The following is a 57155-nucleotide window of genomic DNA, read 5'->3' on the forward strand; positions in this document are numbered from 1 at the left end:
ACGAGGTGCAGCGCGGCATCATCGCCTCGACGATCCTCGGACTGTGAGGCAGCACCATGGATTTCGATCTCACCCCCGAACAGGACATGCTGCGCGACACCGTGCGTGAGGTACTGTCCCGCGGCTACACCCCCGAGCGCCGCAACGACATCGTCGGCACCGAACTCGGCTGGGATCCCAAGATCTGGGCCACCTTCGCCGAAATCGGCCTGCTCGGACTGACATTCGCCGAGGAGGACGGCGGCATGGGTGCCGGGCCCATCGAGGCCATGCTGGTCATGACCGAGATCGGCCGCGCACTGGCCCCCGAACCCGTGCTGGATTGCGCGCTGCTGCCGGGCGGGCTCGTCTCCGCCGTGGGCGCCGACGCGCAGCGCAAGGACCTGCTGCCGCGCATTGCCGAGGGGGAGCTCAAGCTCGCCTTCGCGCACGGCGAGCCGGGGCTGCGCTGGCCCGCCACCGACACCGTCACCCACGCGGTTCGGCAGCCGGACGGCTGGCGCATCACCGGCCGCAAACACCCGGTCTCCCACGGTGATTGCGCCGATCTGCTCATCGTGAGCGCGGCACTCGACGACGGCATCGGGCTGTTCCTCGTCGATCCCGCCGATCCGGGCGTGCGGCGCACCGCCTACGCCACCCACGACGGGCTGCGCGGCGCGGACATCGCATTCGACGGCGCCGTGGCCGAACCGCTCGGCGAGCCGGTCGATGCCGCCGCCGCCATCCAGGCCGCGCTGGCCGAGGCGCAGGCCGCGCTGTGCGCCGAGGCCATCGGCGCGATGGAGGAGTCCCTGCGGCTCACCGCGGAATACCTGAAGACGCGCAAGCAGTTCGGGGTGCCGCTGCGCACCTTCCAGACGCTGACCCAGCGCGCCGCCGACATGTACGTGTCGCTGGAGCTGGCCCGCGGCATGAGCATGTACGCGTCCATGTCGCTGGCCGACGGCATCGTCGATCCGGTCGTCGCCTCCCGCGCCAAACTGCGGATCGGGCGCTCTGCCCGGCACATCGGGCAGGAGGCCATCCAGATGCACGGCGGCATCGGCATGACCGACGAATACCCCGTCGGCCACTACACCGCGCGGCTCACCGCCATCGAGCACACCCTCGGTGACTCCACCGACCACCTGCGCTACCTCGGCGGGTACGTGGCCGACTACCAGATGGTCGAAATCTGATGCACATTCGCGGCGCGGTTCTGGAGGAGATCGGACGCGGGCGGCCCTACGCACAGTCGCGGCCGATCAGCGTGTGCCGGCTCGAACTCGGCGATCCCGGGCCCACCGAGGTGCTGGTCGCCATCGAGGCGGCCGGGCTGTGCCACTCGGATCTGAGTGTGGTGGACGGCAATCGGCCACGCCCGCTGCCCATGCTGCTCGGCCACGAGGCCGCGGGCACCGTGGTGGCGGTCGGCGAGCGGGTCGCCGATCTGCTCATCGGACAGCGAGTGGTCATGTCCTTCCTGCCGCGCTGCGAAGAGTGCGACGCGTGCGCGCGGGACGGGCAGCTGCCCTGCACCGCGGGCACCCGCGCCAATACCGCCGGTGAACTGCTGCACCATGCCGGGCACCTGTCGCGCGGCGGCGACCGGGTGCGGCATCACCTGGGCGTCTCCGGCTTCGCCACGCACGCCGTGGTGGACCGGGCCTCCCTGGTGCCGGTCGGCAACTCGGTGCCGCCGGAGATCGCGGCACTGTTCGGGTGCGCGGTGCTGACCGGCGGCGGAGCCGTGCTGAACGTCGCCGATCCCGGGCCGCGGGACAGCCTCATGGTGGTCGGGCTCGGCGGAGTCGGGATGGCGGCACTGCTGACAGCGAAAGCCATTGGCGTGGAACGGGTTATCGCCGTGGATCGGATGGTGGACAAGCTCGCCATGGCCGAGGAGCTCGGGGCGACCGAGACGTACACGCCGGAGCAGATCACCGACGAGGGGATCCGGGCGCGGTACGTGGTGGAGTGCGCCGGGCATCCATCGGCGTTCGAAACCGCCTATGCGGCAACCGAACCCGGCGGTATGACCATCACGGTCGGCCTGCCCGGGCCGAATTCGACGGTGACCCTGCCACCGCTGAGCATCACCGCCGAGGCCCGCACCATCGTCGGCAGCTACCTGGGTTCCGCCGTGCCGGCCCGGGATATTCCCCGCTACGAACAGATGTGGCGCGACGGGCGGCTGCCGGTGGAGAAATTGATCTCCTCGCGCATCCGGCTCGAGGAGATCAATGCCGCGATGGATCTGCTGGCCGAGGGAAGAGCGGTCCGTCAGATCATCATGTTCGACCATTCCTGACCCTGCTCCGGAATGCCCGGCGAGCCGACATCTCGCCGGGCAGTCCGGCGCGGCGGCGTCGGACCGGTGACGGTTGCCGCGAAACCCGATGATCGCTGGTCGGGCGGCGGTAGCCTGATCATGAAATATGTCCTGGGACGCGGTCAGCCCGCAGCATTCGTGCATATCGTGGGGCCGCCGTCGACGTCGGTATCCGCCCGCCGCCCTCCGGGGCCGTCCGAATTCGTCCTCGCGGTAGTCGTTCCTCCGTGATTTCCGGTGGCCCGTGTCGAAGGAGCCATCGGATATGTGTACCTCGTGTGGGAGCCCGCACGGTGAACCCGGATCTCCGGCAGTGGACCGGCGCTCGGTCTTGGTCGGAATCGGTGGTGCGGCAGCAGTTCTCGGAATCTCCGCGTGCAGCTCGTCGAAGAAGGGGTCCACGCCCGCATCCGCCACCACGACCGCGGCCGCCCCGCCGGCATCGGTCAAGCTGGGACTCGTCCTGCTCGGCACCCGGGCCGGACCCTATGTGCAGGGCGACCGGACCGGCATCTCCACCGCGCTGGTGGTCGACGGGCATGTCTACCTCGTGGACTGCGGCCAATCCTCGGTGTGGCAGTACCACCGGGCCGGGTTGAAATTCGCCGCCCTGAAGAACATCTTCATCACCCACCTGCACGCCGATCACGTCGCGGACTACAACAACTTCTTCATGCTCGGCGGCTCCACCGATACGAGCACGGCCGACGGCGTCTCCCCACCGGTCCACGTGTACGGGCCGGGACCCGCGGGCGGACTCCAGCCCGCGTTCGGCGGAGCGAATCCACCACCCGCCCAACCGGGCGACCCCACCCCGGGACTGGCGACACTGACCCAGCGGTGCAACGAGGCCTTCGCCTACAGCGACAACGTGCTGATGCGGGACACCGGACTCCAGGACACCGGCGCCATCGCGGTCGTCCACGAAATCTCGTTGCCGGACAACGGCGCGAGCTACACCAACACGGCTCCGGCGACCACGCCGTTCCCGGTGATGAGCGACGACCGGGTACGGGTCACGGCCACCCTCGTGCCACACGGACCGGTGTTCCCCTCCTTCGCCTTCCGCTTCGACACCGACCACGGCGCCGTCACCTTCTCCGGTGACACCACCAATTCCGACAACCTCATACAACTCGCCCACGGATCGCAGGTTCTGGTCCACGAGGCGATCAACACCGAGGGCGGCAGCCTGTCCGCGGCGGCGCAATCGCACATGACGCAATCGCATACCGCGGTACAGCAGGTCGGTGCCATCGCACACCAGGCCGACGTCCCCACCCTCGTGCTCTCCCACATCGCCGACTTCGGCCCCACCGGAACCGTCGACCCCGTCCAATGGACCCACTGGGCCCAGCAGGGCTACAGCGGCAAGGTGATCGTCGGCAGCGACCTCCAGACGATCATCATGGAATAGATTGCACCACAACGGAATAGCACATTGAATAGCAAGCACGGGAACTGCGCCCGCCCCCTGTCCCGTACCTACTCTTCCGGGCCGACGCCGGTCCGCTTGGCGTGGTCGGTTACCTGCTTGACGCGATCGGTCCTGGGCCTGGCGTGGGGTTCTCGACAGAATGGCAGAGGTTCGAAACCGGAGAGAGAAAAGGGATTTCGACTGATGTCGCAAGTTGTGCGGGACCTAGAGGGCAAGGTCGCTCTGATCATCGGCGGCACTCGCAATCAGGGTGCGGAATTCGCCAAGAACATCGCCGGGCGCGGTGCCACCACGATCGTCACCTATCAGGGGGACGAGCAGGCCGCCAAGGCAACGCTCGCGACGCTCGAGACGCTCGGCGCGACGGTGGAGGCGGTCCGCTCCGACGCCACCTCGGCCGCGGAGGTCGACGCACTGTTCACGGATGTCGTCGCGCGCCACGGCAAGCTGGATATCGTCGTGCACGTGCCGGGGCGGGTCATCAAGAAGCCGATCGCGGATACCACCGACGACGACTTCGATCAGCTGATCGTGCGCAATACCCGGACCGCGTTCAATACGCTGCGCGCCACGGCCCGGCACATTGCCGACAATGGCCGCTATGTCGTGTTGTCCACCACGCTCACCTCGATCATGACCGGCACCTACGGGCTGTATTCGGGATCGAAGGCGGCCGTCGAGCGAATGGTGGTCGCCGCGGCCAAGGAGTTGGGTGAGCGCGGTATCACGGTCAATGCCGTCGCGCCCGGTCCGGTCGACGACGACTTCTTCCGGGGCGCGGAGACGCCCGAATCCATTGCGGCCGCGGCACTGCACAATCCGCACGGGCGTCTCGGGCTCCCCGCCGACACCGCACCGTTGGTCGGGTGGCTGGTCAGCGCCGAGGCGGGTTGGGTCTCCGGACAGACGATCCGCGCCAACGGCGCGATGTTCTGAGCACGCCCGCGCCAACCGTGGACACCGGCCGGGTGCGGTCGAATCGCACCCGGCTGCCATGGGCCACCGCGACCTGCTGACGTTTGCCGGGGCGCGGATGTGGAGCGGTCGTCGATTCCGGGCCGGGTGCGCGCTGGTGGCTGTCGCCCGTCCCGGGACCTCCGAACACAGTGCCGCGCGGAAGGATTCGATCCGTCTCCGAGTTCCGCTCGACCCCCCGAGCGGCCCGGTGCGACGGTCGCTGGATAGCGGACGGTCAGTGCGCCGTGGACAACAGGCGGGCTCGCTGACGGGCTTCGTCCTCGGCGCAGGTGGTGGTCAGGGCGCGGCGGCGGTTGGTGCGGACCGCCGCGCTGAAAAGCTGGTATTCGGCCGAGGGGACGCAGACCTCGCGATAGGGATGTCGGTGACCGACCCGGCGCTGCGGGCCCGGAATGACCACGCCGCGACGGGGATCGGGGCCGCCCTCCTGTAAGCGCACCCACTTCTGCATGGTGCGGGAATCGATACTGGGCAGGTATTCCACCGCACGATCCCATTCCAGGCCCTCCACCTGCATCGGATCGGCGACCGCGGTGACGACAACGGCGTATGCCGTACCGACGGAGTTGTCCGCCATTGGATCTACCCCCTGTCCATGCTCGAGATCTCTGGCGTTGCGCGGGGAATGTTCAGGATACGTCGAAAGATCTTGCACTACTGAGTCTTTCGCTGTACCCACAGGTAGTTTGCGGGTACTCCGCAGTCCTCGATAGACCGAATCGGCCAGGTGTCGGCGGAATTCCGGCATTGTGGCTCGGGTTGCTCCGCGGGTGCGGTAGTGGCACGAATCACCCCGCGCTCACGCCCCGGAATAGCCCCGCCACACCCTATGTTCAAGTGGTTGCCATATCCACCAAAAATGGCAGCGACCCGAGGAGGACCCGTGCAGTTCGGAATTTTCAGCGTCGGTGACGTGACGATGGACCCCACCACCGGCCGCACCCCGACCGAGGCCGAGCGCATCCAGGCGATGGTCCGCATCGCCCTCAAGGCTGAAGAGGTCGGCCTCGACGTGTTCGCCACCGGCGAGCACCACAACCCGCCGTTCGTGCCGTCCTCGCCGACCACCATGCTCGGCTACATCGCGGCGCGGACCGAGAAGCTCGTGCTGTCCACCTCCACCACCCTCATCACCACCAACGACCCGGTGAAGATCGCCGAGGACTTCGCCATGCTGCAGCACCTGGCCGGCGGCCGGGTGGACCTCATGATGGGCCGCGGCAACACCGGACCCGTCTACCCGTGGTTCGGCAAGGACATTCGCGACGGCATCCCGCTGGCGGTGGAGAACTACCACCTGCTGCGCCGGCTGTGGCGCGAACAGCGCGTGGACTGGGAGGGCAAGTTCCGCACCCCGCTGCAGGGCTTCACCGCCACCCCCGCCCCGCTCGACGGCACCCCGCCGTTCGTGTGGCACGGCTCCATCCGCTCGCCCGAAATCGCCGAGCAGGCCGCCTATTACGGTGACGGCTTCTTCCACAACAACATCTTCTGGGACCAGCAGCACACCCGGCAGATGGTGAACCTGTACCGCCGCCGCTTCGAGCACTACGGGCACGGCGCCGCCGAACAGGCCATCGTCGGACTCGGCGGCCAGGTCTTCATGGCCGAGACCGAGGCCGAGGCCAAGCGGATCTTCCGCCCCTACTTCGACAACGCGCCCGTGTACGGGCACGGCCCGTCGATGGAGGACTTCACCGAACTGACCCCGCTCACCGTCGGCACCCCCGAACAGGTCATCGAACGCACCCTGGGCTTTGCCGACAATGTCGGCGACTACCAGCGGCAGCTGTTCCTCATGGACCACGCCGGCCTCCCGCTGGACATGGTCCTCGACCAGCTCGAGATCCTCGGCAAGGAGGTCGTCCCGGTGCTGCGCAAGGAATTCGAGGCGCGCCGCGCCGCCGGAGTGCCCAGCGATCCGCCCACCCACGCGTCCCTGGTCGCCGCTGGCCCCGATGCCCCGCACCACCTGGTCGAGCCCGCCCGCGCGCGCGTGCTCGCCGAAAAGAACTGAGGACGAGCATGAGTCGCAAACTCGTAGTGCTGACCGCCGGGCTCTCCCAGCCCTCCTCCACCCGGCTGCTCGCCGACCAGCTCGCCGCCGCGGTCGCCGCGGCGGTGGGCGGGCGCGGAGAGAACCTCGAGGTCGAGGTCATCGAACTGCGGGAACTGGCAGGCGATCTCGCCACCACCATGACCACCGGCGGGCTGCCCACGCCCGCGGTGGTCGCGGCCCGGCAGCAGGTCTCCGACGCCGACGGCATCATCGCGGTGACACCGGTGTTCACGGCGAGCTACAGCGGCCTGTTCAAGATGTTCATCGACGTCCTCGACACCGATGCGCTCAATGGCATGCCGGTCCTGATCGCCGCCACCGCTGGCACCGCCCGGCATTCGCTGGTGCTCGATCACGCCATGCGTCCGCTATTCACCTACCTGCGGTCCGTGGTGGTACCGACCGGCGTCTTCGCCGCCACCGAGGACTTCGGCTCCACCGGACTGACCGAGCGCATCCACCGCGCGGCCGCCGAATTGGCCCGGCTCGTCGTCGCCGAACCCGCCGGCGTACAAGGCTTTCTGCAGAACGAGCCGGTCCGTGGCCGCAGCTCCGGCAATGGCGTCGGCGCGGTGCGCCCGTTCAGTGAGCTGCTGGCCGGGCACACCGGAGACGGGCGGTAGTCAATCGGTCGCTGGGTAGCATGAGCGCATGGCCGAGGAAATACTGCCCGCCATCCCGCTCGAATCGTGGCGGCCCACCAAGGAAACCCTGCACCGCTACGCCCAGATCATCGGCAAGGTGGCGCTGGCCAAGGGCATCAGACGCAACCACTGGTGGCACCTGACCTACCGGCTGACCGCCCGCGGCTGGACCACCGTCGCGCTCGGCACCGTCACCGAGGGCCCGGTCTTCACCTGCTCCTTCGACTTCTTCGACCACGTGCTGCGGATCTGCAACGACCGCGGCACGGAGGAGGAGGTCCCGCTCGCGGGCCAGTCGGTGGCGAGCTTCTACCGTGAGGCCACGAACGCGCTGCGCAACCTCGGCGTCGAGGTGGTCCTGGCCCACCCCACCCCCTTCGACCTGCCCGACCACGGCCGGCCCTTCGACGAGGACGAAGAACACCGCACCTACGATCCGGCCGCCGCTCAGCGTGCGTTCCATGTACACAGCCAGGTCGGGCGCATCCTGGAAGAATTCAGCGCCACCTACTCCGGCAAGATCAGTCCGGTCCAGCTGTTCTGGCACACCTTCGACCTGTCCGTGCAGCGCTTCTCCGACCGCAAGGTCCCGATGCCCGACAGCGTGGATCCGGTCACCCGCGAGGCGTATTCCAGGGAGGTGATCAGCGCCGGATTCTGGTTCGGCGACGCCAAGACCCCCGCCCCGACCTTCTACTCCTACACCGCTCCCGAGCCCGCCGGACTCAGCGATCGGCCGCTCCGACCGGCCGAGGCCCGCTGGGTGGTCTCCGGGTCCGGCCACAACGCCTACCTGCCCTATGACGACGTCCGCGCCAGCGCCGACCCCGTCGGCACCGCCCTGGATTTCTTCCAATCCCAATACGAGGCCGGATCGAGTCTCGCGGGCTGGGATGCGGTCGGTCTGGCCTGCAACAATGGCATCACCGACCCTGTGCTCACCTCGCCACGGCTAGGTTGGCCGGAATAACTCGGTGCCTCGAATCGTCTCTCCGACATAGTGTGTTGAAGAGGGAGATGCGGAGGGCTCACCATGGGGAGAGGGCCCGTGAGACTTTCGCATGTGGAGAAAAGGGGTCCAGATGCGTGAGCAACGCATACCGAATCCGACGTTGACCGCGTATCGGGAAACCACCTTCACCGCCGGGCCGAGTACCCGTGTCGGCCTGATGGGCGCGCTGGTCCTGGGCAGCGTCATCCTGGTCTGGGCAGCCGAGCGGGCCTCCCGTGAGGGCAATGACCACGGCTGGTTCGTGGCGGTGTCCTTCGCCGGGCTGTTCGTGGCCCGCGGGCTGTACCTGCGCCGGCCCATCACCCTGCCGCACCTCACCTACGCGGCGCTGACCCTGGTGGTCTCGAACTTCAGCTATCGCACCGACCACGCGGTGGTCGGCTTCGTCTTCCTGGCGGCCAGCGGCGCCATCCTGGTGCTGCCGCAGGGCAGCAAGCCGCAGCCCGAGCAGCTGCCCCGGGTGGCCGAACTGGTGCGGCGCAGCCAGGGGGATCCGCTGGCGCCCTTCGCGCTGCACTCGTCCAAGACCTACTTCTTCAACGAGAGCGGCTCCGCCGCCATCGCCTACCGGGCCCGGCTCGGCATGGCGGTGGTCTCCGGCGACCCCATCGGTGACCCCGGCCGGTTCCCCGAATTGCTCACCGAATTCTCGCTTTTCGTGGGCAGCCACGGCTGGCGCATCGCGGTGCTGGGCGCCAGCCCGGAGGTCACCGAGATATGGCAGCGGCGGGCGGTGGACCACCGTGGGCTGCACGCCATCGCCGTCGGCCGGGACGTGGTCGTCGACGTCGACCGCTTCGACATGGTCGGCCGCAAGTACCGCAACCTGCGGCAGGCGGTGAGCCGCACCAGGAACTTCGGCGTCACCACCGAGATCCTGCCCGAGGTCGCACTCACCGAACCCCAGCGCGAGACGCTGCTGTCCATCGTCGACGAGTGGGGAAGCGGGCGGCAGACCCGCGGCTTCTCCATGATCCTCGACCACCTGCTCGACGGCCGGCACCCCGGCATGCTGGTGGTGATCGCCCGCGGCGCGGACGGCCAGGTGGTGGGATTCCAGCGCTACGGCGCCTCCGGCAACGGTCAGGACCTCAGCCTGGACGTGCCGTGGCGGCGGCGCGACGCACCCAACGGCCTCGACGAGCGCATGATCGTGGACCTGGTGGAGTACGCGCGCGAACACGGGATCAAGCGAATCTCGCTGGCCTTCGCGGCGTTTCCGGAGATCTTCGCCGACAAGCACCGGTCGCGGACCATGCAGACGGTGTATTTCGCGGTGCGGCTGGGCGATCCGCTCATCCGGCTGGAATCGCTGTACCGGTTCCTGCGCAAGTTCAACGCCTTCGGCGATCAGCGCTACGTCCTGATCCGCTGGCGCGAGGTCCTGATCGCGGCGCTGGCGCTGCTCACCTTGGAGTTCGTCCCGCACCGCAAGCAGTATTAGCCGACGCTCGGACGGTTCTCACCGCAGGAAGTCGACCAGGGCCGCGGCAAAGGCGGGGTTGGCGACGGCGGCGAGGTGATCGCCGGGGACCACCACACAGGTGGCGTTGGGCAGGGCGGCGGCGAGACGTTCGGGTTCGGCCGCGAACGGATCGTTGTCGCCCGCCAGCACCAGGGTGGGAATGGTGATGCCGGACAGGGATTCGATCGGGGCCTCGCCCAATCCGGCGGCGAGCACCGCGATGGCCTCGAGGTCTGCGCCCAGCGCGTCGGCCAGGATGCGGAACATGCGAGCCCGGGGAACCGCACCGGAGCCGTCACCGGACATGGCGGTCGTGATGTCCGCGGCATTGATGACGCGCCAATCGATTCCGCCGCAGTCCACCACGCCGCTGCCGATACCGCCGATGGCCAGCCGCTCCACCCGCTTGTCGGCGCCCGCCACCAGCAGCGAGACGATCGCACCCATCGAATAGCCCGCCACCGCGACGCGATCCAGCCCGAGTTCGTCGAACAATGCGCGCATGTCGTCGGCCATGGCCTGCCACGAGTAGCGGGCCGGGTCGTGCGGCTTCTCGGAGCGGCCGTGGCCGCGCGCGTCCAGCGAGATGACGTGATGGCCCGCCCGCTGCAGCGCCGAGACCACACCCACACTCATCCAATTGGCATTGGTGTCGGCCACGATTCCGTGCTGCAACACCACCGGAACGCCCTCGCCCTCCCACACGCGGTAGTTGAGTTCCAAGCCGTCCCAGGTGGTGAATTTCGCCATGGCCGCGATGCTATCGGTGCGATTCGGTCATGCGACAGCCTTCGCGCCGATTGCTCACCGTCCTAGCCCATCCGCGCCATGATCGCGCGCGGCAGCAGCGGCATCACCAATCCCAGTACCCGCCAGGGCCATTCGGGCACGGACGCGCGCACCGCCTCCCGCTCGATGGCGGCCACCATGGAATTCACGCCCTTGTCCAGCGGCACAACCAGTTTCGCGTCCCCGGCCTTGGCGGCCATGTCGGTGGCGATGAATCCCGGCTGCACCGTGGTCACCCGGATCGGGGTCCCGCGCAGCTCGATGGCCAGACCCTCGCCCAGCGCCGTCACGCCCGCCTTGCTGGCCGCGTACGCCGCCTTCTTGCCCGGCAGCCCGCGCACCGCGCTCATGGACGAGATGAGCACCAGGTGCCCGGCCCGCTGCTCGCGGAAGATGCCCATGGCTGCCTCGGCCTGGGCCAGCGCGCTCACGAAGTTCGTGGTGGCGGTGGCGAGATTGGCGTCGGCGCGGCCGGTGCCGATGCGCGCGCCCTTGCCGATCCCGGCGTTGACGATGATCCGGTCCAGCCCGCCGAGCTCGGCGCGCAGCTCGTCGAAGACCTTCGGGACGGCCGCGTGATCGTCGACGTCCAGCGCGCGCATCGCGACAGTGATCCCCGGGTGCGCGGCCAGCAGCTCGTCGCGCAGCTGCTCGAGGTTCGAGACCCGTCGCGCGCACAGCGCCAGATCCCGTCCCCGACGCGCGAATTCGCGGGCCATGCCCGCGCCCAATCCGGAGCTGGCGCCGGTGATGAGAATCTTCCGCCTGGTCATGCGGCCACCCTAGCCGTGGGATGCGTTCGGAAGGGGTCTCGGGCAAGCCCCCGAGACCCCTTCCGAACCGTGGTCACCCGAACGAGCCCGTATCGGGCCGCGCGGGCTGTAGATGCCAGGCCCCGCAGTTCTCGGTCGAGAACCCCACATCGGTCGCCTTGATCTCCACCGTGATCGGCTTCGTCCGGGTGGAGTCGCTGGCGATGATGTAGTAGTTCGGGTCCGGGTAATCGCCCGGCTGCTGGACCTTCCACAGCCGCCGCCAGAAGCACGCGCCGGCGCCCGGATCCGGCGTCCCGTCGCCGATATACGTGCCCGGCTTGATATCCACATTGACCAAATACGTCCCGTCCACCGTGATATCGGTGGCCGGTTCGGCGGCCGCAATTCCGGTTGCGGCCATTGTCAGCGCGGAAGCGAATGCTCCCGCGGCCGCGAGCGCGCTTGCACGCACGGTGTTCCTCCCTGAGCAGCTCACTGCACCGCACGGTTCCCGGCGTGCGGTGTCGGGAGAGATCCCCGCATCTCCAGGGGAGGGTCTATCAGAAATCGCGGTCTGGTTGCGGGAAAACGGGAGGTTTCGGTGAATTCACAAACTCGAGCGATGCTCTTTCGGCTCCCGCGACGATATTCAAGCATGGGAAGTCTTCGCCCGGTCAGCACCGGATGCGCCGTCCACTGCGCTCGGCTGTGCACCGATGCGGGCCTGGCGGCCGTCCTGGCCGCCGACCGCGGCCTGCTGCACTGGCGGGCCATCAGCCGCCTCGGCGACCAGGGCCTCGCCGAACACGCCGTGCAGGAGACCCTGCTGCGGGCTTGGCGCGCCTGCGCCAGCTATGACCCTGATCGGGGCAGTGTGCGCACCTGGCTGCTCACCATCGAACGCAATGTGCTCATCGATACCGCCCGCTTCCGGGCCGCCCGCCCCGGCGACACCAGCTGGGACGAGATCGGGGCGCAGGCCGAGAACCGCTTCGCTCGCCCCGACTTCACCGAGGCGCTGGCCGACGGGCTGCTGGTCGCCGACCTGCTGGCCCAGCTGCCGCCGCCGCAGCGCGACGCGGTCGTGCAGGTGATCCTGCGTGATCGCGCCTACCAGGATGTGGCCGCCGACCTGGGCATACCGGTCGGCACCGTCAAGACCCGGGTGCACTACGCCCTGCGCTCGCTGCGCCGATTGCCGATCAGCGCGTGACCCGACGCCGGAGGAGGTAGTTTCCCTGCGGCCGTAGGTATGTCGCGGACATGTGAACCCACCGACCCCCTCCGCACGTCGAACAAGCAGCGGCCGATCCACATCGGCTCGGCCCCGAGCGAGGAGTTACCGATGACCGACACCACCCCTGCTCCCGACGGATTCCGCATGGACCGCCGGACCGCCCTGGCCACCACCGCCGTCGCCGCGACCGCGCTCACCGTGGCCGGTTGCAGCGGCACCTCCGACAAATCGGCCTCGGCCGCACCCAATCCGGCCCCCGCCAAGAAACAGGGCAACGTCCTGGCCAATACCAGCGACGTTCCGGTCGGCGGCGGCATCATCAGCGGTGACACCGTGATCACCCAGCCCGTCGCCGGCACCTTCGACGGGTTCTCGTCCACCTGTACCCACCTGGGCTGCAAGGTGAATGCCGTCGAGGGCGGCCTGATCAAGTGCCCGTGCCACGGCAGCACATTCAACCTGGACGGCACGGTCGCCGGCGGTCCCGCACCGCGCGCGCTGGACTCCAGGGCCATCCGCGTCGACGGGGATCAGATCGTCTCGGCCTGACCGCACCCGTCATCCAGCTCGACGCCGGGGAGAGTGTCGAGCCGCCCCGAGTTCGGCTCGGGGCGTATAGCGCCGCCCGCTCTCAGAACCGACCTGACCGCCCCCGCACGCCACGATGTGCGGGGGCGGGTTCCGTGTGGGCGCGTCGCCCGGGCAGGGCTGCCGAGTGCGGGATAGTGGGCGCAGTGATCTTTGCCCATTGCGGCCGGTGGTGCCCGGATGATGATTTTCGGACGTCTGACCACTGGTAACGGTTCCATCACGAAGCTTGCCATAGAGTAACTGATGTTGCCAGAGTGAACAGCTGGGTCTGGTGTTACTAGTGGGAAGGGAGGGGCGCTCCGCCCCGAGCGCCGTCCGCTTATGAAGCCAAGCATCACTAAGGCCGGAATCTGCACCGTCGTCGCCGCGGCGGCCATCACCACCGTGGCCGGGATCGTCCCGGTCGCCGCCCTGGCCGCACCCGCGCTGCCGGAGCTGCCCCAGAAGCTCGCCGGGAAGACCATCTTCCTGGACCCCGGCCATCAGGGCCCCAATCACGCTCAGGATGAGAACAAGCAGGTCAGCAATGGTCGCGGTGGCACCAAGGCGTGCGAAACCACCGGCATGACCAGCCTGCACGGCATTGCCGAGCACACCATCAACTGGAATGTCGCGCAGCTGGTGCGCACCTCGCTCGAGGGCCTGGGCGCGCACGTGGTCATGAGTCGCCCCGACGACATCGGCTGGGGTGGCTGCATCGACGATCGGGCCAAGGCCGCCAATGCCTCCGGCGCCGATATCGCGCTCAGCATCCACGCCGACAGCGGTCCCGCCGACGGGCGCGGCTTCCACCTCATCGTGCCGGCGCTGCCCGTCGCCGACGCCAAGGTCAACGAGGTGCAGTCCGGCGAGGGGCTGACCGCCAGCAAGGCCATGCGAGATGCCTATCTGCAGAGCGGGTATCAGGCCGCCACCTACAACGGGGCGGTCGACGGACTTCAGACCCGCTCCGACATCGCCGGGCCCGCGCTGACCACGGTGCCGGAAGTGTTCCTCGAAATGGGCAATGGCGCCAATGCCGAGGACGCGCAGCAGCTGGAAACCCCCGAGGGGCAGCTCAAGCACGCCGTCACCATCACCACCGGGATCGCGTCCTACCTGCTCGGCGTGCCGGTGCCCGCCGACACCGGGCAGGCGTCCGAGCCGGGAACGCAACCGGGACAGCAGGTTCCGGCGCAGCCCGCCCATACGCCCCAGGCTGCCCCGGCGCAGCCTTCGCAGGCCCCCGCCTCCGCGCAGACGCCGCAAGCCGCAGTCCCGCAGGTCCCGCGGACGGTGGTTCCGGCGCAGGCGCCCCGGACCACCGTTCCGGCTGCTCCGGCGCAACCGGGGCAGGCTCAGCCGGGACAGACACAACCGGGACAGGCTCAACCGGGACAGGCTCAGCCAGGACAGACACAACCGGGACAGGCTCAGCCGGGGCAGACCCAGCCGCCCGCGCCGACGGCTCCCGCTCCGGCGCAACGCAATCCGGCTCCGGCGCAGCAGCCGGGCAACGCGGTGCCCGGCTTCGAGGTCGGCCCGCAGTTCTTCCAGCAGCTCGCCGAACAGCTCCTGAACTCCTGGGGACAGTCGCAGACGCCGGGGCAGCCGGGTACCCAGCCACAGACCGCACCCCAGGCGGGAACGCAGCCGCAGGCGGTACAGCCCGCGCAGACCAACCCCGCCGCCCAGCCGATCGCGGATCAGCGTGCGCCGCAATGGCAATCGCCGGGCACCCCGGGCGGTCAGGGGACTCCGGCCACGCCGGATCGCCTGGGCACGCAGTCGATTCTGGGCCCGCAGGCCCCTGCGACCGACCAGAACTCCAAGTCCAACGGTCTGAACGTGAACTCCGTGAGCACGCTGATGCAGATGGCCGTGAAGTTCCTCGGCCCGCTGGCCAATATGCTCACGGGCGACTCCGGTCTCGCTTCCGGCCTGGTCAACCTGGCCTACACCGTGGTGTCGGTGCTGGGCAGCACGCTGCTGAGCGCGGCCACCAAGTAGCGCGGCCACCATGTAGTTCGAACCGCCCCACCGCGGGTCGCCCCGCTCCGAATCCTCCGGAGCGGGGCGACCTTCGTCTACCTCGGCCCCATCCGAACCGTTCGGCATCTGCTGTCCCGTTTCGGGCGAAATGCCGACATGAGGCAAACATTCCGCGATCCGAACGCGCGCGGGCTGATTCGCCGTCACCCGCCTGGAACGGGAATCGCGGTGACCCATCCGGCCGGATACCCCGCCGCCCTGGTGGCCGATTTGCGCACCGCCCTCGACGGTGTCGCCTGACCCGGGCCACCCTGGTGGCCGAGCCGATCGCCGCCGCGTCCTGGCCCCCCGCTGAACGCGGGCCGCTCACACCGGGTTGGCTCTGGTCTACGACCTCGGCGGGTCCGGGCCGGATGTCACGCTGCTGCGGGTGGGCATGGGTGCGCCGAGCCGGTGGTGGCCTCCGATCCGGAGCGCACCATCGCCGATGGCGCTGCGATCGCGGCCCGGCAGGCGCTGATCGCCCAGGGTTCGGGGAGCCGCCGGCATCATTCGCTGACCGGTCTGTTCCGGCGTGTCACCAGGGTGGTAGCGCTCTGAAGTGATCATTTGTCCTGCTACTCGCCGGTTCGCCGCGGCACCGCGTGCTAATCGCCGCTAACTCGTGCAAGCATCTTGCGAACGGGCTGTTGACGCCTCTCCTGTTTGGTGTAACTATGGGGTACACATAACGCGACTGACTGGAGAGGTGACGACGATGTCTCCGACCACGACCCCCGTTGACGACCCCGTGGTTGCCGAAGCTCAGGAGTACGCCAACAAGCTGCTGCTGCTCTCGGAAGGGTCGGTGAACAAGCACTTCGACCCCTACGAGGACATCGACTGGGACAACCCCGACTTCGACGCCAACGCCCGCCCCGAGCGCTGGATCCTGCCGGAGTCCGCGGACCCCCTCGGCCGCCACGACTGGTACCAGTCGCTCCCGGTGGAGCAGCAGATCGAGGTCGGCAAGTACCGGCAGGCCAATATCGCCAAGGTCGGCCTGCAGTTCGAGTCCATCCTGATCAGCGGCATGGTGAACCACACCTTCTCGCTGCCCAACGGTGATGCGGAGTTCCGCTACTGCACCCACGAGATGGCCGAGGAACTCAACCACACCCTGATGTTCCAGGAGATGGTGAACCGCATCGGCACGGACGTCCCGGGCATGGGCCCGCTCGTCCGGCAGCTGCGCCTGTTCGGCGTGCCGGTCGCGATCGCGTTCCCCAACCTCTTCTTCATGGCCGTGCTCGCCGGCGAGGAGCCGATCGACCACATCCAGAAGCAGATCCTGCGCTCGGGCGAGGAGGTGCACCCGATCATGCGCGGCGTCATGAGCATTCACGTCGCCGAGGAGGCGCGTCACATCTCCTTCGCGCACGAGTTCCTCAAGCACCATGTGCCGGAGCAGAACGCGGTCAACCGTTTCATCCTCTCGATCGCCATGCCGATCGTCATGTTCATCCTGGGCCGCTCCATCGCGACCCCGCCGAAGAAGTTCTTCCAGGAGTTCGACATTCCGGAGCAGGTGCGCAAGGAACTGTTCTACGGTTCCGAGGAGGCCAAGCAGGTCTTCAGCGACTACTTCATCGACGTGCGCGCGCTGGCTCACGAGATCGGCCTGATGAACCCGATCTCCAAGCGGGTCTGGAAGCTGCTCGGCGTCGACGGCCCCGCCTCCCGCTACCGCTCGGAGCCGATCCGCTCCGGCAAGGCCGCGTAGGGCAGGGGACGTACAGTGCCGTACGTTGTCACCCAATCCTGTTGCAGCGACGCGTCCTGCGTCTACGCCTGCCCGGTCAACTGCATCCATCCGACCCCGGATGAGCCGGACTTCCTGACCGCGGAAATGCTCTACGTCGACCCGCAGGCCTGCGTGGACTGCGGGGCGTGCGCCACCGCGTGTCCGGTGGACGCCATCACGTCGTCGAAGAAGCTGACTTCCGAGCAGCTGCCGTTCATCGAGATCAATGCCGACTTCTACCGGCAGGAGCGGCCGCGGCCGCTGCTGGCGCAGCCGATTCCGGCCGCGGAGGTCAAGCCCGGGCGGGAGCCACTGCGGGTGGCGGTCATCGGCTCCGGGCCCTCGGCCATGTACGCGGCCGACGAACTGCTCACGCAGCCCGGCGTTTCCGTGACAGTGTTCGACAAGGTGACCACGCCCTACGGCCTGGCCCGCTTCGGTGTTGCGCCCGATCACACCAAGACCCGCAAGGTCGGGGACCTCTTCGACGTGATCTCGGCGCAGCCGGGCTTCGGGTCCTATCTGAATGTGAATGTGGGACAGCATGTCTCGCACGAGGAACTGCTGGCGCACCACCACGCGGTGATCTACGCGGTCGGCGCGTCCTCGGACCGTAAGCTCGGGATTCCGGGGGAGGGGCTGCCGGGCAGCACCTCCGCCACCGACTTCGTGGCCTGGTACAACGGGCACCCGGATCAGGCGGGCCGGTTTTTCGACCTGTCGCACCGGCGCGCGGTGATCGTGGGCAACGGTAATGTGGCGCTGGACGTCGCGCGGATTCTCACCGCTGATCCGGAGCTGCTGGTCGGCACCGATGTCTCGCAGCGGGCGTTGAATGCCCTGCGGCGCAGCAATATCGAGGAGGTCGTGATCCTCGGGCGGCGCGGTCCGGCCGAATCCGCCTTCACTGTGCCGGAATTCGTTGGCCTGCTGGGCGCGGACGTCGACATCGTGGTCGAGGGCGAGATTCCCGAGATCGTCGAGGGCATGTCGCAGAAGGTCGAGCACAAGCTGAAGCTGTTGCGCGGCTTGGCCGATCGGCCGGTCGGCGGGCGCAAGCGCATCGTGTTCCGGTACCTGTCGGCGCCCACCGCCATCGCGGGCATGGACCGGGTGACCGGGGTCGAGGTGGTGCGCAACGAGCTCGTCGCCGGTGATGACGGTGCGGTGCACGCGGTGGCGACCGGCGATGTCGGGGCCCTCGAGGCCGGGCTGGTGCTCACCTCGGTGGGCTACCGGGGCGTGGCGCTGCCGGGCGTGCCGTTCGACGAGCGGGCCGGGGTCATCCCGAATCTGGACGGCCGGGTGCTCGAGGAGTCCGGCGGCTCCGTGGTGCCCGGCGCGTATGTCACCGGCTGGATCAAGCGCGGTCCGACCGGATTCATCGGCACCAACAAGTCGTGTGCGCAGCAGACGGTGCGTCAGCTGGTGGACGACTTCAATGCCGGCCGCCTGGCCCGACCCGCTTGTAGCGCAGGCGATTTCGATCGACTGGTCGGTGAGCGTCAGCCGCACGCCGTCCGTGGCGGCGCGGTCAACCGCCCCCGCCGCAAGCTTTCCCTGATGGTGCGCCGCTGACCCACCCCTGTCAGCGCCGCCCATGAAGGCCGCCGCCCGCCAACCCCCGACGCGTCCGGCGGCCTTCGCCGCTTCGCCCCCTTCTGCAGCCGATCTTCCTCTATCTCGGACGGCTTCTCGTGTCGTAGATGATGACTTTTTGTGCTGGGCAACGTATCCGGTCGTGCTTCGGTTGCGAATCTTCGGGGGCCGTCCGGATGCACTGTACCGATGGTGTTGTGCGAGTTGTAATGCCGTGTTTGCTCGCGGCGACATCTGCGGGAGTAGAGAAGATTTCATCGCGAATCACGGAAGATGAAGCGGCTCATATGGGGTAATCCGGGGCAGCTACCGACCAGTGATCGGTAATTCACACCCCTGTTATGACGTCGCGGTTTTATTTTTCGGACACTCCTCGCCTACCGGTTGGTATGAATCATCTGTTCGCTGAATTGTAGCCATTGGGAAAGACTGTTCGGTTGCTTTTATTGTGCGGTCGGATTCGATCTTGCTTGTAATATTGCCTGACCAGTAGATTCGCCATCTTCGCTACTGGACGCGAAATCTTTTCTCCCGATTCGAGATTCGAGTACCGCAAACGCCAGCTAACCTGAACGCGCTGTTTGGAAAACGACCGCGACCACATGGTTGGTATGCCCGTGGGCCGTGGTCTCGGTGCGTTGACGGGATGGCAATGACAGTTGGCTTTGGCATGAGCATCGGCACAGTGAACTCCGTCTGGGCGGCCACGGCCGGTGATCGGCACCGGCCCGCGGTGCGCGTTCGCCGGACCGCCGTCACCTTCGACAGCGCCGGCGGACCGCAGATCGGGGGCATTCCCCGGTTCGCCCCGGTGGTCACCGACTTCGCCGATCTCACGACCGAGCCGGACCCGATGGTCATCGGCGGTCGTATCTGGTCCCCGGCAGACCTGGTGGCGGCCGTGGTGAACGGGCTCATCGAGACCAACGCCCCCGAGGCCCCCGCCGTAACCACCTATCCCGCTTGCTATTCGGACAAACACGTCACGCGATTGCGGCGGGCGCTGGACTGGTCCGGCGCCGCCGACGTCACGCTCATGCCCGAGCCGGTGGCGGCCGTGGAATGGCTCGACGAGGAATACGGCATCTCCGAATCCGGGCTCACCCTGGTCTACGACCTCGGCGGGAACGCCCTGGACATAGCGGTCGTACGCACCGAGTCCGATCGCGATGAACGCGGCATCCTCGGGCGGGCCGAACGCTCGAAGGACTACGGCGGACGCCCGCTGGGCGCCCTGCTGGCCCGCTACGCACGCAGCATCGCGCCCGGCTCGACGCAGCCCGTCTCGGCCGTGGTGCCTGCCGCCGACACGAATCGCCTGCGCAGCTGGCACATTCGCAATTCGCTGCGGTTGGTGCGCTCGGTCGTGCACGGAGCCGGGCTGCACATGGAGGAGATCGACCGGGTCCTGCTGATCGGCGGCGCGGCCCGCCCCGCCGAGGTGTCCCGCGTGCTGTCGGATCTGGGCCGCCCGGTCGTCATGTCGCCCGATCCGGCCAACACTGCGGCGGTGGGTGCGTCCATCGCGGCCTTTCACAGCGTGGACACCGGCTCCGCCATCGCCCGATACGCCCCCCGTGCCGCCGTAATCTCCGGGGCCGCAGTGGCTTCCGCGCTCGCGATGTCCGCCGCCACCGTGCTCGGCGGGCCCGTCGCCGGACCGCCCGGACTTCAGGCTGCGCCCGAACCCACCGAACCGTCCTCCGGTACCGCGGCCCTCGGCACCCACGATGTCGTCGTCCTCGACGATGTCGCCGCGCTGCCCGGCACCGGCTCCCACGCCATCGCCACCGTGGCAGCCGTCCGCGGATACTCCCCGCTGGCCCCGACCGTCACCCCCACCTGGGTCAACGGCCACCCCGTCGACTCCACCGGCGGCGGCACCCACTGCGAAACCCGCACTATCACAGGCACGGTCGGCACCTACGGCAACCCGGCGCAGTTCACCAACCCCCTCCCGTTCCCGAACCCCGCCCCCGTCGGCTGGACCGTCGGCGCCTTCTCCGGCCAGGTCCCCAAGGTCGGTGCCCCCGGCACCCTCGAAGGCGGAACGCTCTCCGGCGCAACGCAACCCGGCACGGGGCAGCCCGGCAGCGTTCAGCCTGGTACCGGTCAATTCGGCGCGGGCCAGCCTGGCAGTGGCCAGCCCGGCTCGGGTCAACCGGGCACCGGTCAACCTGGCAGCGACCAGCCCGGCGCAGGCCATCCCGGCAGCACAACTCCCGGAAGTACTTCGGGCGGAACCCAACCCGGCACCCCGGGGGGAACACCGGGCGACGGAACCGCGGGCGGTTCGAACCCCGGCGGTTCCACGCCGGGCACTTCGACCGGCGGAACCAACACCGGCGGCAATCCCGGTACCTCGACCCCCGACAGTGGCACCCCCGCAGGCGGTGGCGGCAGCACTCCCGGCGGCGCAACCGGCGACCCGGCAGGAGCGAACACGGGCGGCTCTCCGGGTGGGTTCAATCCCGGTGGCTCGAACCACGGTGGCTCGGCACCTGGCGGAACCGGTGCGGGCGCAACCCTTCCCGGCGGCTCGGCCCCCGGTGGCGGTTCCCCGGGCGGCTCGACTGGCGGCGGCACCCGTACCGGCGGCAACGCGTACGGCGGCGGCTCCACCAAGGGCGGCGGCGCGGGCAGGCCCGGCGGCTCCTCACCCGACGGCAGCCATGGCGGCATGGGCGGTGGAATGGGTGGCGGCGGCAAGGGCGGAGGTGGCGGCGGTGGCCACCACTGATCCCCTGCGGCACTGTGCATCCCGTCGGCCGGGGTCATCATCCGGCTGCAGCATCGATCCGGCGGGGTCCTGGCGGCGCTGAACTTCGGTGGGCGCCTGCATCATTCGGATGCCGGACCCATGGTGCGTTCGATTCGATGTGGGCGAGGGCTTTTCGGTAAATCCCCGTCGGGTGTGTTGTCCCGCACGCCGGTGGGGGTTGCGGGGGAGATCGGGCGGTTGCGTCCCGCCGTCGGCCTGCTCCCCGCGGTGACGTAGGTGGCCGGCGGGACTGACCAACCCGCCCCACCTCGTCCCCGGGGGCTCTGGCGAGCGGCAGCTCGCCCTCGTGGACCGGCGATGAGGAAGCAGCGGACCTGCAATGTCCCCGTCCCCATCGTCGAAAGTGACCGGCCCACCCAGCGCTTCGGTGCCCGCGCGGTGGTGGGCCAGTCGCGGGTCAGCGGGCGGTGAAGCCGCCGTCGATGGCGAGGGCCGCGCCCGTGATGAAGCTGGCCTCGTCACTGAGCAGGTAGGCGCAGAAGGCGGCGATTTCCCCGGGGCGGGCGATGCGGCCGAGGGGGTGCAGGGCGGCGATGGCGGCCTCGCCCTCCGGGGTGGCGCCCATGGAGGCGCGGAAGGCGGGGGTGTCGACCGCGCCGGAGACCAGTGCGTTGACGCGGATGGACCGCTCGGCCGCTTCCATGGCGACGGCTCGGGTCAGGCCCACCACACCGTGTTTGGCGGCGACATAGGGCGCGACCTGGGCCATGCCGACGACGCCGAGGTTGGAGGCATTGTTGAGGATCGCGCCGCCACCGCCGGCCGCCAGCGCCGGAACCTGGTGGCGCAGGCCGTAATAGACGGCCGTCAGGTTGAGTTCCAGATCCGCCCGCCACCCGGTCTCGTCGATGTCCTGCACCGGACCGAAGGCATTGACCGCGCCCGCATTGTTGAAAGCCGCGTCCAGGCGGCCGAATTCGGTGATCGCGGCCCCCGTCAGCCGTTCCACGTCGGCTTCGACGGTGACGTCGGTGGGCACGAACAGCGCGCGTCCGCCCGCAGCGCGGATCTCCTCCGTCATCCGGTCACCGGCGTCCTTGCCGCGTGCCCCGAGCACCACGGCCCCGCCTTCGGCGGCGATTCGCCGCGCGACGGCCGCACCGACCCCCGAGGTGGCGCCGGTGATCAGAACGACCTTGGATTCGAATCGTGCATCCGTCATGACTGCATTCCCCTTGCGGTAGAGCGGGTTTCGTTGACACGTCATAGTCAACGCTGCAAGGAAAGTGGCCGCTGGCGGAAAACGGCCGTCACACTTGATGTGTCATCCAGCCGGAATCAGGCGGGCGCGAGCAGATTCGGTAGCTCGTCGAGTCCGTCGACGACCGTCGCCCGCGCGGCGTCGGGCTGCTCGGCGGTCAGGTAACCCCAGGGCCCGCGCCGGATGAGCACCGGCATCATGCCCGCCGCCAGGACCGGCAGCACGTCATTGTCGACCCGATCTCCGACGTAGCAGATCTCGCCGGGCATGACCCCCGCCACCTCCGCGACCCGCGCGAAGAACTCGGGATCCGGCTTCTCCAGCGCCCATTCGGCCGAGGTGTACACCGCGTCCACCGGCAGCTCCATCCGCTCCAGTGCCGATTTCGCCTGCGGCGGTTGGTTTCCCGCGATGATCACGGTGATTCCGCGCGCCCGCAGCTCGCCGAGCGCCCGCCGCACATCGGGGTACAGGTCGTCGGCGTCGAAGTTGTTCCGCAGGCTCTCCGGTTCCTCGGCGGCCCACTCGATCTGCTCGGCCTCGATATCGATGCCCGGCCGCACCAGCTCGAAGGCGTCGGTGAGCGGTCGCCCGGTGGCCGCCATGCCGCCGATGACGCCCAGGAACGCGAAGCGCGGCACGCCGAGCCGATCGGCCCAGCGGCACCAGATGCGCGTCTCGTCGATCAGCGTCTCGCCCACATCGAATACCGCAGCCTTGATCATTCGCCCAGCGTATCGGGCGGTCGCTCAGCGCTGTGCATTGAGGAAGCCGATGACGGTCGCGCCCCACCAGCACAGCTGTGACACCAGTCCGGTGGCCGTGCCCCAGGCCAGCAGCCGTGGCGTGAGCGGGCTCTCGCCGCGGGCCTGCAGGCGGCGGTTGAGCGCGCACGCCTGAATCCCGTTGAGCGTCAGCACGAGTACCAGCGCCATTTTGGTGCGGGTCATGGTGGAGGCGAGATTCGGTTCGAGGACGCAGCCGCTGGCCACCAGTCCGGCCAGGCCCAGCCAGATCGGCACGTGCAGGCGGCCGACCGCCCGCAGGGTCTCGGCCAGGCCGAGACGTCCTGCGGCCCACCGCAAGACGAAGGAATCGGCCATGAGCACGCCGCCGAAGCCCACCACCAATGAGGCCAGGTGGATGAACAGCCCGCCGGTGTGCACGGCCGGGCTGGCGGTGACGTGGGCGGCGATCCAGACGGCGGCCGCGAGGGCGCCGGTGGCCAGCAGCGCGGCGGCGGACACGATTCGCCACGAATCGTGCGGGAGTGCCGCGGTCCCGGTGCGGTACCGCGCGTCACTGGTCTGGAGCATTGCCGAGCCTTCTAGTTAGTAAGGGAAGCCTAAACTACTAAGAAGGTGGGCCCGGTGGCAAGTCGGCAACCGGCCCGTGGCCGCCCGAGTCGAGGCACACTGGTGTGAGTTGTCGTGCGCGGGAGGGGAGAACCTGATGGACGCCAGGATTCGCGGGACCGTCATGCCGGTGCTCGAGGTTGCGCTGGATCCGGGCGACCGGCTCATCGCCGAGGCGGGCCAGCTCTCCTGGATGACCGATTCCATCCGCCTCAGCACCTCCACCCGCGGCGCCGCGGGCGGCGTCTTCGGCGCGGTCCGCCGCGCTATGGCGGGCGCCGGCCTCTTCATGACCGAGTACACCGCGCACCGCGATCCTGGCCGCGTCTCCTTCGCCGCCAAACTCCCCGGCCAGATCCTGCCGGTGCAGATCGGCAAGGGCCGCGAATACCTGGTGCACCGCCACGGATTCCTCTGCGCCGCAGGCGATGTCCGTGTGGCATTGAGTTTCCAGCGCCGCCTCGGCGCGGGCATCTTCGGCGGCACGGGCTTCACCCTGCAGCGGCTCAGCGGTGACGGCTACGCCTGGGTGGAACTCTCCGGAGAGGTGGTCCAATACGACCTGGCCCGAGGCGAAACCCTCCGGGTCCACCCCGGCCATGTCGGATTGTTCGACGCCTCGGTGAATTTCGACATCACCATGGTCAAAGGCATTCGCAATGTTCTCTTCGGCGGTGACGGGCTGTTCCTCGCCGCGCTCACCGGCCCCGGCCGAGTTTGGCTGCAGTCTCTGACCATCGCCAACCTCGCCCACTCGCTGATTCCCTACCTGCCGATCGCCGACCCCGCCGCCCAGTCGCGCTGACCAGGGCTTCCGGTCATCCGGGCGTAGCACCGGGTGACATGGATGCCGAAACCGTGGACCGCGGCTGGGCCGCCTGCAGCAGCAGGCGCAACAGACGGCACAGCTGATCGAAACGCTGGCGGGCAAGCTGCAGGCCGCTGCGGCGGCCGGGGACCAGAACGCCCGGGAGTGGCTGCTGGACCTCGAGGAAGCCACCCTCTCCGTCCGTCAGGAGGAGAACGAGACCGCGCAGCTGCTGCAGTCGGTGCACCAGCTCGTGGACAATCACGTCAGCCAGGCCGCACAGGCCGGATATCCGCAGCAGCAGCCCGGATACCCGCCGCCCGGCTACCCCGAACCGCAGTACCAGCAGCCGCAGTACCAGCAACCGGCCTATCCGGCCGCACAAGCGGCCTACCCCCAGGGTTACGCCGCACCGCAGAGCGGTGGCATGCTGCATCGCTTCCTGGGCAGTTCCTTCGGCAGCGCCATGGCCATGGGCGCCGGTTTCGGTCTCGGCGACGACCTCATCAACGACATCTTCCGCTGACCGGTGGGCCGGCCGGTTCGGTCAGGCCGAGAGTTCGAGGGGGAGGGCGGCGGTGGCGTACCGGTCCAGGGCCACTTCGGCCAGGAGCGGATGCGCGCCAAGGGTTTCGGCGTGCGGCAGTTGCGGCAGGGCGTCGTGCAGCCGGTCGGTGAGCAGGCCCGGGGCCAGGAACCAGGGCGCGACCAGGATTCGGTCCGCGCCGCGGGCCCGGAGCCGGGCGAACGCCTTCTGCACCGTGGGTTCGGTGGTGGCGAAGCAGATTTCGGTGTCCCAGCCGGTCATCGCGGTCAGCAGCCGTGCCACGTCGCCGGTGCGGGTATTGGCGGCCGCGGATGAGGAGCCCACGGCGGCAACGGCAACGCCCCAGCGTGGACCGGCGGGCCGGTTCACGCCGTGGGCGACGTCGGTCAAGGTCACGGGCGAGGTGTCCGCGGTCATGGCCTCGACGATGCGATCCCGCAGGGCGATGATCAGATGCGGATCGGGGCCGAGCACCTCGGCCTGGGTCAGTCGTAGCCGGGGATGCCGGGCGCGAGCGGCCTCCAGCATTCCGGGCAGGTCCACCCGGGCATGAAAGGCGCTGCCCAGCAGCAGTGGAACCACAACCGCATGCGAATGCCCGTCGGCCGCAACCGCATCCACGACCTGATCCACCGAGGGCGTGCTCAGATCCAGAAATGCCAGGCGCACATCGAGATCCGGCCGCTGGGCCGCGATCCGCGCGACCACGGCCCGCATGGTCGCGGCCGAGCGTGGATCCCGGCTGCCGTGCGCCACGGCGATGAGCGCGGGCGCGTCCTCGATCCGGAAGGGGCGGGCCGGGCCGCCGCGCACCGTGGACAGCGCCCCGGGCGCGCGGTCGGCGGACGCTCCGCCCGGCGGGACGGCCGGAACTGCACCGCTGCCGGGCGGATTCATCTCAGGCCCCGACCTCGACCGCGGTCAGCGCGTCGCCGACCAGGCCCGCGGCCAGGGTGTTGCCGCCCGCGGGGTCGATGAGCAGGAACGAGCCGGTGTGGCGGTTGACGCTGTAGTCGTCGGCCACGATCGGGTCGGCCACGCGCACCGAGATGCGGCCGATGTCATTGAGCGACAGCGACTCCGGATCCGGATCGGCGGCCAGATGCTGCTCGTCGAAACGCTCCAGCAGCGCGCCGACAATGGCCTGCGTGGTGCGGGTGCCGTGCTTGAGCAGCAGGCGCGCGCCCGGGCGCAGCGGCTTGTCGCCGAGCCAGCACACGGTGGCGTCGAAGGCCTCGATCGGTTCGGGGGCGCCAGTGGCGGCGGCGATCACGTCACCGCGCGAGACGTCCACGTCGTCGGCCAGGATCAGGGTGATGCTGCGGCCGGGCTCGGCCGAATTCAGTTCACCGTTCGGGGTATCGATGCGCTCGACGGTGGTGCGGGTGCCGGACGGCAGCACCACGACCTCGTCGCCCTTGGACACCACGCCCGCCGCGACCTGACCCGCGTAGCCGCGGTAGTCCGGGTACTCGGCGGTGCGCGGCCGGATCACGTACTGCACCGGGAAACGCAGGCCCACCTGGTGGCGGCCGTGCACGTCCGCGTCCACCGGCACCGACTCCAGGTGCTCGATGAGCGAGGGCCCGTCGTAGTACGGGGTGTTCTCCGAACGCGAGGCGACATTGTCACCGTGCAGCGCGGAGACCGGGATCTCCTGCACATCGTCGGCCGACCAGCCGAGTTTGGCGGTCAGCTCGGCGAATTCGGAGGTGATCTTGTCGAAGACGCCGGCCGGATCGTCCACCAGGTCGATCTTGTTGACGGCCAGCACCAGCTTCGGCACCCCCAGCAGCGCCATGACCGCGGCATGCCGGCGGGTCTGCTCGATGACACCCTTGCGGGCGTCGACGAGCAGGATCACCAGCTGCGCCGTGGACGCGCCGGACACCGTGTTGCGGGTGTACTGCACGTGCCCCGGGGTGTCGGCGAGCACGAAAGACCGCTTGGGCGTGGCGAAGTAGCGGTACGCCACGTCGATGGTGATGCCCTGCTCGCGCTCGGCGCGCAGGCCGTCCACCAGCAGCGACAGGTCCGGCGTGGACAGACCCTTGTCGACCGAGGCGCGGGTCACCGCGTCGATCTGGTCCGCCAGCACGGACTTGGTGTCGTACAGCAGCCGTCCGACCAGGGTGGACTTGCCGTCGTCGACCGATCCGGCGGTGGCCAGTCTCAATAGGTCGGACATCAGAAGTAACCCTCTCGCTTGCGGTCTTCCATGGCGGCTTCGGAGACGCGGTCGTCGCCACGGGTCGCGCCACGCTCGGTGAGCCGGGACGCGGCGACCTCGGCCAGAATCGCGTCATTGTCGGCGGCGTCGGAAATGATTGCGCCGGTGGTGGATCCGTCGCCGACGGTGCGGTAGCGCACCGACTTGATCAGCAGCTCCTCGTTGTCGGCCGGGCCGCCCCACACGCCGGGGGTCATCCACATGCCGTCGCGCTGGTACACGGGGCGCTCGTGGGCGTAGTAGATGCTGGCCAGCTCCACGTCCTCGCGGGCGATGTAGCGCCAGATGTCCAGCTCGGTCCAGTTCGAGATCGGGAACACGCGCACGTGCTCGCCCGGAGCGTGCCGGCCGTTGTACAGGTTCCACAGCTCGGGCCGCTGCCGCTTCGGGTCCCAGCGGCCGAAGGCATCGCGCAGCGAGAAGATGCGCTCCTTGGCGCGGGACCGCTCCTCGTCGCGCCGGCCGCCGCCGAAGACCGCGTCGAAGCGGTTCTCGTTGATGGCGTCCAGCAGCGGCACGGTCTGCAGCGGATTGCGGATCCCGTCCGGGCGCTCCTGCAGGCGGCCGTCGGCGAGGTACTCCTCCACCGACGCGACATGCAGTCGCAGCCCGTACTTCTCGACCACCTTGTCGCGGAAGTCGAGGACCTCGGGCAGGTTGTGCCCGGTGTCCACGTGCAGCAGCGCGAACGGCAGCGGCGCGGGCCAGAAGGCCTTGATCGCCAGGTGCAGCAGCACCGTGGAGTCCTTACCGCCCGAGAAGAGAATGACGGGGCGTTCGAACTCGCCCGCTACCTCACGGAAGATATGGATGGACTCGGACTCCAGGGCGGCCAGAGTGTCGAATTCTGCCCCGAGCGGAGCGAGAAGATCAGATGCAGCGATGGAAGTCATGATGCGTGCAACCCGCATTCGGTCTTGGCGAGCCCGGCCCAGCGGCCGGATCGCGGATCGGATCCAGGTTCCGGCTTCCGCGTGCACGGAGCGCAACCGATGGACGGATATCCCTCTTCGACAAGGGGATTCACGAGGATGCCGTTCGCCTCGATGTAGGCGGCCATCTCCTCGTCGGACCAGGCGGCGATCGGGTTGATCTTCACCAGGCCGAAGCCCTCGTCGAAGGAAATCAAGGGCGCATTGGCGCGGGTGGGCGCCTCCACCCGGCGGATGCCGGTGACCCAGGCGTTGTACCCGGTCAGCGACTTCTTCAGCGGCACCACCTTGCGCAGGCGGCAGCATTCGGCGGCGTCCCGCGCGAACAGATCCTTGCCGAGCAGCTGATCCTGTTCGGCCACACTGTGTTCCGGCTGCACATTGACGATGTTCACGCCGTACACCAGCTCGACCGCGTCACGGGTGCCGATGGTCTCGGCGAAGTGGTAGCCGGTGTCGAGGAACAGCACGTCCACGCCCGGGCGCACCTGCGCGGCCAGCTGAACCAGCACCGCGTCCTGCATGTTCGACGCGACAATGTAATTCGCGCCGAAGGTGTCCTCGGTCCACTGCAGCAGTTCCTGCGCGGTCGCGTTCGGGCCGAGTTCGGCATTGCCCTTCTCGACCAGGGCGCGCAGCTCGGATTCCGCGAGTTTCGTTGTGGTCATTGACGTTTCTCCCAACTACCGCAGGTCTGCTTCATCGGCCCGGACCGCCCACTGCGCGAAACGCTCACCCTCATCACGGTTCTTGATGAAGTTGCGCACCACGCGCTCGATGTAGTCGCCCAGCTCTTCGCTGGTCACCTTGTGCTGCCGGAGCTTTCGGCCGAAGCCGGAGTCGAGCCCAAGGGAGCCGCCCAGATGAACCTGGAAACCCTCCACTTGATTCCCGTCGCCGTCGTCGACCAGCTGGCCCTTGAAACCGATGTCGGCGATCTGGGACCGGCCGCAGGAGTTGGGGCAGCCGTTGATGTTTACCGTGATCGGCACGTCCAGGTCGGCATTGATATCCGCGAGCCGGGTCTCCAGCTCGGGCGCCAGCACCTGCGACCGCTTGCGGGTCTCGGTGAACGACAGCTTGCAGAACTCGATACCACTGCACGCCAGCAGGTTCCGCCGCCAGTGCGACGGACGGCCGTGCAGCCCCAGCGGTTCCAGCTCCTCGATCAGCTGCTCGACCTTGTCGTCGGGGACGTCGAGCACGATGAGCTTCTGATACGGGGTGAAACGGATCCGGTCGGAGCCCGCGCGCTCGATCGCGTCGGCCGCTCGGCTCAGGATGGTGCCCGAGACACGACCGGCGATGGGGGAGAAGCCGATCGCGTTCAGTCCGTTGCGCAGTTTCTGCACCCCGATATGGTCGATGGGCCGCTTCGGCTGCTCCGGAGCCGGGCCGTCGATGAGCTTCCGCTTCAGGAACTCGGTTTCGAGCACTTCGCGGAATTTCTCGATGCCCCAGTCCTTCACGAGGAACTTGAGGCGGGCCTTGGTGCGCAGGCGGCGGTAGCCATAGTCGCGGAACAGCGACACGACCGCCTCCCATACGTCGGGCACCTCGTTCAGCGGCACCCACACACCCACGCGCTGGGCCAGCATCGGGTTGGTCGACAGGCCGCCGCCGACCCACAGGTCCAGGCCCGGGCCGTGCTCGGGGTGCACGACGCCGACGAAGGCGACGTCGTTGATCTCGTGCACCACGTCCTGCTGACCGGAGATGGCGGTCTTGAACTTGCGCGGCAGGTTGGAGTATTCCTTCTTGCCGATGTAGCGCTTGACGATCTCGTCGATGGCCCAGGTGGGATCGATGATCTCGGTGAGGGATTCACCCGCCAGCGGCGAGCCCAGCACCACACGCGGGCAGTCACCGCACGCCTCGGTGGTCTGCAGGCCGACCGCTTCGAGCCGCCGCCAGATCTCCGGCACGTTCTCGATCTCGATCCAGTGGTACTGGACGTTCTCGCGGTCGGACAGGTCCGCGGTGTCGCGCGCGAACTCGGTGGAGATCTGCGCGAGGGTGCGCAGCTGCTTCAGGTTCAGCGCACCGGCGTCGCAGCGCACCCGCATCATGAAGTAGCGGGCCTCGAGGATGTCGATGTTCTCGTCACCGGTCCAGGTGCCGTCGTAGCCCTGCTCACGCTGGGTGTACAGACCCCACCAGCGCATGCGGCCGCGCAGATCGCTCTTGTCGATCGAGTCGAATCCGCCTTTGGCGTAGATGTTCTCGATGCGCGCCCGCACGTTGAGCGGGTTGTCGTCCTTCTTGCTCTGCTCGTTGGCATTGAGCGGCTCGCGGTACCCGAGTGCCCACTGTCCCTCGGACTTGCGCTTCACCGGTCGCGCGGTGCGCTCCCGCGGCGCGACGGGTGCTTCCGACCGCGGGCGATCCGGACGCACGCGGCGCTCCGCGGCGGGCTTTTCGGGCCGGGCGGATCGAGCGTTATCGGAACTGGTGGCGTCGGTGCTCGACGTCATGGGGTCGCTCCTGAAGGGTCTTGCGGGCAGGCGGGAGGGGCTTGCTCACGCCTCCGATATCAGAGAACCGGCTCCTACGGCGTCAGGTGGACGCCGGATTCCGGGAGAATGGGAGCCGATCTATCGGAGGCTTCCCGACAGACAGCTCGCGCTGCAGACACGCTTGAAGTCGACATGGCGACGCGCCACGAGTCGTACTCCAAGTCCAATCATGTGGCTTATTGTGCCACGTCAGACGGGTCGTTCCGACTGCCGGATCGAATTTTCCGCAGTTTCCCGGGAAATCCCCTGGATATATTGTTCGATTTGTGACGGGCATCATAGATCGACGCCCGGCGAACCTTTGGACGGTTGACCTGAACGGCTGGGCCGGCGAGGCTAGGTCATCCGATCGGCGTCGGACGCCGCGAGGCGGGCCTTGGCCGCCGCCAACCGGCCCAGCTCATCGGCCAGTTCGGGGGAGATCGCCCAATCCGGGCGATCGATGAATCCGGCCGGTAGATACGGCGAGCGGACGGCGGTCCGATAGCCCAGATCCCGCGCCCAGCAGGCCAGACCCAGCAGCGGCAGCGCCAGGACACCCTCGGGATCGTTGCGCCAGGCGTCGTTGTCGAAGAAGGCGCGATGCAGCCGCAGCGCGTTCGTCATCTCCCAGTCGAACCCCTCGGAATCACCGTCCGCCAGGCGCAGGAACACCTCCACGGCCGGGCGGAACAGCAAGTCCGTCACCCGCTGCGCACCCACCCGGCTGGTGGTGTCCAGCGCCCAGGCCGCCTCGTACACGCTCTTCGGGCCGAACCGCCAGGCCGTCTGCAGCAGCCGCACCCACTCGTACTGGAAGTCGTCGAAGGCGCCGTCGCCGAACTCGCGCAGCCGCTCGATCGGATACTCGACCAGCTCGCCCATGGCCTCGGCATCGCGAGCGACGAGCGTCCACCAGAACGCGGCTCGCCAGCCGGCCACCCGGTCGTACTTGTCGAAGCCGGATTCGATACCGCTCGCCCGGAACCGCCCTGTCACCGTCTGCTCGGTCGAATACGCGAAATACCAGGTCCGCGCCCGAAACGCCGAAGGATCCGACATCAGCATGGTGGCCAGCAGCGCACCGTCCATCGACCGCGAGAAGTTCGGGCCCTCCGGCCGCACCGGCATCCGCGACCGGTAGACCACCGGCGCCACGGAGCCCTCGTCGACCTCCCTGATCGACCTGGCATCGATCCCGTGCCGCGGTACCTCGATCATCGGCCCGTCCCCGTCCGCACCTGGAGCCGCTCGCCCGGCTCGCCGAAATCCCTTGGAATCTATCCGGATTCGAGGTGCCCCGCAGTCCGAGCAGCCTCCCCCGCGCAGGCGGGTGCGCTGTGACCGGGACAACCGGTCACACTGGATGGGTGACCTCGACTGTTCCCCCACAGATCTCCGGCGCTGCCGCGGCGGCCGCCGCCGACGTGCCGGTGCTGCGCGATTTCGGGGGCGGGCCGTTCGGGATCTACATCCACGTGCCGTTCTGTGCGACGCGGTGCGGGTATTGCGACTTCAACACCTATACGGCGGGGGAGTTGGGCAGCTCGTCGTCGCCGCAGTCGTGGTTCGAGGCGCTGAAGGGCGAACTTGCCACGGCGGCACGGGAATTCGATGCGCTGCCGTCGGCTACGCCTGCGGTGGAGACAGTGTTCGTGGGCGGCGGCACGCCGTCGCTGCTCGGTGGAGACGGGCTCGCGGGGGTGCTCGACGCCATTCGCGCGAACTTCACGCTCGCGCCCGCGGCCGAGGTGACGACCGAGTCCAATCCGGAATCCACCTCGCCCGAATTCTTCGATCGCATCCGCGCGGCCGGGTACAACCGCGTCTCGCTCGGCATGCAGTCCGCCGCCCAGCACGTGCTGAAGATCCTGGACCGGACCCACACGCCCGGCCGGGCCGTGGCCGCCGCCAAGGAAGCTCGTGCCGCGGGCATCGAGCACGTCAATCTGGACCTCATCTACGGCACCCCCGGCGAAGCCGACGCCGATCTCGACGCCAGCCTCGATGCCGTCCTGTCCGCGGGCGTCGACCATGTGTCGGCGTACTCGCTGATCGTCGAGGACGGCACCGCCCTGGCCCGCCGGGTCCGGCGCGGCGAACTTCCCGCCCCCGACGACGACGTGCTCGCCGCGCGCTACGAGCGCATCGACACCCGCCTGGCCGCGGCCGGCCTGGAGTGGTACGAGGTTTCCAACTGGGCCGACTCCGACATGGCCCGCTGCCGCCACAACCTCGGCTACTGGGACGGCGGCGACTGGCTCGGCGCGGGGCCGGGCGCGCACAGTCACGTCGGCGGCGTTCGCTGGTGGAACGTGAAACACCCTGCGCGCTACGCGGATCGGGTGACGACCGGCGCCCTCCCAGCCGCGGGCTGGGAGTCCCTCACGCCCGAGGAGCGCTACACCGAGCGCGTCATGCTCACCGTCCGTCTCCGGACGGGTCTCCCGCTGGCCGATCTCGATGCCGACGGCCGCGCCGCCGCCGACGGTGTCATTGCCGATGGCCTGGCCGAGCGTGTGAGCGACCACCTGATTCTCACCGACCGCGGCCGACTGCTCGCGGACGGTGTTGTCCGCACTCTCCTGGGCTGACCTCGGCGCCTTCGCTCGATGGGGCCGGCCGGACCGACCGTTTCCGGATCGCGGTCGGACTTGGGCTTTGACCTGCGGAGATCGGCGAACGTCGGGTAGAACCGCTCGGTCCGGACTAGATTGACGGACGGAGATTTCGTACAGCCGGTCTGGATCGCGGTCGGAGCCTCGGCCGCGGCCCGCGCACTGCAGCGCCCCGAACAACTTCGGCAGCGCCCCGGACACCCTTCGGCCCGAGGACATCTCATGATGAAGCCACTCGTGCGACCCGTCGAACTCCTGCATCGCCGCCGTGCCCGCACCGGTCACGCCGCCGCCCGCACAATGAGCGCCGCCGCGGTAGCGCTGGCGCTCGCCGTGACCCCGCTCGCCGCCGCGCCGGCCACGGCTGCGCCCATGCCCACGATCGTCCTGGTGCACGGCGCCTTCGCCGACTCCTCCAGCTGGGACGGGGTCGCCGCCCAGCTGCGCGCCGACGGCTATTCCGTTGTGACGCCGGATAATCCATTGCGCGGACCCGCCTACGACGCGGCGGCGATCCAGCGCACGATCGACGGCATCCCGGGCCCGATCGTGCTGGTCGGTCACTCCTACGGCGGCACCGTGATCAGCAACGTGCACGACTCGAAGATCGAATCCCTGGTCTACATCTCGGCTTTCGCGCCGGTCCAGGGTGAAGCCGCACTGCTGGAACTGAATCCGATCCAGTACCCCGGCTCGCAACTCACCCCGGCCCTGCGGCTGAAGGTGGTGAACGACCAGCTGGGGATCATGGGCAGGAATGTGGACGCCTACATCGACCCCGCCAGTTTCCCCGACGTCTTCGCCCAGGACGTCGATCCGGCCACCGCCGCCGCCATGGCCGCCCGCCAGCACTCCCTGGCCCTGTCCGCCAACCTCGAACCCTCGGGATCGCCCGCCTGGGCCGCCACGCCGAGCTGGTACCTGGTCACCACCGCCGACCACGTGATTCCCCCTGCCTCCCAATGGGATATGGCCGCGCGCATGAACGCCCACACCTCCTCGATCGACGCCTCCCACGCCGGCCTCGTCTCCCACCCGGCCGAGGTGGCCGCGGTCGTGGAGGCCGCCGTCGGTCAGTGACACCGGGGCACCGCCACAGCGGACACCGGGGCACCGCCCCAGCGGACACCGGGGCACCGCCCCAGCGGACACCGGGGCACCGCCCCAGCGGACACCGGGGCACCGCCCTTGCGCCGACTCCGCCCAGGTGGCGGGCGGTGGCGCAGCTACTTGCGCCGGGGACACTAAACTGGAGGAGATAATCCGGGAAATCCGCGTGGCCGGTGCCGAATGATCGGCTGCTTCCTGCCGCGGAGGGCTCGGGCGTGCACGAGGCGTACCCGAGGGCGAGCAAGGAGGTGGGGCCGTCATGTCGAGCACCGAGCAGAGACGGCTCGAGGTCCTGCGGGCCATCGTCGCGGACTACATCGCGACGAAGGAGCCCATCGGGTCCAAGACCCTGGTCGAGCGGCACAATCTGGGCGTCTCCAGCGCCACCGTCCGCAATGACATGGCCGTGCTCGAGGCCGAGGGCTACATCGCCCAGCCGCACACCTCCTCCGGCCGCATTCCCACCGACAAGGGCTACCGGCAGTTCGTCGACCACATCTCCGAGGTCAAGCCGCTGTCCGGCGCGGAACGCCGCGCGATCATGGAATTCCTGGAGAGCGGCGTCGATCTCGACGACGTGCTGCGCCGCGGCGTTCGCCTGCTGGCCCAGCTGACCCGGCAGGTCGCCATGGTCCAGTACCCGACCGTGTCCGCGTCCACCGTGCGCCACATCGAGGTCGTCGCGCTCAACCCGGCCCGCCTGCTGCTGGTCGTGATCACCGACACCGGCCGGGTCGATCAGCGCCTGGTCGATCTGGGCGCCGTCATCAGCGAGGACGATCTGGCCGCCCTGCGCGGCATGCTCGGCAAGGCCATGGAGGGTAAGCGCCTGGCCGCCGCGTCCGTGTCGGTCGCCGAACTCCCCGAGCATTCCCCGTCGCCCAAACTCCGCGATGTGCTCATCCGCGTCTCCACCGTGCTGGTCGAGACGCTGGTCGAGCATCCGGAGGAGCGCCTGGTGCTGGGCGGCACCGCCAACCTCACCCGCAATGCCTCCGATTTCGCCGGGAATGGTTTCCCGGGTTCGCTGCGTTCGGTCCTGGAGGCCCTCGAGGAACAGGTGATCGTGCTGAAGCTGCTGGCCGCGGCGCAGGTCCCGGGTACCGTGACGGTGCAGATCGGCGAGGAGACCAAGGTCGAGCAGATGCGCGGGACGGCCGTGGTGTCCACCGGCTACGGGCTGACCGGTACGGTGCTCGGAGGTATGGGGGTGCTGGGACCGACCCGCATGGACTACCCGGGGACCATTGCCTCGGTGGCGGCTGTCGCCCGATACATCGGTGAGGTGCTCGCCGAACGGTGAGCAGGCCTAGAAGACGAAACAGGACTAGAGAGCACACGTGGCACGGGACTATTACGCACTGCTCGGAGTCGCACGCGGTGCGACCGACCAGGAGATCAAGCGCGCCTACCGGAAGCTGGCGCGCGAACTGCATCCCGACGTCAATCCGGACCCGGAGGCGCAGGAGAAGTTCCGCGAGGTCTCCACGGCCTACGAGGTGCTGTCCGATCCGGAGAAGCGGCGCATCGTCGACCTCGGCGGTGACCCGCTGGAATCCGGTGGCGGCATGGGCGGCGGCTTCTCCGGCGCCGGATTCGGTGGCCTCGGCGACGTGTTCGAGGCGTTCTTCGGCGGCATGAACGCCTCCGGCGGCACCCGCAAGCCGCGCGGCCGCGTGCAGCCGGGCGCGGATTCGCTGCTGCGCACGCGACTGTCGTTGCAGGAGTGCGCGGTCGGGGTCACCAAGCACCTGACCGTCGACACCGCGATCCTCTGCGACCTGTGCCAGGGCTCGGGCACCAACGGCAATTCGAAGCCGGTGCGCTGTGAGACCTGTGGCGGCGCGGGCGAGGTGCAGACCGTGCAGCGGTCCTTCCTCGGCCAGGTCATGACCTCCCGCCCCTGCCCCACGTGCCGGGGCGCGGGCGAGACCATCCCCGACCCCTGCCGCAAGTGCGGCGGTGACGGCCGCGTGCGCTCGCGCCGCGAGATCGCCGCGCCCATCCCGGCCGGTGTCGCCAACGGCATGCGGGTGCGGCTGGCCGCGCAGGGCGAGGTCGGCCCCGGCGGCGGCCCCGCCGGCGATCTGTACGTGGAGATCGTCGAGCAGCCGCACGACACCTTCGTGCGGGACAGTGACGACCTGCACTGCACCATTCGCGTTCCCATGGTGGACGCCGCGCTCGGCACGACCGTCGTCATCGACACCATCCTCGACGGCCCGGTGGAGCTGACCATCCCGGCGGGCACCCAGCCCGGCGAGGCGTCGGTGCTGCGCGGCCACGGCATGCCCAAGCTGCGCGCCAACTCGCGCGGCGATCTGATCGCGCATCTCGACATCGTGGTGCCGAGCAAGCTCGACTCCAAGCAGGCCGACCTGCTGCGCAAGTACAAGGGCATGCGGGTGAACGAGCACACCGAGGTCCTCTCGGCGCAGTCCGAGCACAACTCGGGCCTGTTCGCACGCCTGCGCGCCTCCTTCAGCGGACGCTGATCCGTTGGCCGCCACCGTCTTCTACCTCGACGACATTCCCGAACCGGGTGCGACCGCGGTGCTCGACGGCCCCGAGGGCCGCCACGCCGCCACGGTGCGCCGCATCCGGGTCGGGGAACCCATCACCCTCTCCGACGGGCACGGGATCCTCGCCGACTCGGAAGTGGTTGCGGCCCAGAAGGATCGCCTCGAACTGAAGGTGCTGGCCAAGCGCGTCGCCGCGCCCTGGACCCCGCAGGTGACGGTGGTCCAGGCCCTGCCCAAGTCCGATCGTTCTGAACTGGCAGTTGAACTCATGACGGAGGCGGGCGCCGACGCCATCGTCCCCTGGCAGGCGCTGCGCTGCGTCTCCAACTGGGAAGCCAAGGCCCGCAAGGGCGTCGAGAAGTGGCGTGCCGCCGCCAAACAGGCCGCCCGCCAATCCCGCCGCCCCTACATTCCGGACGTCGCCGACCTCCATACCACCCGCGACCTCCTGGACCTGGTCCGCACCGCGAAGTCGAACGGCGCAATCGTCGCCGCCCTCCACGAGTCCGGCGAATCCCGCCTGACCGACCTTTCTTTCACCGGCGTCCCCGAAGTCGTCCTGATCGTCGGCCCCGAAGGCGGCCTGGACGACTCGGAACTGAAGGCCCTCGCCGACGCCGGCGCCGACGTGGTCCTGCTCGGCCCGACCGTGCTGCGCACCTCCACCGCGGCCGCCGTCGCCCTCGGCGCGCTGGGCGCGCTCACCCCGCGCTGGTAGGCCGCCCCGCGCCGGTTCGGCACGGAATGGATTCGGGGGTGCGGCAGTTGGATGACACCGATGTGTTGCCCCTGCTGGTAGCCGTCTATTCACTGGGCGGTGTCGGTGGGCGGCGGTAAACTTCTGTCAACGAAAACGGCATCGAGACCGGAAAGCAGGCCATAGCCACTTTTGAGAACACCAGGCGAAATCGGCGATCAGAGCACACCCATTGCCGGCATCGGCGCCGGCAGCAACGGTTCCGGACCGGCGGGGCGGACCGTTCGTTCCAGCATCGAATTGGCACCGGAATCGGTGTTCGGTTTCCTGGGTTCGGCTGACGAGAACCTGCGTGAACTCGAGCGCCTCCTCGATGCCGACATCCACGTTCGCGGCAATTCCGTCACACTGACCGGTAAACCGGCCGATGTCGCGCTGGCGGAGCGAGTGGTGGCGCAGCTGGTCGCACTCACCGCGCGCAATCGGGTGGTCTCGCCCGAGGCGGTGCGGCACACCTACTCCATGCTCACCGAGGGCTCCTCGGATTCTCCGGCGGAGGTGCTGAGCCTGGACATCCTGTCCCGGCGCGGCAGGACCATCCGGCCCAAGACACTCAACCAGAAGCGCTATGTCGACGCCATCGACGCGCACACCATCGTGTTCGGGGTGGGCCCGGCCGGTACCGGCAAGACGTATCTGGCCATGGCCAAGGCCGTGCAGGCGTTGCAGACCAAGCAGGTCAACCGCATCATCCTGACCCGGCCCGCGGTCGAGGCGGGCGAGCGGCTGGGCTTCCTGCCGGGCACGCTGAACGAGAAGATCGACCCGTACCTACGCCCGCTCTACGACGCCCTGCACGACATGATGGATCCGGAGGCGATCCCGAAGCTCATGCAGGCCGGTGTCATCGAGGTCGCTCCGCTGGCCTATATGCGCGGTAGAACGCTCAATGATTCGTTCATCATTCTGGACGAGGCGCAGAACACCACGGCCGAGCAGATGAAGATGTTCCTCACCCGTCTGGGCTTCGGTTCCAAGATCGTGGTGACCGGTGACATCACCCAGGTCGATCTGCCGCACGGCGCGCGCTCAGGTCTGCGTGCGGCGACGGAGATCCTGCACGGCATCGACGACATCCATATTGCCGAGCTCACCAGCGCCGATGTGGTCCGTCACCGCTTGGTCGGGGAGATCGTCGACGCCTACGAGCGGTTCGAGGCGGAGTCGCGGCCCCCGGCCGCGGTCCACTACCCCGGCAATCGGGCGCAGCGACGTGCCGCGAGCCGAGGAGAGCGACGCTGACCTCTCCCTCTAGGCTGATCGGGTGAGTATCGAGATCGCCAACGAATCGGGTATCGAGGTATCCGAAGAAGAACTGGTCAGCGTCGCGCGATTCGTGATCGGTCAGATGGATGTGCATCCGGCGGCCGAGCTGTCGATGGTGCTGGTCGATCTCGACACCATGGCGGATCTACACATGCGCTGGATGGACCTGCCGGGTCCCACCGATGTCATGTCCTTCCCCATGGACGAGCTGGAGCCGGGCGGGCGGCCCGATGCCGCCGAGCCCGGCCCCTCCATGCTCGGTGACATCGTGCTCTGCCCCGAGTTCGCGGCCCAGCAGGCCGAGAAGGCCGGGCACTCCATGGATCACGAGCTGGCACTGCTGACCGTGCACGGCGTCCTGCACCTCCTCGGCTACGACCATGCCGAGCCGGAGGAGGAGAAGGAGATGTTCGCGTTGCAGGCCTCCCTGCTGGAGGGCTGGTACGAGAACGTGCGCCAGGAAATGCGCCGCGCGGAGCTCGCCGAGCGCGACCAGCGGCTGCTGGGCAAGACCGGATTCACCGATACCACCGGTGATCCGCTGGGCCCGGCGTGAATTCATTCGTTCTGCTGCTGCTGGCGATCGTCCTGGTCCCCGCGGGTGGCGTGTTCGCGGCGCTGGATTCGGCGCTGAACACGATTTCGCCCGCCCGCGTGGAGGACCTGGTGCGCGCCGATCGGACCGGGGCGGCGCGGCTGGCCCGCATCATCGCGGATCGGCCGCGCTATGTGAATCTCATGGTGCTGCTGCGTCTCACATGTGAGATCACCGCGACGGTGCTGCTGGCGGCGGTGCTCATGGACTGGCTGGACGAGGTCGCGGCGCTGCTGATCACCGCGGCGGTCATGGTGCTCGTCGACTATCTGGTGATCGGTGTCGGGCCGCGCACGCTGGGCCGCCAGCACGCGTATTCGTTGGCGCTGGGCGCGTCGCTGCCGTTGCAGGCCATCGGCACGCTGCTGGGCCCGATCAGCCGGCTGCTGATTCTGATCGGTAATGCGATCACCCCCGGTAAGGGTTTCCGCAACGGCCCCTTCGCCTCCGAGATCGAGCTGCGCGAGGTGGTGGATCTGGCGGGGGAGCGCGGCGTGGTGGATGCCGACGAGCGCCGCATGATCCAGTCGGTCTTCGAGCTCGACACCACCCCGGCCCGCGAGGTCATGGTGCCGCGCACCGAGATGGTGTGGATCGAGGCGGATAAGACGGCGGCGCAGGCCGTGTCGCTGGCGGTACGGTCGGGGCACTCGCGAATTCCGGTGGTGGGGGAGAACGTCGACGACATTCTGGGTGTCGTCTACCTGAAAGACTTGGTGCCGTACGCGGATCGGAGCCGGAAGGTGAAGGTGCGGCAGGTCATGCGGCCCGCCGTGTTCATGCCCGACTCCAAGCCGCTGGATGCGCTGCTGGACGAAATGCAGCGTCGCAGAAACCATATGGCGGTGCTGGTGGACGAGTACGGCGGCATCGCCGGGCTGGTCACCATCGAGGACATCCTCGAGGAGATCGTGGGCGAGATCGCCGACGAGTACGACAAGGACGAGATCGCGCCGATCGAGAAGATCGGCCCGGGCAAGTTCCGGGTCTCGGCGCGGTTGCCGGTGGACGACCTGGGCGAGCTGTTCGACATGGAGATCGAGGACGAGGACGTCGACACCGTCGGCGGTCTGCTCGCCCACGCTCTGGGCCGTGTCCCGCTGCCCGGCTCCAAGGCCGTCATCCACGGCCTGCAACTGAAGGGGGAGGGCGCGGCCGACGCGCGCGGCCGCATGCGGATCCACACCGTGGTGGTGCGCAAGAGCCCGGAGAAGACGAGAACCGAACCGGCGGAACATGAACCGGCCGACGACGCACACGAGGATGGAGAGGCCGATGATTGAGTTGGATGCGGAGGACAACAAGCTGTTGGTCCTCGCCCGTGGCGCCATGGGTCGTACCGGCGGCAATGGCGGTGCGGCCGTGCGTGATTCGGACGGACGCACCTACGCCGCCGGTACCGTGGAGCTGACCGCGCTGAAGCTGACCGCGTTGCAGTCGGCGGTGGCGGCCGCGATCTCCAGTGGCGCAGGCGGTTTCGAGGCGGCCGTGGTGGTCGCGGGCAAGCTGTCGGATCCCGGGGTGTCGGCGGTGCGTGAGGTTTCGCCGTCGGCGCGCATCATTTTCACCGATGCCAAGGGCGCGGTGTTCGAGGTGCTGGAGGCCGATGCGCCCGCGGACTACGGCGTCGAGAATCCCATTGCGGCCCAGCGCCCCGCGGCGGGCGACGCGGCCGGCGAACGCGAGGTCCCGGCGGGCTTCGATCTGGACACCGAATCGGAGGTTTTCGAGTGAGCGGCCAGGGTAAGGACAGCGGTGAATTCCGGTCCGGCTTCGTGTGTTTCGTGGGCCGGCCGAACACCGGCAAGTCCACGCTCACCAATGCCATGGTGGGGCAGAAGATCGCCATCACCTCCTCGCGGCCGCAGACCACGCGGCACACCATTCGCGGCATCGTGCACCGCGATCACGCGCAGCTGATCCTGGTGGACACCCCGGGTCTGCACCGGCCGCGCACGCTGCTCGGCCAGCGCCTCAACGACCTGGTGCGCGATACGTATTCGGAAGTCGATGTCATCGCCGTCTGCATTCCGGCGGACGAGAAGATCGGCCCGGGTGACCGCTGGATCGTCGATCAGATCAAGACCATGGCGCCCAAGACGACCCTGCTCGGTGTGGTCACCAAGATCGACAAGGTGAGCCGCGACCAGGTCGCCCACCAGCTCATGGCCGTCTCCCAGCTGCTCGGCCCCGAGGCCGAGGTGGTTCCGGTCTCCGCGGTCAAGGGCGAGCAGGTCGAGGTGCTCGTCGACGTCATCGCCTCCCAGATGCCCGAGGGCCCGGCCTTCTACCCCGACGGCGAACTCACCGATGAGCCCGAGGAAGTCCTGATGGCCGAGCTCATTCGCGAGGCGGCCCTCGAGGGCGTCCGCGACGAGCTCCCGCACTCGCTGGCGGTGGTGATCGAGGAGGTCCTCGAGCGCGAGGAGAACGAGGACCAGCAGACCGACGGCCGCCGCTCGGCCGAGGGCATGCTCGACGTCCACGCCCTTCTCTACGTCGAACGCCCCAGCCAGAAGGCCATCATCATCGGCAAGGGCGGCGCCCGCCTCAAAGAGGTCGGCACCAACGCCCGCAAGCAGATCGAGCACATCCTCGGCACCCGCATCTACCTCCACCTGCACGTGAAGGTCGCCAAAGACTGGCAGCGCGACCCGAAGCAGCTCGGCAAGCTCGGCTTCTGACCCTCTGGCTGCCTGCGGCCACCCGAGCGGCTGCGGGCAGATTCAGCGGATCGCCCTGTGCTGTCCGCGATTTCGGCGCCGCTGCGGCGCGGGACCGGGTGTCGGCTGGGGCGTATGTCCCCGCGGGGCGGACGCGTCCGCGTGTAGTCCATGCCGCCAGTGCATCCGACGGAGCCGCCTCCTGGCTGCGGGTCAGGGCTGGGGCCACCAGGGTGTCGGGCGGTTCTTGTGCCACTCCAGCTCCGATTCCAATTGGGCCGCAACGGAAACCAGGAGGGGTTCGGAGTTGGCGGGGCCCATGAGCTGGGAGCCGACGGGGAGGCCGGTGGCGGTGAAGCCGGAGGGGATGTTGACGGCGGGCCAGCCGAGGACGTTCCAGGGCCAGGTGTAGGGGCAGGCGGCGGTGATGAGTTCGTCGGTGGCCCAGCTGCCGATGTCGTCGATCTCGTGGACGCCCGGGGGCGGGGTGGCCGTGGTGGGGGCCAGCACCAGGTCGAAGTCGTCGAAGATGCGGCCGGTTCGCGTGCGCAGCAGGGGTTCTGCGCGGCGGGCGGCGAACAGCAGCGGGGAGAGGATGCGGCCGACGGCGGCATTGTGGGTGGTGCGCGGATCCACCTGCGCGCCGGGAAGGCGGTCCAGCGCCTCGCGGATGCCGACCATGGAGCGTGGGAGGAAGGTCGCACCCATCAGGACGCCGTAGTGGACGTCGGCGATGGTGACCTCGTGACCGAGGCGGCGCAGCGTGGCGGCGGTGGCGTGCACCCGGGCCTCGACCTCGCGGTCGAGCGTGGTCCTGGTGGCGGTGAACGGAATACGCAACGAGAGCGCGATGCGCAGGCGGCCGGGATCGCGGCCGACGGCGTCGGAGACGCGCAGTGCGGGCGGGGTGTGCAGGTCGCCCGGATGGGGTCCGGCGGCAGCGTCCAGCAGCAGGGCCGCATCGGCGACGGTGCGGGCGAGCGGGCCGTTCACGGTGAGCCCGTAGAAGGCTTCCGGCAGCGGCCAGGTCGAGATGCGGCCCCGCTGCGGCTTGATGCCGACCAGGTTGTTCCAGGCCGCCGGGATGCGCACCGAGCCCGCGCCGTCGGATCCCAGTGCGGCGGGCACCAATCCGGCCGCCACCGCCGCGCCGGATCCGCCGGACGATCCGCCCGGCGTGTGGCCGGCGCTCCAGGGATTCGTGGTGTGCCCGAAGGCGTCTCCGCTGGTGAACGGCAGCTGTCCGAGCTCGCAGGTATTGGTCTTGCCGACGATGACCGCCCCGGCCGCGCGCAGCCGCCGCACCGCCTCCGCGTCCTCGGTCTTGGCGGGGAATTTGCCGCCGCAGCCGAAAGCCGTTGGGGCGCCGGTCAAGTCGGTGTCGTCCTTGATGGCCAGTGGTACCCCGAGCAGGGGCTCGCGGTGTCCGGCGGCGAGTTTGCGGTCGGCGTCGGCGGCCTCGGCGAGCGCTTCGGCCCGCCGCACGATCCGGAAGGCGTTGAGCGCGCCCTGGCTGGCCTCGATCCGGTCGAGGGCCGCGCTGGTCGCGTCGACCGAGGTGAATGTGCCTGCCGCCAGTGCCGCCGCGAGTTCCGCCAGCCCGAGTTCGCCAACCGACGCCAGTGTCATGTGAATCCCGTCTCTTCTGTACCGGGGGGTAACATAGCGCGATTCTGGTCACACGTCCAACGTGTGGCGGCGTGATCGACCGGGCAGTGGTCGATCACGCCTCATCGGCATCGCGGCGAGGGCGCGGCCGATGTGTCACACGACCGAATCCTCGGTCCGAGGATCACGCTCAGCGTGCGGCGCACGGCCAATCGCCGGCCAACGAACTTCTGATCGGCACACGCCCGGTGGCTCGTCGTGGTCCGGTCGGCCGCGCGTGCGAGACTGTTGCGGTGCGGTTGTATCGGGATCATGCGGTGGTGCTGCGCCAGCACAAGCTGGGCGAGGCGGACCGCATCGTCACGCTGCTGACCCGCGAGCACGGTCTGGTGCGCGCGGTCGCCAAGGGTGTGCGGCGCACCCGCTCCAAGTTCGGGGCGCGGCTGGAACCGTTCGCCTACGTGGATGTGCAGTTGCATCCGGGCCGCAATCTCGACACCGTCACCCAGGTGCACACGGTCGAGACCTTCGCCGCCGACATCGTCGCCGACTACGGCCGCTACACCACCGCCTGCGCCGTGCTCGAGACCGCCGAGCGCCTGGCCGGCGAGGAGGGCGCACCCGCCGCCCGCCTGCACACCCTCACCGCCGGCGCGCTGCGCGCCATCGCGCTGGGTCGCCGCCCCCACGAACTGATCCTGGACGCATACCTTTTGCGCGCCATGGCTTTCGCCGGTTGGGCGCCCGCCCTCGACGACTGCGCCCGCTGCGCCACCCCCGGTCCGCATCGCGCCTTCCATGTGGCCGCGGGCGGCGCGGTGTGCGTGCACTGCCGTCCGCCCGGCGCGGCCACGCCCATGGTCGGCGTCCTCGACCACATGAGCGCCCTCAATCGGGGCGACTGGTCCGGCGTCGACGCCGTCCCCGACGCCATGCGCCGCCAGGCCAGCGGTCTCATTGCCGCGCATCTGCAGTGGCACCTGGAACGGCAGCTGCGCACGCTGCCGCTCATCGAGCGCACCCGCCCGCACGAGGCGATCGAGCGCGATGCGGTGGCCGAGCGGCCTCGTGCCGCCATCGGCTGATACCGGGGCGAACCACCCTGGGAGTCCCGGTGAGCGGGCATGGGAAAGAGGGTCCGGATCAGTGAGATTCGATACAGGGCCATTGAACGTTAGGGAGCCTAAAGTTCACGGCGTGTCGGGTTCACCCAATCGAAAGTCCTCGCCGGCGGCCGTCCACCGCCTGCCGGTGACGCTGGCCGTCGCCGCCGTGCTGGCCGTCTCGGCGACCGCGACCGCCGCGGCCCAGCCGGTGCCGCCGAGTTCACCGTTCGGCGGGCTCGCGTACACGGTGAAGGTCGAAAAGCCTGGCGAGAGCGACGGATTCATCTACTACACCACCGGCGTGAGCGCCGCCGCGCTGGTGCCCGGGCTGGGGACCGTGGCGCAGGTGCTGCCGGGCGGAAGGCCCGCGAACGTCATTGCCGACCGGTCCGGCAGGGAGATCGAACGCTACGAACCGCCTGCGGGACAGGACGTCTCGAACTTCCGGACGCAGATGTACCAGGGGCGCAAGGTGCTCACCTGGTGGCAGGGCAGCACGGTCGCCGGGCACGGCTCGGGCGTGGGGATCATCGCGGACGAGAACTTCAAGGTGCTGGCGACCGTCGACCCGGGCGGGGCGGGCGCGGATGTGCACGAATTCCGGCTGACTCCGGACGGGCACGCCCTGCTCACCTCGTACCCGCAGGTCGATGCCGATCTCACGGACATCGGCGGCCCGGCGAACGGGAAGATGTTCGACACCGTGGCCCTGGTGATCGATGTCGCCTCGGGCCGGCAGCTGTTCCGCTGGAGCGCGGCCGAGCATGTGCCGCTGAGTGATTCGGAGACCTCCGGCAAGCTGGCCGGCGACGTCTACGACCCGTATCACATGAACTCGATCAGCCAGGATCCGTCCGGGAATCTGGTTGTGTCCCTGCGCAATACGGCCGCCGTCTACGACGTCGACCCGAATACCGGCGATATCCGGTGGCAGCTCGGCGGCAAGCATCCGACCCTGACCGCGGATCCGGACGTGCAGTTCGCCTTCCAGCACGACGCCGAGTTCGCCGACGCCTCGACGCTGCGGCTGTTCAACAACAACTCCAGCGGAGCGGAATCGCGCGGGAAGTCGAGCGTGGAGTGGATCCACATCGACCCGGCCGCGGGACGCGCCACCCTGGTGCGCAATCAAGAGCACCCGGACGGTCTGGTCACCCCGGCCATGGGCAACGCCCAGGCCCTGCCGAACGGCAACACCCTGGTCAGCTGGGGCATGACGCCCCGCATCTCGGAGTTCACCCCGAGCGGCGAGCTGGTCTACGACGCCGTCCTGCCCTTCGGCAGCTACCGCGCCTACCTCGACAGTCTCCCCAGCTGACCGGCCGGGCGCTCGGCGGCGGGGAAATGCCGGTTTCCCTGCCGCCGTACGCCGTCCGGTGGAGGAAATGTGGAGGTCCGGTGGCAATGGTGTGGGCGCCGTCCGGCGTCGCGGAGCGTCGGGCAGGATGGTGGGCGTGATCGGGAACCGGAAGTCATCGACTGAGCAGCGTGTTGTGCGGCCGCCGTCGCCGCATCCGTCGGGGGCGAAGCCGCCGGCGATTCCGGCGGAGTTCGTACCCAGGCATGTGGCGCTGGTGATGGACGGCAACGGCCGCTGGGCCCAGGAGCGCGGGCTGCCCCGCACCGCGGGCCACGAGCGCGGCGAGGCGGTGCTCATGGACACCGTCGAGGGCTGTATCGAGATGGGCGTGAAGTGGTTGTCGGCCTACGCCTTCTCCACCGAGAACTGGCGGCGCAGCCCCGACGAGGTGCGCTTCCTGATGGGCTTCAACCGCGATGTGATCCGCCGCCGCCGCGACGAGATGCACGAGATGGGTGTGCGGGTGCGCTGGGCGGGCCGCCGGCCGCGCCTGTGGCGCAGCGTGATCAAGGAATTGGAGATCGCGGAGGAGCTCACCCGGGACAATACGGTGATGACCCTCACCATGTGCGTCAACTACGGCGGCCGCGCCGAGATCGCCGACGCCGCACGGGAAATCGCGCGCCGGGTGGCCGCCGGGGAACTCGACCCGGAGAAGATCACCGAGGCGACCGTGGCCCGCTACCTCGATGAACCCGATATGCCGGACGTGGACCTGTTCCTGCGTCCCTCGGGTGAACTGCGCACCTCCAACTTCCTGATCTGGCAGGCCGCATACGCCGAATTCGTGTTCCAGGAAACGCTTTTCCCAGATTTCGACCGCCGCAATCTCTGGGACGCCTGCCTGGAGTACGCCAAGCGTGACCGTCGCTTCGGAGGCGTGAAGTGACCGACCAGCTCACCCCCGCCGAGGCGCTCCAGGACCGCGCCCGCGCCCTGCTGCTGCGCTACGGCGTGGAGGTTCGCGAGGAGGACGGCGGCCTCGGCTTCGAATACGAGGGTGCGCTGTGCTCGCTGCGCGGCGTCAACCTCTCGCCCGGCCTGGATGTGCTGGCGCTCATGTGCATCCTGGCCTGGGATCGTCCGGTGAAACCGCAGTTGCACAAGCGGGTCGCCGAACGCAATGCCGCGCTCCAGTTCGGCACGCTCACCGTCGTGTCCCGCGAGAAGCTCGCGGACGTCATACTGCGTTACACCTTCCCGGCCGCCGGGCTCGAGGACGAGCCCCTGGCCACCATCCTGCTGCTGACCCTCTCCGGCGCGGGCCGTGCCCGCCAGGGCCTGCTGCCCTGACGCCGCTACCCGGTTCCGCCCGGGTTCGGTTCAGGCTCGGGCGGATTCGGCCGCGGCATCGGCGGCGCGGCGGTAGTCGGGGAGGATCTCGGTGATGCCGCGCGCGAAGGTGTCGGGGTCGACGTCGCCGAGGATGAGGTGCTGGAGGATGAAGCCGGGTAGTAGGCCGAGGAAGATCTTGGCCACCGCGTCGGTGTCGGCGTCCGGGGGGAGCCAGCCGACGTCGCGCATGCGTTCGGCGTAGTCGAACCAGAGGCGGCGGAGGCCGAGGATATTGGTGCGGACGTAGTCGGCGATATTGGCGTCGGTCAGGGCCAGCGACCAGGCCTGCGGGATGATGCGGACCGGCCCGCCGGGGACGCTGAGCCGCACGATGGCCTCGCACATGATGCGGACCAGGTCCGGGGGAGAGGGGAGCGGGTCGCTGTAGACGGCCTCGCTGAGGGCCGCGCGCAGGTCGACGGTGGCGTCGGTGGCGAGGTCCTTGATGATGTCGTCCTTGGACTTGAAGTACCGGTAGACCGCCCCGGCCGACAGTCCGGATTCGGCGAAGACGTCCTGCATGGTGGTGGCGTGCAGTCCCTTGCGGGCGAAGCAGGACTGCGCGGCGTCGAGAATCTGCTGCCGGCGGCGTTCCAGGTGTTCCTCGCTGACTCTGGGCATGGGCCCAAAGTAAAACGAATATCCGTTCTTGACAAGGTGACATCGGGGTGTCAGCCTTGTCCTAATAAAAAAGAACGAACCTTCGCTTTCTTTTGGATGGGTCATGAACGTAGTGCAACGCTCCCTCGCCCTCGGTCTCGCCGCGGCCGCCATTCAGGCCCTGATGCTCATCGCCTTCGCCTGGCCCGCCGCCCGCGTCGCGCCCCGGGATCTCCCCATCGCCGTCACCGGCCCGCAGGCCGCCGCGGTCGCCCGGCAGCTGACCGATCGCGAGCCCGGCGGCTTCGACATCCGCACCGTCGCAGACGAACCCGCCGCTCGCGACGCCATCGAACATCGAGATGTGTACGGGGCCATCCTGACCGGTGGACAGCCCCGGGTGCTGATCGCCTCGGCGGCGAGTCCGATTGTGGCCCAACAGCTCTCGGCATTCGCTCAGCAGCTGAACGGCGCGCCGGCGGCACCGGTGCAGGACGTGGTCGCCGCCGATGTCCACGACCCGCGCGGAAGCGGTTTCGGCGCAATGGTTCTCCCGCTGGTCATGTCCGGCTTGGCCGGTGGCGTGCTGCTGACCCTGCTGGTGCCGTCGCCGCGCGCCCGCGCTCTCGGCCTGGCCGTCTTCGCGATCGCCGGTGGGCTGCTGAGCATGTCGATCGTCCACGGCTGGCTGCACCTGCTGCCCGGCGCGTACCCGGCCATGGCCTCGATCAGCGGACTGGTGTCCCTCGCCGTCGCCGGCACCGTGGTCGGCCTGGCTGCCGTGCTCGGTCAGGCGGGAATCGGCCTGGGCGCGCTCACCATGCTGCTGGTCGGAAACCCCTTCTCCGGAGCCACTTCCGCGCCCGAGCTGCTGCCCAAGCCGTGGGGCGAGATCGGCCAGCTGCTGCCGCCCGGCGCTGCCGCCACCCTGCTCCGCTCTACGGCCTTCTTCGGTGACGCCGCCATCGCGCGCCCGCTGACGGTCCTGCTGTGCTGGGCCGCAGCCGGTCTCGCCCTGCTGGGCGTGGGTATAGCCCGCATGCGACGGACCGTCCCGGCTCTCGTTCCGGACCTGGTGCCCACGGCCTGAACTCGTCGCCCGGACGGCAACAGCCGCGCACCCCTCGCTCGATGAGCAAGGGTGCGCGGCTTCTCGCTGTCAGCTCTTGTTGCAGCAGTTCTGGCAGGTGCCGAAGATCTCCATGGTGTGGCTGATATCGGTGAACCCGTGCTCGGTGGCGATCGAGTCCGCCCAGGCCTCCACGGTCGGTCCCTCCACCTCGACGGTCCGGCCGCACTCGCGGCAGACCAGGTGATGGTGGTGCCCGGTGGAGCACTGCCGGTACACCGATTCCCCGGTGTCGGTGCGCAGCACGTCGACCATCCCGGCGTCGGCGAGCGACTGCAGGGTCCGGTACACCGTGGTCAGCCCGATGCCCTCACCGCGCTTGCGGAGTTCGTCGTGCAGCTCCTGTGCGGAGCGGAATTCGTCGATGTCCGCGAGCAGGGCGGCGATGGCACTGCGCTGGCGAGTGCTGCGGACTCCCACGGTCTTCTCGCTTGTTCCCACGGATCACCCTTCCTCGGCGTGTGCGACCGCGTCGATGACTATGTGTGCGAGATGTTCGTCGACCAGTTCATAGATGACCTCGCGGCCGGTGCGTTCACCGCGCACCACTCCGGCGGACTTGAGGATCCGCAGGTGCTGGCTGATCAGCGGCTGGGTCACCCCGAGAGTATCGACCAGTTCGTGCACGCAGCGCGGAGACTCCCGCAGCTGGAGCACAATGGCGATGCGGACGGGCGCCGCCAGTGCGCGCAACAGTTCTCCGGCGGAGTCCAGAATGGTGCGCGACGGCACGGCCGGCGGCTGGGGAGACCGGTAGGGGTACGGGTCATGGGGTATCGCGGCCGGGGTCTCCGTCGCGACGTGCGAGCGCCGCAGGGGCGCGCCGCTGTCCGTGGTCATCGAACCAACTCCTTATTGGAAACCGATGCCATTCTTATATGCACGTGTACGCATGTCAAACGCGACACGGTGTTAAACCCGTAGCACGCGGCAGATAGTCTGGACTGAATCCTTTGCAATCTTCCGGACACGGATGGAGAACTGTTCAGTGGCACCCAAGTCGAAGGTGGACACCGTCGCCAATCTCGCCAAGCGTCGGGGTCTCGTGTACCCGAGCGGTGAGATTTACGGCGGAACGAGGTCGGCCTGGGATTACGGACCGCTGGGCGTCGAACTCAAGGAGAACATCAAGCGGCAGTGGTGGCGGTCCATGGTGACCAGCCGTGACGACGTGGTCGGCCTGGACTCGTCGATCATCCTGCCGCGTCCGGTGTGGGTGGCCTCGGGCCATGTCGCGGTGTTCAACGACCCGCTGGTGGAATGCCTCAACTGCCACAAGCGGCACCGGCAGGACCACCTGCAGGAGGCGTACGCCGAGAAGAACAAGATCGACGACCCGGACTCGGTGTCCATGGAGCTCGTCGTGTGCCCCGACTGCGGCACCGTGGGCAAGTGGACCGAGCCCAAGGACTTCAACATGATGCTGAAGACCTTCCTGGGCCCGGTCGAATCCGAAGATGGCATGACCTACCTGCGCCCGGAGACCGCGCAGGGCATCTTCGTGAACTACAAGAACGTCGAGACCACCGCGCGCAGGAAGCCGCCGTTCGGCATCGCGCAGATCGGCAAGTCGTTCCGCAACGAGATCACCCCGGGCAACTTCATCTTCCGTACTCGCGAGTTCGAGCAGATGGAGATGGAGTTCTTCGTCAAGCCGGGCGAGGACGAGCAGTGGCACCAGTACTGGATCGACACCCGCCTGGCCTGGTACACCGACCTCGGCATCGATCCGGAGAACCTGCGCCTGTTCGAGCACCCGAAGGACAAGCTCTCGCACTACTCCACCCGCACGGTGGACATCGAGTACCGCTTCCGCTTCCAGGGCAGCGAGTGGGGTGAGCTCGAGGGCGTCGCCAACCGCACCGACTTCGACCTGAAGACCCATTCCGAGCATTCGGGTACGGATCTGAGTTTCTTCGATCAGAACACCAACGAGCGCTTCATCCCGTTCGTGATCGAGCCGGCGGCCGGCCTGACCCGCTCGCTGATGGCCTTCCTGGTGGACGCGTACCACGAGGAGCAGGTGCCGACGGCCAAGGGCACCATGGAGACTCGCACCACACTGCGCCTGGATCCGCGCCTGGCGCCCGTCAAGGCGGCTGTCCTGCCGTTGTCGCGCAATGCGGATCTGTCGCCGAAGGCCAAGGACCTGGCAGCGCAGCTGCGCCGGAACTGGAATGTGGACTTCGACGACGCCGGGGCGATCGGCCGCCGCTACCGCCGTCAGGACGAGATCGGCACCCCATTCTGCATCACGGTCGACTTCGACACGCTGGAGGACCAGGCCGTCACGGTGCGTGAGCGGGACTCGATGGCCCAGCAGCGCATCGCTCTCGACCAGGTAGAGGGCTACCTGGCGGCGCGCCTCGTCGGCGCCTGACCCCAGGTTCACAGGAAAGACCGGTCAATGCCTGACCGGTCTTTTCTTTTTTCTATTGCCTCGAAATTCGGGGTGGCGGTGCGAAATTGGGTAACCGACTACTCACGTTAACGGCCCATGACCGGCGCACTATTTAAGGAGAGTGGGCAACGGCGTCGTCTGCCGTAGCTCGATCATCCGAGGTGAGTCATGAGCGAGCGTGTTATCGGCCCCCGCTCGGGGCTGCAATGGGTCTCATTGGGGGACACCGGATCATCGTGCCCTGCCGCCCGATCCACGGTGGCGGCATTTCGATCATGGGCCGACTCCTATCTGACCCAACCCAGCGACGAACTGGGCCGCGACGGGCCGGTCTGCCCGTATGTACGACCGGCCATGCGGCGAGACCTGATGTGGCTGGCGCGGGTTCCAGCGGTGGAGCCGCGGCCGACGTGGGTGCGCGCGATCATCCGTGACGCGCTGGAGGTCTATTCCGGACTGCCCACGGGGAACGGCAGTTCCACCTCTGTGCTGCGTGCATTGATCACCGTATTCCCGAATTTGACGGATTGTTCGCTGATCGATGAGATCCACGATGAATTCAAGACCAAATTCGTGGAACGCGGCATCATGCTCGGGCAATTCTATCCGGGCTGTGACCAGGCGGGCCTGTGGAACAAGGATTTTCGGCCGTTGGACGCACCGATGCCCATGCTGGTGGTGCGCAGCATGATGACGACCGATTTTCCGTTCCTGCTCGACAGACCGGAGTGGGCCGACGCCTTCGTGCGCAAGTTCGCGCCGGGGCTGCCCGCGCACGTGCGCTCGGTCATGGTGGAGCGCTTGACATCTCGTCCGGCCTTCGTGCCCGCCTACGAGGTGGACGCCGTCGACGACGCATCCTGCTCGGCCAGCAGTTAGGCAGTGGTAATGGCACGTGAGATCGCGGCGGATCGGACCGCCACCGTCTTCCCACTCTCCCCGGCTCAGCTGGGGATGTTCTATGCGCAGCAACTGGATCCGGCGGTGCCGCTGTCGGAGGCCCAGTACATCGAGATGCACGGACCGCTGGAACTCGCGGTGCTGCGGCTCGTGGGGGCACAGGCAGCGCGTGAATTCGGTTCCGGTGTCCTGCGATTCGTCGAGATCGAGGATCGGCCGTATCAGGTGGTCGATACCGAGTTGGACGCGACGGTCGGCTTCCTGGACTTCCAGGACCGGCCGGACCCTGTTGCGGACGCGCTGGAGTGGATGCGCGCGGATGTGGCCGCGCCGATCGAGCTGTTCGGTGCAGAGACCAGGATCTCCACCGTGATCCGGGTCGGTGAGTCCCATCACCTGTGGTACACCAGAGCACACCACCTCCTCATCGATGGATTCGGCTCGATGACCATGCTGTATCGGGTCGCCGAGCTGTACAACGCCGCGGTGCGCGGGCAAACGGCGCCTCCCGGCACCGCGGCCTCGCTGCTGGACGTGCACGAGTCGGAGACGGCGTACCGGGAATCGAGCCGGTACGCCACCGACCAGCGCTACTGGCGCGAGGTCACCGCGGGCATGCCCGACCGGTGCAGCCTGGTCGGGGCCACCGCGCCCGCGAGTGCGCTGGCCCGTGAGGCGCGCGCCCAGCTGGGGGATCGGACGGCCGCGCGGCTGGCGAGCGCAGCCCGCCGTTTCGACACCAGTTCGGCGGGCGTGGTGATGGCCGCGGTCGCGCTGTACTACGCCCGGCTCACGGCCACCGAGGACGTGGTCCTGAGCCTGCCCGTGTCCGGCCGCACCACCGCGGTGCTGCGGCGTTCCGGCGGCATGATCGCCAATGTGGTGCCGCTGCGGGTGCCGGTGCCGCGCGCGGGACGGGTGGGGGAGGTCCTGGATGCCGTGCGGGTGGCGGCGTCGGGGGCCTTGCGGCATCAGCGTTTCCGCCACGAGGACATGCGGGACGAGGGCGATCGGGACGAGTTCGGGCGCGGCATGACCGGGCCGGTCATCAACATCATGATGTTCCCGGCCGGGATCGATTTCGAGGGCGTGGAGTCGAGCCTGCACGTGGTCACCTCGGGCCCGATCGAGGACCTGTTCGTCAACTTCTACCAGCACGGTGCGGGCGCGCCGATCCATGTCGACTTCGCCGCGAATCCGCGCCTGTACGACGAGGATTCGCTGAGCAGGCATCACCGGCGATTCCTCGCCGTGCTGGATTCGCTGCTGGAGGCGGAGGTCGGAACACCTGTCGCTGCACTGGATTACACGGTGGCCGACGAGCAGCCGGTGCTGGCGGGTGCACAAGGGCCGGCGGCGCCGCAGCCGAAGCTGCTGCCGGAGATCCTGGCGGACGGCCTGCGCCGCGCCGGACCCGAGACGGTGGCCGTCATGGGCCGCGACCGGCGGCTGACCTACGGCGAGCTGGACGCGCTGTCGAATCGGCTGGCGCGCCGGATCGCGCGGGCCGGCGCTGCCGAATCTGGGGCGGGCATGCCGGAGACCGCGGCCGTCGGACCGGAATCGACCGTGCTGCTGGCACTTCCCCGTTCGGTCGAGGCGATGGTCGCGTTGTGGGCGGTGGCCAAGACCGGCGCGGCGTTCGTGCCGCTGGGTACCGCGCTGCCCGCCGACCGCATGGCGCGCATTGCCGCCGAGGCGGGCGCGACGATCGGCCTGACCCTCGCGGAATCGACTGCCACGCTGCCGGATTCGGTCCACTGGATCGCCCTCGACAACCTGCTGGACGAGGACGTGGCGCCGTCCGATCCGCCGCTCACCGCCGAGGAGGTGCGAGGGCGGCCGCGGGTCGGCAATCCGGCGTACGTGGTGTTCACCTCCGGATCGACCGGGGTGCCCAAGGGCGTGGCGGTGACCCATGCCGGATTGGCCGGGCTGGCCGCGGCGATCGTGGCGGCGTACCGGGTCGAGCCCGGTGCGCGGGTCCTGCAGTGCCTGAACCCGAGTTTCGATGCGTCGGTGCTGGAATGGCTGATGGCGTTCGCGTCGGGCACGACCCTGGCGGTGGCCGAATCGGATCCGGTGGTGGGCGTCGAATTGGCCGGGCTGGTCCGGGATTTCGGCATCACCCAGGTGTGTTCGACACCCGCGGTGCTGTCCACGCTGGAGCCGGATGCGCTCGACGGGGTGCGCGCGGTGTCGTCGGGCGGGGAGCCGACGCCGCCGGATATCGTGGCGCGCTTCGGGATCGGGCGGGACCTGCTGAATTCGTACGGTCCCAGCGAAACCACGGTGGCCGTCACCTATACCCGGGGGCTGGTGCCGGGCGTGAATGCCGGGCTCGGCGACCTCATTCCGGGTGCCGGGATGCTGGTACTGGATCGCTGGCTGCGGCCGGTGCCGATCGGGGTGGCCGGGGAGCTGTACGTGACCGGGCCGGGGGTGGCACGCGGGTACGTCGGCCGTCCCGGGCTGACCGCCGAGAGTTTCGTGCCCGCCCCGTCGGGTCCGGCCGGGGCCCGCATGTACCGCACCGGAGATCTGGTGCGCTGGACCGAGAGCGGCGTGCTCGAGTATGTGGGCCGCGGCGACTTCCAGGTGAAGCTGCGCGGTATGCGGATCGAGCTGGGTGAGATCGACGCCGTGCTCAACGCGCACTCGTCGGTGGAGATCGCGGTCACGGTGGCGCGGCCCGGTCCCGGTGGCGGCACCGTACTGGCCGCGTATGTGGTTCCGCACGCCGGTCAGGTGATCACCGAGCCCGAGCTGCTGGATCACGCCGCCCACCGCCTGCCGCCGTATATGGTCCCGGCGACCGTCACCGTGCTGGGCGCGTTGCCGCTCACCGCCAATGGCAAGGTGGATCGCCGCGCGCTGCCGGAACCCGTGGTGGCGCAACCGATGTCCGGTCGCGCGCCCGCCACCGCCACCGAACGCCTGCTCTGCAGCCTGTTCGCGGAGATTCTCGGGACCGAGGCCGGTCCGGACACCTCGTTCTTCGCCCTGGGCGGCGATTCGATCATGGCGATCACGCTGGTGTCGCGCGCTCGCGCCGCGGGCCTGGTCTTCTCCGCCCGTGAGGTTTTCGAGCACCGCACCCCGGCCGCCCTGGCGGCCGTGGTCACCCGGCTGGAGGACCGCCCGCAGCGGCTGCCCGAATTGCCGGGCGGTGGTGTCGGCCGCCTGCCGCTCACGCCGATCGCGGCCTGGCTGCTCGGTCGTCCCGGCTGGCGGCACTTCGCCCAGTCGATGGTGGTCCAGGTTCCGGCCGGGGTCGAACTCCCGGTGCTGCTGCGCGCCGTCCAGGCGCTGCTCGACCGCCACGATCTGCTCCGCGCCCGCCTGGTCGACACCGACGACGGGCTCCGCTTGGACGTTCCGCCGGCCGATGACATCGAGGCGGCGGCGCTGCTGACACACGACGACTGCGCGGCGGCCGACGTGTCCGGGGCGGCGATCGACCGAGCGCTGACATCGGCCGCCGGTCGGTTGGATCCGCGGGCGGGTGTGATGATCGCACTGAACTGGCTGGACGCCGGTCCGGCGCGGCCGGGCCGGTTGGCGATCGCGGTGCACCACCTGGCCTGTGACGCGGTCTCGTGGCGAATCCTGCTGCCCGACTTGATGTCCGCCTGGACGCAGGCCGCGGCGGGGACGAAACCCGAGCTGCGGGAGACCGGGACCTCGGTGCGCACCTGGGCGTATGCGCTGGAGGCGCTGGCGTCACCGGGCATCCCGAGCGCGCCGGCCGATGACTCGGAGGCCGTCGAATTGCCCTGGCCTGCCGGTGAACTCGGGTACTGGCGTGACGTGCTGGCCCCGGACGCCCTGATCGGGCGGCGCAGGCTGGACCTGGCGGTGGACACCCATCGGACCGCCCGGCGGATCGATATCGAGGTGCCGGGCGAGGTGTCGGCGGCGCTGATCGCCCGGCTCGCGGGCGCCTACCGCTGCGGCGTCGAGGACGCGCTGCTGGCGGCCCTCGCGCTGGCGCTGGCGCGCTGGCGGGACGGGCAGGATGCGGTCGCCGCCGGCACCGTGGTCACGGTCGAGCGGCACGGCCGCGACGAGGCCGCCGTACCCGGGGCGGACCTGTCGCGGACGGTCGGCTGGTTCACCACGCAGGTGCCGGTGCGGCTGGGACCAGTTGCAGTGGAAGGAGATTCGGGCGCGGCCAGCGCGGACAGCGCGTTGAAGACG

General features: G+C 68.9%; 54 protein-coding genes and 1 pseudogene (2 of these 55 only partly in view). 37 read left to right on the top strand and 18 right to left on the bottom strand.

What is annotated here, in order from left to right; genetic code table 11:
* The 5 genes from ABZ909_RS26320 to ABZ909_RS26340 all read left to right on the top strand — a co-directional run.
* A protein-coding gene (locus ABZ909_RS26320) for an acyl-CoA dehydrogenase family protein (RefSeq protein WP_357004228.1) crosses the window boundary here: on the top strand, positions 1-47 show its 3' portion. 1120 nt of this gene lie to the left of the window's left edge; the window shows 47 of its 1167 coding nt (coding positions 1121-1167); the start codon falls outside the window, past its left edge; it ends in the stop codon at positions 45-47.
* A gap of 9 nt (positions 48-56) precedes the next feature.
* Positions 57-1181, top strand: coding sequence for an acyl-CoA dehydrogenase family protein (locus ABZ909_RS26325; protein ID WP_357004231.1), 1125 nt, complete (start codon positions 57-59; stop codon positions 1179-1181).
* Positions 1181-2293, top strand: coding sequence for an alcohol dehydrogenase catalytic domain-containing protein (locus ABZ909_RS26330; protein ID WP_357004233.1), 1113 nt, complete (start codon positions 1181-1183; stop codon positions 2291-2293). Before ABZ909_RS26325 ends, ABZ909_RS26330 begins: the two co-directional genes overlap by 1 nt.
* A gap of 334 nt (positions 2294-2627) precedes the next feature.
* Complete coding sequence (locus ABZ909_RS26335; RefSeq protein ID WP_357004235.1) at positions 2628-3731, top strand: MBL fold metallo-hydrolase; 1104 nt, start codon at positions 2628-2630, stop codon at positions 3729-3731.
* A 204-nt stretch (positions 3732-3935) separates the two neighbouring features.
* Positions 3936-4688, top strand: a complete 753-nt coding sequence (locus ABZ909_RS26340; RefSeq protein ID WP_357004236.1) for an SDR family oxidoreductase — start codon at positions 3936-3938, stop codon at positions 4686-4688.
* A 256-nt stretch (positions 4689-4944) separates the two neighbouring features.
* On the opposite strand, the gene ABZ909_RS26345 is transcribed toward ABZ909_RS26340, so the two are convergent.
* A complete protein-coding gene (locus ABZ909_RS26345; RefSeq protein WP_357004239.1) occupies positions 4945-5307 on the bottom strand; it encodes a hypothetical protein in 363 nt (120 codons plus the stop codon).
* A 306-nt stretch (positions 5308-5613) separates the two neighbouring features.
* Between ABZ909_RS26345 and ABZ909_RS26350 the strand changes: the two genes are divergently transcribed.
* The 4 genes from ABZ909_RS26350 (at position 5614) to ABZ909_RS26365 (ending at position 9889) form a co-directional block, all read left to right on the top strand.
* The gene (locus ABZ909_RS26350; protein ID WP_357004242.1) at positions 5614-6747 is read left to right on the top strand and encodes an LLM class flavin-dependent oxidoreductase; all 1134 of its coding nucleotides are present in this window, start codon (positions 5614-5616) and stop codon (positions 6745-6747) included.
* Positions 6748-6755: 8 nt separating this feature from the next.
* Entirely contained in the window at positions 6756-7412 is a 657-nt protein-coding gene (locus tag ABZ909_RS26355) for an FMN reductase (protein ID WP_357004244.1), read from the top strand.
* Between the two features lie 28 nt (positions 7413-7440).
* Positions 7441-8403 (top strand): DUF5996 family protein, encoded by a 963-nt coding sequence (locus tag ABZ909_RS26360; RefSeq protein WP_357004247.1) that lies wholly within the window; start codon positions 7441-7443, stop codon positions 8401-8403.
* 112 nt (positions 8404-8515) lie between these two features.
* Positions 8516-9889 carry a phosphatidylglycerol lysyltransferase domain-containing protein gene (locus ABZ909_RS26365; RefSeq protein ID WP_357004250.1) on the top strand — a complete coding sequence of 458 codons (1374 nt, stop codon included), beginning with the start codon at positions 8516-8518 and terminating at the stop codon, positions 9887-9889.
* 18 nt (positions 9890-9907) lie between these two features.
* On the opposite strand, the gene ABZ909_RS26370 is transcribed toward ABZ909_RS26365, so the two are convergent.
* The 3 genes from ABZ909_RS26370 to ABZ909_RS26380 all read right to left on the bottom strand — a co-directional run bounded on the left by ABZ909_RS26370 (position 9908) and on the right by ABZ909_RS26380 (position 11926).
* Positions 9908-10660 carry an alpha/beta fold hydrolase gene (locus ABZ909_RS26370; RefSeq protein WP_357004253.1) on the bottom strand — a complete coding sequence of 251 codons (753 nt, stop codon included), beginning with the start codon at positions 10658-10660 and terminating at the stop codon, positions 9908-9910.
* Between the two features lie 62 nt (positions 10661-10722).
* On the bottom strand, positions 10723-11472 hold the full coding sequence (locus ABZ909_RS26375; RefSeq protein ID WP_357004256.1) for an SDR family oxidoreductase: 750 nt from the start codon (positions 11470-11472) through the stop codon (positions 10723-10725).
* Between the two features lie 73 nt (positions 11473-11545).
* Positions 11546-11926, bottom strand: coding sequence for a hypothetical protein (locus ABZ909_RS26380; RefSeq protein WP_357004259.1), 381 nt, complete (start codon positions 11924-11926; stop codon positions 11546-11548).
* A 183-nt stretch (positions 11927-12109) separates the two neighbouring features.
* Here ABZ909_RS26380 and ABZ909_RS26385 point away from each other — a divergent pair, with 183 nt between their 5' ends.
* The 8 genes from ABZ909_RS26385 to ABZ909_RS26420 all read left to right on the top strand — a co-directional run bounded on the left by ABZ909_RS26385 (position 12110) and on the right by ABZ909_RS26420 (position 21375).
* Entirely contained in the window at positions 12110-12667 is a 558-nt protein-coding gene (locus ABZ909_RS26385) for a sigma-70 family RNA polymerase sigma factor (protein ID WP_357004261.1), read from the top strand.
* A 132-nt stretch (positions 12668-12799) separates the two neighbouring features.
* On the top strand, positions 12800-13240 hold the full coding sequence (locus ABZ909_RS26390; protein ID WP_357004263.1) for a Rieske (2Fe-2S) protein: 441 nt from the start codon (positions 12800-12802) through the stop codon (positions 13238-13240).
* A 363-nt stretch (positions 13241-13603) separates the two neighbouring features.
* Complete coding sequence (locus ABZ909_RS26395) at positions 13604-15271, top strand: N-acetylmuramoyl-L-alanine amidase (protein WP_357004266.1); 1668 nt, start codon at positions 13604-13606, stop codon at positions 15269-15271.
* Between the two features lie 138 nt (positions 15272-15409).
* Positions 15410-15553: a hypothetical protein gene (locus ABZ909_RS26400; protein ID WP_357004269.1), complete on the top strand. Its 144-nt coding sequence runs from the start codon at positions 15410-15412 to the stop codon at positions 15551-15553.
* A gap of 153 nt (positions 15554-15706) precedes the next feature.
* The gene (locus ABZ909_RS26405; protein ID WP_357004271.1) at positions 15707-15853 is read left to right on the top strand and encodes a hypothetical protein; all 147 of its coding nucleotides are present in this window, start codon (positions 15707-15709) and stop codon (positions 15851-15853) included.
* A gap of 157 nt (positions 15854-16010) precedes the next feature.
* On the top strand, positions 16011-17015 hold the full coding sequence (locus ABZ909_RS26410; protein WP_357004273.1) for a diiron oxygenase: 1005 nt from the start codon (positions 16011-16013) through the stop codon (positions 17013-17015).
* A gap of 15 nt (positions 17016-17030) precedes the next feature.
* Positions 17031-18614 carry an FAD-dependent oxidoreductase gene (locus ABZ909_RS26415; RefSeq protein ID WP_357004275.1) on the top strand — a complete coding sequence of 528 codons (1584 nt, stop codon included), beginning with the start codon at positions 17031-17033 and terminating at the stop codon, positions 18612-18614.
* Positions 18615-19305: 691 nt separating this feature from the next.
* Positions 19306-21375: a hypothetical protein gene (locus ABZ909_RS26420; RefSeq protein WP_357004279.1), complete on the top strand. Its 2070-nt coding sequence runs from the start codon at positions 19306-19308 to the stop codon at positions 21373-21375.
* A 439-nt stretch (positions 21376-21814) separates the two neighbouring features.
* Here ABZ909_RS26420 and ABZ909_RS26425 read toward each other — a convergent pair whose 3' ends face one another.
* The 3 genes from ABZ909_RS26425 to ABZ909_RS26435 form a co-directional block, all read right to left on the bottom strand.
* The gene (locus tag ABZ909_RS26425; protein ID WP_357004281.1) at positions 21815-22579 is read right to left on the bottom strand and encodes a glucose 1-dehydrogenase; all 765 of its coding nucleotides are present in this window, start codon (positions 22577-22579) and stop codon (positions 21815-21817) included.
* A gap of 116 nt (positions 22580-22695) precedes the next feature.
* Positions 22696-23343 carry an HAD family hydrolase gene (locus ABZ909_RS26430; protein ID WP_357004282.1) on the bottom strand — a complete coding sequence of 216 codons (648 nt, stop codon included), beginning with the start codon at positions 23341-23343 and terminating at the stop codon, positions 22696-22698.
* 24 nt (positions 23344-23367) lie between these two features.
* Entirely contained in the window at positions 23368-23934 is a 567-nt protein-coding gene (locus ABZ909_RS26435) for a hypothetical protein (RefSeq protein WP_357004284.1), read from the bottom strand.
* A 136-nt stretch (positions 23935-24070) separates the two neighbouring features.
* Between ABZ909_RS26435 and ABZ909_RS26440 the strand changes: the two genes are divergently transcribed.
* A complete protein-coding gene (locus tag ABZ909_RS26440) occupies positions 24071-24778 on the top strand; it encodes a TIGR00266 family protein (RefSeq protein WP_357004287.1) in 708 nt (235 codons plus the stop codon).
* A gap of 13 nt (positions 24779-24791) precedes the next feature.
* Here ABZ909_RS26440 and ABZ909_RS26445 read toward each other — a convergent pair whose 3' ends face one another.
* Positions 24792-25046 (bottom strand): hypothetical protein, encoded by a 255-nt coding sequence (locus tag ABZ909_RS26445; protein WP_357004290.1) that lies wholly within the window; start codon positions 25044-25046, stop codon positions 24792-24794.
* Here ABZ909_RS26445 and ABZ909_RS26450 point away from each other — a divergent pair.
* Positions 25035-25307 carry a hypothetical protein gene (locus tag ABZ909_RS26450; RefSeq protein WP_357004293.1) on the top strand — a complete coding sequence of 91 codons (273 nt, stop codon included), beginning with the start codon at positions 25035-25037 and terminating at the stop codon, positions 25305-25307. The two genes, ABZ909_RS26445 and ABZ909_RS26450, sit on opposite strands and share 12 nt — an antisense overlap.
* 21 nt (positions 25308-25328) lie before the next feature.
* Here ABZ909_RS26450 and ABZ909_RS26455 read toward each other — a convergent pair whose 3' ends face one another.
* From ABZ909_RS26455 to ABZ909_RS26480, 6 genes are all read right to left on the bottom strand, one after another.
* Complete coding sequence (locus ABZ909_RS26455) at positions 25329-26225, bottom strand: CbiX/SirB N-terminal domain-containing protein (protein WP_357004296.1); 897 nt, start codon at positions 26223-26225, stop codon at positions 25329-25331.
* 1 nt (position 26226) lies between these two features.
* Positions 26227-27516, bottom strand: a complete 1290-nt coding sequence (locus tag ABZ909_RS26460) for a GTP-binding protein (protein ID WP_357004298.1) — start codon at positions 27514-27516, stop codon at positions 26227-26229.
* Entirely contained in the window at positions 27516-28451 is a 936-nt protein-coding gene (gene cysD, locus ABZ909_RS26465; protein ID WP_357004301.1) for a sulfate adenylyltransferase subunit CysD, read from the bottom strand. The genes ABZ909_RS26460 and cysD overlap by 1 nt, the downstream gene beginning before the upstream one ends.
* Positions 28448-29158: a phosphoadenylyl-sulfate reductase gene (locus ABZ909_RS26470; RefSeq protein WP_354835471.1), complete on the bottom strand. Its 711-nt coding sequence runs from the start codon at positions 29156-29158 to the stop codon at positions 28448-28450. The genes cysD and ABZ909_RS26470 overlap by 4 nt, the downstream gene beginning before the upstream one ends.
* 15 nt (positions 29159-29173) lie before the next feature.
* Complete coding sequence (locus tag ABZ909_RS26475; protein ID WP_357004304.1) at positions 29174-30964, bottom strand: nitrite/sulfite reductase; 1791 nt, start codon at positions 30962-30964, stop codon at positions 29174-29176.
* A gap of 378 nt (positions 30965-31342) precedes the next feature.
* Positions 31343-32206, bottom strand: coding sequence for an immunity 49 family protein (locus tag ABZ909_RS26480; RefSeq protein ID WP_357004307.1), 864 nt, complete (start codon positions 32204-32206; stop codon positions 31343-31345).
* 206 nt (positions 32207-32412) lie between these two features.
* On the opposite strand from ABZ909_RS26480, the gene hemW reads away from it, so the two are divergent.
* The 10 genes and pseudogenes from hemW to era all read left to right on the top strand — a co-directional run bounded on the left by hemW (position 32413) and on the right by era (position 42537).
* Positions 32413-33579, top strand: coding sequence for a radical SAM family heme chaperone HemW (gene hemW, locus ABZ909_RS26485; RefSeq protein ID WP_357004409.1), 1167 nt, complete (start codon positions 32413-32415; stop codon positions 33577-33579).
* A 324-nt stretch (positions 33580-33903) separates the two neighbouring features.
* A complete protein-coding gene (locus ABZ909_RS26490; RefSeq protein ID WP_357004412.1) occupies positions 33904-34683 on the top strand; it encodes an alpha/beta hydrolase in 780 nt (259 codons plus the stop codon).
* A 289-nt stretch (positions 34684-34972) separates the two neighbouring features.
* Positions 34973-36016 (top strand): heat-inducible transcriptional repressor HrcA, encoded by a 1044-nt coding sequence (hrcA, locus tag ABZ909_RS26495; RefSeq protein ID WP_357004309.1) that lies wholly within the window; start codon positions 34973-34975, stop codon positions 36014-36016.
* Positions 36017-36053: 37 nt separating this feature from the next.
* A complete protein-coding gene (dnaJ, locus tag ABZ909_RS26500; protein WP_357004312.1) occupies positions 36054-37208 on the top strand; it encodes a molecular chaperone DnaJ in 1155 nt (384 codons plus the stop codon).
* Positions 37209-37212: 4 nt separating this feature from the next.
* Positions 37213-37953 carry a 16S rRNA (uracil(1498)-N(3))-methyltransferase gene (locus ABZ909_RS26505; protein ID WP_357004314.1) on the top strand — a complete coding sequence of 247 codons (741 nt, stop codon included), beginning with the start codon at positions 37213-37215 and terminating at the stop codon, positions 37951-37953.
* 210 nt (positions 37954-38163) lie between these two features.
* Entirely contained in the window at positions 38164-39234 is a 1071-nt protein-coding gene (locus ABZ909_RS26510) for a PhoH family protein (protein ID WP_357004414.1), read from the top strand.
* Between the two features lie 22 nt (positions 39235-39256).
* On the top strand, positions 39257-39814 hold the full coding sequence (gene ybeY / locus ABZ909_RS26515) for an rRNA maturation RNase YbeY (RefSeq protein ID WP_357004316.1): 558 nt from the start codon (positions 39257-39259) through the stop codon (positions 39812-39814).
* On the top strand, positions 39811-41136 hold the full coding sequence (locus ABZ909_RS26520) for a hemolysin family protein (protein WP_357004319.1): 1326 nt from the start codon (positions 39811-39813) through the stop codon (positions 41134-41136). The genes ybeY and ABZ909_RS26520 overlap by 4 nt, the downstream gene beginning before the upstream one ends.
* Positions 41129-41425: pseudogene (locus ABZ909_RS26525) on the top strand (cytidine deaminase); the annotation flags it as partial. The gene ABZ909_RS26520 and the pseudogene ABZ909_RS26525, both read left to right, overlap by 8 nt.
* Before the next feature lie 158 nt (positions 41426-41583).
* Positions 41584-42537, top strand: a complete 954-nt coding sequence (gene era, locus ABZ909_RS26530) for a GTPase Era (protein WP_357004321.1) — start codon at positions 41584-41586, stop codon at positions 42535-42537.
* Between the two features lie 192 nt (positions 42538-42729).
* Here era and ABZ909_RS26535 read toward each other — a convergent pair whose 3' ends face one another.
* A complete protein-coding gene (locus ABZ909_RS26535; protein ID WP_357004323.1) occupies positions 42730-44145 on the bottom strand; it encodes an amidase in 1416 nt (471 codons plus the stop codon).
* Positions 44146-44417: 272 nt separating this feature from the next.
* On the opposite strand from ABZ909_RS26535, the gene recO reads away from it, so the two are divergent.
* The 4 genes from recO (at position 44418) to ABZ909_RS26555 (ending at position 47883) form a co-directional block, all read left to right on the top strand.
* Positions 44418-45209: a DNA repair protein RecO gene (recO, locus tag ABZ909_RS26540; RefSeq protein ID WP_357004325.1), complete on the top strand. Its 792-nt coding sequence runs from the start codon at positions 44418-44420 to the stop codon at positions 45207-45209.
* A gap of 112 nt (positions 45210-45321) precedes the next feature.
* Positions 45322-46548 (top strand): arylsulfotransferase family protein, encoded by a 1227-nt coding sequence (locus ABZ909_RS26545; RefSeq protein WP_357004327.1) that lies wholly within the window; start codon positions 45322-45324, stop codon positions 46546-46548.
* Positions 46549-46675: 127 nt separating this feature from the next.
* On the top strand, positions 46676-47479 hold the full coding sequence (locus ABZ909_RS26550; RefSeq protein WP_354835454.1) for an isoprenyl transferase: 804 nt from the start codon (positions 46676-46678) through the stop codon (positions 47477-47479).
* A 47-nt stretch (positions 47480-47526) separates the two neighbouring features.
* The gene (locus ABZ909_RS26555; RefSeq protein ID WP_357004416.1) at positions 47527-47883 is read left to right on the top strand and encodes a hypothetical protein; all 357 of its coding nucleotides are present in this window, start codon (positions 47527-47529) and stop codon (positions 47881-47883) included.
* Between the two features lie 30 nt (positions 47884-47913).
* Here ABZ909_RS26555 and ABZ909_RS26560 read toward each other — a convergent pair whose 3' ends face one another.
* Complete coding sequence (locus ABZ909_RS26560) at positions 47914-48546, bottom strand: TetR/AcrR family transcriptional regulator (RefSeq protein ID WP_357004330.1); 633 nt, start codon at positions 48544-48546, stop codon at positions 47914-47916.
* 103 nt (positions 48547-48649) lie between these two features.
* On the opposite strand from ABZ909_RS26560, the gene ABZ909_RS26565 reads away from it, so the two are divergent.
* Complete coding sequence (locus tag ABZ909_RS26565) at positions 48650-49615, top strand: hypothetical protein (RefSeq protein ID WP_357004332.1); 966 nt, start codon at positions 48650-48652, stop codon at positions 49613-49615.
* A 69-nt stretch (positions 49616-49684) separates the two neighbouring features.
* Here ABZ909_RS26565 and ABZ909_RS26570 read toward each other — a convergent pair whose 3' ends face one another.
* Both ABZ909_RS26570 and ABZ909_RS26575 read right to left on the bottom strand, forming a co-directional pair.
* Positions 49685-50095 carry a Fur family transcriptional regulator gene (locus tag ABZ909_RS26570; RefSeq protein ID WP_357004335.1) on the bottom strand — a complete coding sequence of 137 codons (411 nt, stop codon included), beginning with the start codon at positions 50093-50095 and terminating at the stop codon, positions 49685-49687.
* Positions 50096-50098: 3 nt separating this feature from the next.
* Positions 50099-50494: a metalloregulator ArsR/SmtB family transcription factor gene (locus tag ABZ909_RS26575; protein WP_040861788.1), complete on the bottom strand. Its 396-nt coding sequence runs from the start codon at positions 50492-50494 to the stop codon at positions 50099-50101.
* 148 nt (positions 50495-50642) lie between these two features.
* On the opposite strand from ABZ909_RS26575, the gene ABZ909_RS26580 reads away from it, so the two are divergent.
* The 3 genes from ABZ909_RS26580 to ABZ909_RS26590 all read left to right on the top strand — a co-directional run.
* Positions 50643-52034: a glycine--tRNA ligase gene (locus ABZ909_RS26580; protein ID WP_357004338.1), complete on the top strand. Its 1392-nt coding sequence runs from the start codon at positions 50643-50645 to the stop codon at positions 52032-52034.
* 189 nt (positions 52035-52223) lie between these two features.
* On the top strand, positions 52224-52934 hold the full coding sequence (locus ABZ909_RS26585) for a DUF6875 domain-containing protein (protein ID WP_357004341.1): 711 nt from the start codon (positions 52224-52226) through the stop codon (positions 52932-52934).
* Positions 52935-52943: 9 nt separating this feature from the next.
* Positions 52944-57155, top strand: the beginning of a protein-coding gene (locus ABZ909_RS26590) for an amino acid adenylation domain-containing protein (protein WP_357004344.1). It continues 9201 nt past the right edge of the window; only the first 4212 of its 13413 coding nucleotides appear in the window; it begins with the start codon at positions 52944-52946; its stop codon lies off the right edge, out of view.

Source organism: Nocardia sp. NPDC046763 (genome assembly GCF_040645495.1).
Lineage (GTDB): Bacteria > Actinomycetota > Actinomycetes > Mycobacteriales > Mycobacteriaceae > Nocardia.

What these genes read in the sequence shown, in the direction of transcription:
- ABZ909_RS26550 (WP_354835454.1), top strand. Translation starts at nt 46,676, where the DNA reads ATGGTGGGCGTGATCGGGAACCGGAAGTCATCGACTGAGCAGCGTGTT.
- ABZ909_RS26340 (WP_357004236.1), top strand. Translation starts at nt 3,936, where the DNA reads ATGTCGCAAGTTGTGCGGGACCTAGAGGGCAAGGTCGCTCTGATCATC.
- ABZ909_RS26460 (WP_357004298.1), bottom strand. Translation starts at nt 27,516, where the DNA reads ATGTCCGACCTATTGAGACTGGCCACCGCCGGATCGGTCGACGACGGC.
- ABZ909_RS26470 (WP_354835471.1), bottom strand. Translation starts at nt 29,158, where the DNA reads ATGACCACAACGAAACTCGCGGAATCCGAGCTGCGCGCCCTGGTCGAG.
- ABZ909_RS26575 (WP_040861788.1), bottom strand. Translation starts at nt 50,494, where the DNA reads ATGACCACGGACAGCGGCGCGCCCCTGCGGCGCTCGCACGTCGCGACG.
- hrcA (WP_357004309.1), top strand. Translation starts at nt 34,973, where the DNA reads ATGTCGAGCACCGAGCAGAGACGGCTCGAGGTCCTGCGGGCCATCGTC.
- ABZ909_RS26360 (WP_357004247.1), top strand. Translation starts at nt 7,441, where the DNA reads ATGGCCGAGGAAATACTGCCCGCCATCCCGCTCGAATCGTGGCGGCCC.
- ABZ909_RS26440 (WP_357004287.1), top strand. Translation starts at nt 24,071, where the DNA reads ATGGACGCCAGGATTCGCGGGACCGTCATGCCGGTGCTCGAGGTTGCG.
- ABZ909_RS26345 (WP_357004239.1), bottom strand. Translation starts at nt 5,307, where the DNA reads ATGGCGGACAACTCCGTCGGTACGGCATACGCCGTTGTCGTCACCGCG.
- ABZ909_RS26535 (WP_357004323.1), bottom strand. Translation starts at nt 44,145, where the DNA reads ATGACACTGGCGTCGGTTGGCGAACTCGGGCTGGCGGAACTCGCGGCG.
- ABZ909_RS26565 (WP_357004332.1), top strand. Translation starts at nt 48,650, where the DNA reads ATGAACGTAGTGCAACGCTCCCTCGCCCTCGGTCTCGCCGCGGCCGCC.
- ABZ909_RS26395 (WP_357004266.1), top strand. Translation starts at nt 13,604, where the DNA reads ATGAAGCCAAGCATCACTAAGGCCGGAATCTGCACCGTCGTCGCCGCG.
- ABZ909_RS26370 (WP_357004253.1), bottom strand. Translation starts at nt 10,660, where the DNA reads ATGGCGAAATTCACCACCTGGGACGGCTTGGAACTCAACTACCGCGTG.
- ABZ909_RS26325 (WP_357004231.1), top strand. Translation starts at nt 57, where the DNA reads ATGGATTTCGATCTCACCCCCGAACAGGACATGCTGCGCGACACCGTG.
- ABZ909_RS26455 (WP_357004296.1), bottom strand. Translation starts at nt 26,225, where the DNA reads ATGAATCCGCCCGGCAGCGGTGCAGTTCCGGCCGTCCCGCCGGGCGGA.
- ABZ909_RS26375 (WP_357004256.1), bottom strand. Translation starts at nt 11,472, where the DNA reads ATGACCAGGCGGAAGATTCTCATCACCGGCGCCAGCTCCGGATTGGGC.
- ABZ909_RS26410 (WP_357004273.1), top strand. Translation starts at nt 16,011, where the DNA reads ATGTCTCCGACCACGACCCCCGTTGACGACCCCGTGGTTGCCGAAGCT.
- ABZ909_RS26420 (WP_357004279.1), top strand. Translation starts at nt 19,306, where the DNA reads ATGAGCATCGGCACAGTGAACTCCGTCTGGGCGGCCACGGCCGGTGAT.
- ABZ909_RS26400 (WP_357004269.1), top strand. Translation starts at nt 15,410, where the DNA reads ATGAGGCAAACATTCCGCGATCCGAACGCGCGCGGGCTGATTCGCCGT.
- ABZ909_RS26425 (WP_357004281.1), bottom strand. Translation starts at nt 22,579, where the DNA reads ATGACGGATGCACGATTCGAATCCAAGGTCGTTCTGATCACCGGCGCC.
- ABZ909_RS26585 (WP_357004341.1), top strand. Translation starts at nt 52,224, where the DNA reads ATGAGCGAGCGTGTTATCGGCCCCCGCTCGGGGCTGCAATGGGTCTCA.
- ABZ909_RS26560 (WP_357004330.1), bottom strand. Translation starts at nt 48,546, where the DNA reads ATGCCCAGAGTCAGCGAGGAACACCTGGAACGCCGCCGGCAGCAGATT.
- cysD (WP_357004301.1), bottom strand. Translation starts at nt 28,451, where the DNA reads ATGACTTCCATCGCTGCATCTGATCTTCTCGCTCCGCTCGGGGCAGAA.
- ABZ909_RS26355 (WP_357004244.1), top strand. Translation starts at nt 6,756, where the DNA reads ATGAGTCGCAAACTCGTAGTGCTGACCGCCGGGCTCTCCCAGCCCTCC.
- ABZ909_RS26330 (WP_357004233.1), top strand. Translation starts at nt 1,181, where the DNA reads ATGCACATTCGCGGCGCGGTTCTGGAGGAGATCGGACGCGGGCGGCCC.
- ABZ909_RS26480 (WP_357004307.1), bottom strand. Translation starts at nt 32,206, where the DNA reads ATGATCGAGGTACCGCGGCACGGGATCGATGCCAGGTCGATCAGGGAG.
- ABZ909_RS26365 (WP_357004250.1), top strand. Translation starts at nt 8,516, where the DNA reads ATGCGTGAGCAACGCATACCGAATCCGACGTTGACCGCGTATCGGGAA.
- ABZ909_RS26430 (WP_357004282.1), bottom strand. Translation starts at nt 23,343, where the DNA reads ATGATCAAGGCTGCGGTATTCGATGTGGGCGAGACGCTGATCGACGAG.
- ABZ909_RS26475 (WP_357004304.1), bottom strand. Translation starts at nt 30,964, where the DNA reads ATGACGTCGAGCACCGACGCCACCAGTTCCGATAACGCTCGATCCGCC.
- ABZ909_RS26390 (WP_357004263.1), top strand. Translation starts at nt 12,800, where the DNA reads ATGACCGACACCACCCCTGCTCCCGACGGATTCCGCATGGACCGCCGG.
- ABZ909_RS26385 (WP_357004261.1), top strand. Translation starts at nt 12,110, where the DNA reads ATGGGAAGTCTTCGCCCGGTCAGCACCGGATGCGCCGTCCACTGCGCT.
- ABZ909_RS26490 (WP_357004412.1), top strand. Translation starts at nt 33,904, where the DNA reads ATGAGCGCCGCCGCGGTAGCGCTGGCGCTCGCCGTGACCCCGCTCGCC.
- ABZ909_RS26435 (WP_357004284.1), bottom strand. Translation starts at nt 23,934, where the DNA reads ATGCTCCAGACCAGTGACGCGCGGTACCGCACCGGGACCGCGGCACTC.